Consider the following 57671-nt stretch of genomic DNA (forward strand, 5'->3'; position numbering starts at 1 on the left):
CCGACGTACGAAGCGCTTGGCCAATGTTTCCTCGAGAAGGAGCAATTCAAGCTCGCGTCGTCGATTCTCAGTCGCGCGCTGAACGAACGTGCCAGCGAGGACCAGTTGGTAGGTATCTTGTATCTGCTCGGGCGCGCCGCCGAGCTGCAAGGCAAGGCGGACGAGGCGCTGGCCTACTATCAACGCGTATTCGTCGTGGACATTCAGTTCCGGGACATCGTCGATCGAATGAGCGAAGTCGAGCAAACGCTTCGATGAGCGGCGCGGCCGCCCGCATGCGAACGCCGGTCACCGGCGCGCTGCGAGACATCCAAGCCCCGGTCCGACAGGGCCTCGACGACGTCGTCGCCGAGATGCAGCGAATCGTCACCGAAAACTTGCCGATCATCCGCGAAGTGAGCGCGCATCTCTTGCAGATGCGCGGCAAGATGTTTCGCCCGACGCTGGCGCTGCTCTCCAGCGCCGCCGCCGGCACCCCCGAGTCTCGCGGAACGGTGTTGGCGGCGGTCGTGGAGCTGATGCATCTCGCGACGCTCGTGCACGACGACTCCGTCGATCACTCCGTGCTGCGCCGCGGATTGCCGACCGTGAACTCGATGTTCAGCCACCAGGTGTCGGTGATCATGGGCGACTTCCTCTATTCGCGCGCGCTCACGGCGCTCGTCGCGATGGGGGATCTCGAGATTCTGCGAATCGTCACCAACATCGCGAACGAGCTGACGATCGGCGAAATGCGCCAGTTGGCCGCCGTGGAGACGTTGTCCTTCGGCGAAGACGACTACTACATGCTGATCCGCGCCAAGACCGCGTCGCTGATCGCTGGCGCCTGCGAGAGCGGCGCGTTGTGCGGCGCGGCCGAGTTTCGCGAGCCCCTCGCCCATTTTGGCGATCGGTTGGGTATGGCCTTCCAGATCGCCGACGACATTCTCGATTACACCGAGGACGAGTCGGTGACCGGCAAGCCCGGCGGGCTCGACCTGCGCGAGCACAAAGTCACGCTTCCCCTGATCGCGGCCCTCCCGCGCCTCAACGCCGTGGAGCGGGAGCGGGTGGAGGCCCTTTTTCGGACCGAAAGCCCGGCTGACGGGCTCGTTTTCGATACGATCGCCATTGTCGAAAAGGCCGGCGGGATCGAATATGCGAGGCGCCAGGGCGAGCGGTTTGCGCGGGAAGCCGAGGCGGCCCTCCGCGGTCTACCACCGAGTCCGGTCCGGTCCGCCCTGACCGACTCGATCGCCTACGTCATGGAGCGACGGTCCTAGATGGCACAGCGCGGACAACGTGGATCATCCAAGCACCGACCGGGGTTTCACGCCCTGGTGCTGGCCCTGGGGTTCGTCGCCGGCGGCGCGATGCAGCAGGCAGCCCGCATCCTATTCCCGGCGGGAGCCGCCAAAGAATTCTTGACGGCCGGCGTCACGGCGTCGGTTGGGCCCCTTCCGGTCGACTTAGTGCTAATCAAGTTTGCGTTGGGGCCTGTCGCCATCGATGTTTCACTATTGAGCCTCGTGGGCGTGTTGTTGGCCTACCTCATTGCGCGGTCGCTCTTCTAGGAGACGGTATGAATTTCGGGAACATTGGGTTCATGGAGTTGATGGTCATTCTGGTCATCGTGCTCGTGTTGTTCGGCGCGCGTCGTGTGCCGGAGATCGGGGCGTCGATCGGGAAGGGCATCCGCGAGTTCAAGCGGAACATCAACGAGGCGGACCAGCAAATCCGCGAGCCGATTCGCGACGCATTGAACGACGCTCGCTCGAACGATCGCTTGGCCCAGGGAGAAACGAACACGCGTCAGCGCGAGGCCGAAGAAGTGGCGCGCCCCGAACCCAAGCGGTTGATGTAGTGGCCGACCGCGCCGCGTGAGCGGTGACGGGCGTCTCAAGTCGCGGCGGCCCTCGCCGAGACTCAACAACATGAGCATACGAAGGCCAGCGCCGGGGCGACGTGAGTCGTCCTGGCGCGTGTTGCGATTGGCGTCCGCGTGTTCCGCTGTCGTGTGCGGGGCCGCTGTCGCGTGCTTCGGCCCGACCGACCCCGGGAAACTGGGCGTGCCTGTGGTCGGAAGTTGGAACTACGTGGCGACGCAGGGCGCGCCCTCCGCCGCTCAGCTCAGCGGATCACTGGCGTTCAGCGGGCAAAGCGGCTCCCAAATCAGCGGCACGCTCGACGTCGTTGAAATTGGTGCCGGAGGCTTGCAGCGGAGACTGGCCGGGCCAGTCTCCGGCCGCACCGTCGATTCGACGACGCTTGATTTCGACCTGCTCCTCGGCGACGTCGCAAGGCGGCACGTCGGTCAGGTTCGCGGCGATTCGCTCACCGGGACCTGGATAGAGACGCCGCTCGACGGCGGGCTCCCGTCTGCGAGCGGCACGTTCCGCGCGTCGAGACTGCGATAGACTCTCGACCGAAGAACGAGTTGTGCGTGACGCGGGCACCACTGCGCCGGGCACGGCCACTGGCCGCGACAAGTCAGGGTGCCGCGATCACGCCATTCGACAGCACCCACCGGCGGAGTCGCGGCAGCAGGTTTTGCCGATCGCTCGAACTCACGGTTCACGACGACGAGCCGTCGGAGCCGCGATTGCGGCTATATGTGAATGCGCTGCGCGAAAGCCAGCGAGACGAGGGCGAGCGCCGCCAACACGATGGTGAGCTTGTTGAGCTTCATGTTAGAAGAGTTGGAACAGGCCGTTACAGGGAAAACTTCCTCGGAAGATCCGCCGATCGGCCGACCGAGAGGCAACCGACGCGCCACGTCGCTTCCAGCCCCGGTTGGGCGGACCTAACTCGTTGCCACGCGCGCACTCGGCGTCTCGACACGAGAATCCGGCGTGTAACGTGATTTTACATTTCTAGTTTGTAAGATTCTCCTGTTTCGTCGCGGAAAGCCGCGAGAATGGCGGCTCTGCTCGACACCTCGCGCCGCGGCGAGCGCGCAAGAGAACAATCTGTTGCCGAAAAAAAGAGACCGCGATCACATATCGCGGTCTCTTCACGAGATCGTCGTGGCCCCAACGGGCCATACCGACTGGCTAGGCCTGCTGGCGACGCATGGCCGAGTTGATCTCCTTCCGGTGATCCTCGATCTTCGCCGCCTTTCGCAGATCGGCCATGAACATCTGAATTCGTTGTTGGCGAAGCTGGTTGAGGCGCAGGTCGCGCTGTGCGGCCTTCTGCTTCTCCCAGGCGGCGCTGTCGGCGACGACGCGCTTGTCGACGCGGAGCACATACGCGGCCTCGCTCGTCTTGACCGGCTGGCTGACGGCGCCAACCGGAAGCGCGAACGCGGCGCCGACGGCCTGCGTGAACTGACCGAGCCCCGGAACCATCGAGCCGCGCGAGAACATCGTCGTCTGGTCGACCTTCTTGCCCGCTTCCTTGGCCGCCGCGTCGAGCGACGACGCGGCCGCGGCGGACGCCAGCTTTTGCGCTTCCGGCATGAGTTTGTCGATCGCGGCTTCCTTCGCGAGGATCGAGCGAATGTCCTCCCTCACACTGTCGAAGTTTCCTTCGCCCCCGGAACGCAACGTGTCGAGCCGGGCGAGATAGTAGCCGCGGTCATCGTCGAACAAATCGCTGGTCTCGCCGACGCGCGCACCGCCGAAGGCCCACGCGCTTACGCTCGGCACAACCTGGCCGGCGAGGGCGGCGGGCTGGTCCTCGAACGCCGTGAGATGCAGGACCGGCAGCCCGAGATGTTTCGCCGCGGCATCGAGCTTGGTGCCGTCTTCGTTCGCGGCGGCGAGTCGAGACAGCGTGTCGGCCATGCGGTCGACGCGCGCCGAGGCGGAATCGCTTGCCTGAATCGGGACGAGAATGTGGTGCAGGGAAAGCGTGTCGCCCTTGCGGCTGTCGAGGCGGATGATGTGATAGCCGAAAGGCGAGAGCACGGGCGCCGAGATCTCACCGGGTTTCAGCGCGTCGGCGGCCTTCGAGAACTCGGCGACGTATGCCGTCTTCGGCGCCGCGCCGAGATCGCCGCCTTTGACGCCGGAAAGCGTGTCCGCGGATTCGCGCTTGGCGACGTCCTCGAACTTGGCGCCTTTGACGATCTCGTCGCGCAGCGATTGCGCCTTCGCCTTGGCGGCGGCGCTGTCCGCCGCCGTGACCGTGCGGGGAATCATTACGAGTGACAGGTACGCGCGTCCTACGCCCGCAAACTCGTCCTTGTGGTTGTTGAAGTAGGTGCGGATATCCGCGTCCGAGACGGACTTCTTGGCGGCGGCATCGACCGTCGGCGTGAACGTGACGTAGCTCACCTGTGCGCTGTCGTGTTGATCACGCCAGGCGCGCCATAGCTCCGCGTCCGAGACGTAAATGCCGGCCGACACCTGCTCCAGCAGCTTGTCCTTCGGGATTTCAGACCTGTAGTAGCTCTCGAGCTGGACGAGCAGGCCGCTGTTCTTCGCTTCGGCGGTCGAGAGGAAGCGCTGATATTTGTCCGCGTCGAACTTGCCCTCGGTCTGGAGCTCCGGCGCGCTCGTGATCCAGGGGGGCGGGGCGTAGCGCGCGAACTCGCGGATCTCGTCGTCCGTGACGACGATGCCGCGCTTCCGGTACTGCTCGTCGAGCAGCTCTTCGGTGACCATCTGGTCGTACACGTTGTTCTCGATGCGGCGCGTGTCGTCCTGAGTCAGCGACTTGCCGGCGCGACTCTGTTCGGTCTGAATCTCTTGCTGGACTCGGAGCTGAAAATCCCGATACGAGATTTCGTGGCCGTTGACCTTCGCGACCGCAGTGCTCGCGGTCACAGGTGTGCGGCCCATGAGGCCAGACGTCTGGTAGAGCAGGAAGCCGCCGACGAAGACGAGGGCCACGATGACCCAGATGTACTTCGCCAGGCTTCGCATTTGTGTTAGCACAGAACCAACTCCCGAACGCGAAAAGGGAACGAAAACCGTTGGTGGAACGAGCCTGAGAACATACGGACCGACGCGGGCTAAAATCAAGTGAGAATGTGACTTCTGATTGACTCCCGGCGTCCGGCTTATGTATTATGCGCTTCCAAACCTCCTCGGGCTTCGGCCCTCAGCCGCGCGCGTAAAAGCGAACGCAGTCCATGGCCAATTCAGCCCGCATCGACGAGCTCAGAAAAAAGTTCGACGAGAATCCCCGCCGGTACTTTGCGCCGTTGGCCAACGAGTACCGGAAATCGGGCGATCTCCCGCAAGCGGTGTTCATTCTCGAGGAATACCTGCCTCAGCAGCCGGGGCACATCAGCGGCCACATCGTTTACGGTCAGACGTTATTTGAGCTCGGCCGCGATGAAGAGGCGAAACGGGTCTTCGAAACCGCGCTCTCCTTAGACCCCGAAAACCTCATCGCGTTGCGCCACCTCGGCCACATCTCGCGCCAAGCGGGTGACTTCGACGCGGCGCGTTCGTGGTACCAACGATTGCTCGAGGCCGATCCACGCGACGCCGAAATCGAACAGCTTCTCGGATCGCTGGACGCCGCGGCACAGGCCCAGGCCGCGGAGTTGTCGCCGCCGTCGCAGTCCGCTCCGCTTTCGCCGCCGCCCTCGGGGCCGGAGGTCGACGATTCTCCGTTGACGGTAGAGCACCTCGTTCAGCAGGACGCGCCGGGCGCGCCGCCACGGGCGGAGACCCATCCTCTCGGCCCGCCCCCGCTGCCGACGCATGGACCGGCGGAATCCGGTGCGGAGGCAGCGGCTCCGGAGCCACCGCCGCTTCCAGTAGCCGAGGCCACCTCCGCGAGCGAAGAGGCTGAAGAACATCCGGAACCTGTCGAGGTCACCGAGGAACTTCTCGATCTCGACGACTTTTCGTTCGGCTCGCTCGCTGGCGCTTCCGCGCCGCCGGCCGACGAGGCAGGGCCGTCTCCGGCGTCGACCGACCACCACGAGGAAGCCGCGGAGCCAGAGCCCGTCGCGGCGTCCGACGCCGGCTGGAGTGAACCTCGACACTCGTCGGAGCCGACGGTCGAGGCGAGCAGTGACGCAAGCGACGTCGACGACGCCTCGTCGGCGGACCAGGCGGCGGGCGGGTTCGTTCCGTTTTCCGATCTTGCGCCGCCGGTCGTCGACGCGAGCACCGCCAACGTCGACGGTTTGGAGACCTACGCGTTCGAGTCGCCCGAGGATCCGATTGCCGAGAGTGAGAACGTCGGGTCGTTCTACTTGGACTCGCCGGACTTACCCGCGGCAGAGACGGAGACCGTTCCCCACGCCGAGGGCTTCGAGAGCGCGGAGATGGAGTTCGAGTCGGAGGCGAGCGGCGCCGCCGATGGTGAAGCTCACCACGAAACGACCGAAGGCGCCGGTGGGCGCGAGTATGTCGACGCGATCGAGGCGCACGAAGACAAGGCCGCCGTCGAGGCGCATCAACCAACGCCGTTGTCATCGACGCCGGTGGGCGAGGCGCCGGCATCGCCGACACCAGTGGTGTCGGCCGAACCGATTGCCCCGCCGACTTCAGTGCATCCCACGCCGGTCGCGGCAAGCGGTATCTCGGATGCCCACGCGGAAATCGCAGCGGGCGACGCCGAGAGCGACGCCTTCGCTACCGAGACGATGGCCAAGCTCTATCTGAGCCAGGGGCATCTCGAGTCGGCGCTCGGCATCTATCGCACGCTGTCGGCCAGACGTCCCGACGACGAATCGCTCCGTCGCCAGACCGACGAAATCGAGGAGCGCGTCCAGCGTCGGCGGCGCGAGCCGACTCCCGCAACGCCGATCGAGACCGCGCCGAAGGATTCCGCGTCGGTCGATAACGGTCGCGACGACGACGACTTCGCGGACATGACGCCGAAGGCCGGCGTGCCGACGATCCGCGACTTCCTGCTGGGCATCATTCGCCGCACGCCGCCGGCCGTTTCTGGAAACGAGGTGAGCCCGCCGTCGCCGGCAGGTGGGACGATCGACGCGCTCTTCGACTCGGGCAGTGAGCTCGACGACGATCTCCTCGCCGCCGACACGCTCGCCCAGGCGTTCGCGCCGGAGCCCGCGCCCGAGCCGCTTCAAGGCAGGCCGGCGCGACAGGCGGCGAACGAGCTGTCACTCGATCGAGTGTTCCGCCAGCCGACTCCGGCGCACGCCGGCGAGGCCTCCGGTTTCTCGTTCGATCAGTTTTTTGCGGGAGAACGATCAGAGGAGTCGCGCGGGGAAGCTCCCGAAAGGTCTGGCGACGACGACGACATCGAGCAATTCAATGCGTGGCTCAACGGGCTGAAAAAGTCGTGAGAATCGCCGTCGTCAACGGCCCGAACCTGAATTTGCTCGGGACGCGCGAACCGGCGTTGTACGGCCACGAGACGCTCGACGACGTCGAGCGTTCTTTGCGGGCGGTAGCAAGGGAGATCGGTGTCGAGCTGCAGTTCGCTCAGCATAACGGCGAGGGAGAGCTGATCGACGCGATTCAGGCGCTGCGCGGCAGCGTCGACGGCGTCGTCATCAACGCCGGCGCGTACACGCACTCGAGCCTGGCGATTCGCGATGCGCTGTCGGCCATCGCGGTTCCGTTCGTCGAGGTCCACGTGTCGAACGTTTACGCGCGCGAGCCCGAGCGTCATCGCTCCATGCTCGCCGGCGCGGCCGTGGGCAGCGTCGTCGGGTTGGGCGCCTACGGCTACGAGCTCGCGCTCCGCGGACTCACGCGCAAGGTTGCCGCTCGTGTCTGACCTTCGCCCCACGCGGCTTGCCGCGCTCGTCGACGCGATCACGGCGGCCCATCTGGATGGGCTGCTGATCACGAGCCTGCCGAACATCCGGTACCTCACGGGATTCTCCGGATCGAGCGCGCTGTTGTTCGTCACGCCGCGCGACACCCTGTTCGTGACCGATTTTCGCTATCAGACGCAGGTGGTCGACGAGATCGGCGACCTCGCTCGCGTCGTCATCGAGCCGCAGAGTCTCTGGTCCGGACTCTGGCAGCAGCTCGCACAACTCGGCTCCCTGGAAGTCGCGGGATTCGAGTCGACGCATCTGGTGCATCGAGATTTTCAGCGTTTGCTCGAGGACAACGGCGGCGCGCGCTGGCAATGGCGGCCGACGGTGGACATCGTCGAGACGCTGCGCGAGCGAAAGGATCCGAGCGAGCTCGCCTTGATCGAAACGGCGAACGGAATCGCGACGCGCGCGCTCGAGCGGACGTTGCCGCAGCTTCGCGCGGGCATGACGGAGCTTCAGGTCGCGGGCGTGCTCGAGAAGGCGTTGCGCGACGAGGGCAGCGAAGGTTTTCCGTTCGAGTCGATCGTTGCCTCCGGTCCGCGTTCGGCGCTGCCGCACGCGCGGTCGACGGCGCGGCATGTCGACGACGGCGACTTCCTTTTGCTCGATTTCGGCGCCGAGACCGGCGGCTATTGCTCGGACATCACGCGCACGTTCGTGATGGGACGAGCGGCGGCGGAGCAGCGGGAGGTTTACGAAATTGTACGCGTCGCCAACGAGAGCGCCGCGCAGGGCGTTCGGGCCGGAATGTCGGGGCGGGATGCCGATGCCATCGCGCGCGAGTACATTCAGCGGCGCGGATTTGGCGAGCTGTTCGGACACAGTCTCGGACACGGGTTGGGCCTCGAGGTGCACGAGGCGCCGCGGCTCGCGAAGACGGCAGACGGTGCGTTGGCGGAAGGCGCGGTAGTGACGATCGAGCCGGGCATCTACCGTCCGGGATGGGGTGGAGTTCGGATCGAGGATGACGTGGTCCTGGCGGCTGGGGGGCCGCGGGTCCTCACGCGGTTCACGCACGAGCTGATCGAGCTCGGGTGACTCGGACACGTCGTCCGGCGCGACACTTCAGAAGCCTATGATCGACCTACGCTACGTCAAGAAACTGATCGACATCATCGATGAATCGACGGTTGATTCCATCGAGATCACGTCGGACAAGGGCTTGAAGATCCGCATTTCCAAGAGCCCGCAACAACGTGGTGCAGTGCAGGTGGCCGCGCCGATGCCGATACCTACCATGGTGCCGGCGGTTCCGATCGCAGGGCGGGCGTCACCGGCGCAGGGCGTTCCGGTCGTGGCCGAGCCGGAGATGGCCGCTGCCGAGGCGCCGAAGTCCACCGCGCTCGACGTGAAATCACCGATGGTCGGCACGTTCTACAAGTCACCTGAGCCGGGATCGAAGGCGTACGTCGCGGTCGGCGACCGCGTGAAGAAAGGGCAGATCCTGTGCATCATCGAGGCGATGAAGATCATGAACGAGATCGAGTCGGAGTTCGCGGGCATCGTGCGCGAGATTCTGGTCGAGGATGCGCAGCCGGTCGAATACGGCCAGGCGCTGTTTAGGATCGATCCCAATGGCTAATCCGGCCCCTCCGGTCCCCGCGTCGACCCCGATGGCGCCGCCGCCGGCCGCGGGCGCGCCGTCCGGCATCAACTTCAAGTCGGTCCTTCAGGAGATGATCCGTCGCAACGGATCGGACATCCATCTGAAGGTCGGCCGGCCGCCGACGCTGCGCGTCGACGGGGAGCTGATCGCGCTGGAGCACGCGCCGCTGCGCCCCGAGGATCTCAAGAACCTCGCCGAGCAGCTCATGACGCCGCGCCAGGTCAATCTCTTCTCGGAAGAGAAGGAGTGCGACTTCGCGATTGGCGTGCCCGGCATCGGCCGTTTCCGCGTGAACTTGTATCAGCAGCGCGGCTCGTTGTGCTTCGCGATGCGCGCCATTCCGTATCAGGCGCGCACGGTGCCCGAGCTGAATCTCCCGCCGGTGCTCGAGGAGATCGCGATGAAGCCGCGCGGTCTCGTGCTCGTGACGGGCGTGACGGGTTCCGGAAAGTCGACGACGTTGGCGGCGATGATCCAGCACATCAACCAGAATCGCCGCGCAAACGTGATCACGATCGAGGATCCGATCGAGTTCCTGCACCGCGACTTGAACAGCCACATCAACCAGCGCGAGATCGGAACCGACACGGCGACTTTCGGCCAGGCCCTGCGCCGCGTGCTGCGCCAGGACCCCGACGTCATCCTCATCGGCGAAATTCGAGATCTCGAAACGCTGGACACGGCACTCAAGGCGGCGGATACCGGCCACCTCGTCTTCTCGACGCTCCACACGACCGACGCGACGCAAACGATCAACCGCGTGCTGTCGTTCTATCCTCCGCACCAGCAGGCCGAAGTCCGGTTCTCGCTCGCCAGCGCGCTCGCCGCGGTCGTGTCGCAGCGACTCGTCCCGCGCGCCGACAAGGCCGGCCGAATTCCGGCGTGCGAGATCCTCATCAACACGGCCGCCGTCCGGGACAACATCCGCGACATGGAAAAGACGCTCAACATTCCGGACCTCATCAAAGAGGGCACGGTGCAATACGGCATGCAGAGCTTCGACCAGTCGCTGATGCAGCTCTACTCCAGGGGCTCCGTGTCCTACGAGAGCGCGCTGTTCTACGCGACCAGCCCGGCCGAGTTTGCCCTGCGCGTGCAAGGCGTCTCGGGCACGAGCGACACGTCGTGGACGGGGTTCGAAGGCGGCGCGAAGAAGAAGTAAATGTTCAACAAGGTTCTCATCGCCAACCGCGGCGAGATCGCGTTGCGCGTCATCCGCGCGTGCCGCGAGCTTGGCGTGCAGACGGTGGCGGTGTACTCCGAGGCGGACCGTGAATCGCTGCACGTGCGGTTCGCCGACGACGACGTGTGCATCGGCCCGCCGCCGGCCCGTGAGTCCTACCTGAACATCCCGCGGGTGATCGCCGCCGCCGAGATCACCGGCGCCGACGCGATCCACCCGGGCTACGGATTCCTCGCCGAGAACGCGGAATTCGCCGACATCTGCGCCGCGTCGAAGATCGCGTTCATCGGTCCGACGGGCGATCAGATCCGGATAATGGGCGACAAGGCCGCCGCGCGTTCCGCGATGACCAAGGTCGGCGTGCCGATCATCCCGGGAACGCCGGGGCCCGTGGAGGATGTGGACGAGGCGCTCGAGTTCGCGCGCGGCATCGGGTTTCCCGTCATCATCAAGGCGGCGGCGGGCGGCGGCGGCAAGGGAATGCGCGTCGCGCGCCAAGCCGACGATTTCGCGCGCTCGTTCCAGTTGGCCCGATCGGAAGCGCTGTCCGCGTTCGGCAACGGTGACGTCTATGTCGAGAAATACCTCGCGCGACCGCGTCATATCGAGTTTCAGATCCTCGGCGACACCTACGGCAACGTGATCCACCTGGGTGAGCGTGATTGCTCGGTCCAGCGGCGCCATCAGAAGCTCATCGAGGAAGCGCCCAGTCCCGCGATGACTCCCAAGCTGCGCGAGGAAATGGGGCGCGCGGCCGTCGCCGGCGCGAAAGCGATCGAGTACGTCGGCGCGGGAACGATCGAGATGCTGCTCGACGAGGACGGGTCGTACTATTTCATGGAGATGAACACGCGCATCCAGGTCGAGCATCCCGTTACGGAGATGTTGACCGGGATCGATCTCGTGAAAGAACAGATCCGCGTCGGCGCAGGCGAGCGTCTCAGCGTGACCGATCTGCCGCCCCTGCGCGGCCATGTGATCGAGGTCCGCGTGAACGCGGAAGATCCATCACGGAACTTTCAGCCGTCGCCGGGGAAGATTCTCACGTTCCACCCGCCGGGCGGACCGGGCGTTCGTTTGGACACACACGTCTACGACGGCTACACCGTCCCGCCGTTCTATGATTCGTTGCTGGCCAAGCTCATTTGCCAAGGACGAGACCGCGCCGAGGCGATCGCGCGTATGCACGTGGCACTCGACGGGTTTATCATCGAAGGCGTGACGACGACGATTCCGTTTCTCGCCCGCGTGATGCAAAACCCGCGGTTTGTGGCGGGCCAGGTGGACACGAAGTTCCTCGAGCGCGAGACGGACCTGTTCAAGGAGCCCGCATAGGTGGGGGCGGGGGGGTCGACCGATAGCGTGAGCAGTACGACGCTGAAGCGCGAAATCACCGGCATTGCGCTGTTGCTCCTGGCGGTCTTCCTCGCCGGCGCATTCGTCGCGCTGGCGCTGGCCGAGATGCGGATGGGCGTCAGCGTCGAAGCGAACGTCGGCCCGGTCGGCGAGTTCCTTTCCAAGCCGCTCGTCACGTTTTTCGGCTGGCCCGCCGCGATTCTGATTCCGCTGGTGCCGGCAGTGCACGCGCTGCGCCTTTTCGGTCGGCTCGAGTCGAGGACCGACCGCTCATGGATGATCTTCGTCGCGGGACTCGTCCTTCTCCTTCCGGTCGTGCTGGCGCTTTCGATCGCGTCGGTGGAAACCGGCTTCGCGAGCGCGGGAATCTGGGGAGAGGCGATCGCCGCGTGGTGGCGGAGCTGGTTCGGTGCGTTCGGCGCGTGGGTGCTCGTCGCGTTGTCCGCGTCCACCCTCACCGCCGCGACGCTGGCGTGGAATCCGATCCGCGCCCTCGTGGGGCGGCAGCCCGCGGTCGCACAGCCGGCCGAAACGAGCACCGTGCCGGAGAAGCCGCGCCGCAAGCGCGACAAGAATGCGCCCGAGCTGGGAGACGCCGACCGTGCGCTGGCCCTCGCGCCGCCGTTCGACGAGATGCCGGCAATCGACACGATGGCGCCAGTCGATGACTCGCGCCCCGACGTCGAAGACGGCGTCGTCGAGCCGAGGAAGCGAAGGAAACGAACCAAGGCCGAGGCGGCGGCCGACCACGACGCGGAAATCGCGGCGGCGATCGATGCGACCGCTCGGCCCGACCTGGGCGGCGATGAGCTGCCGACCCCGGATCTGCTCGCGCCCCCGCCGCCTCACAACGCCGAAGCAAGCGCCGAAGAGCTGAACGAGATGGGGTACAAGCTCATGGCGGCGCTGCGCACGTTCCGCGTCGAGGGAGAGCTCGTCGGCCGCACGACGGGCCCCGTCGTCACGCAATACGAGATCGAGCCGGCACCGGGCGTGAAGGTCCGGCAGATCGCGAACCTCTCGAACGACCTCGCGCTCGCGATGCGTGCGCCGTCGATCCGGATCGTCGCGCCCATTCCAGGGCGCGGCGCGGTTGGCGTCGAGGTGCCGAATCCGACGTCGGAGATGGTATCGCTCCGCGAGCTGATCGAGGCGCGCGAGTTCGGCCCGGCGGGCGTCCGCGCAGCGCTGCCGATCGCGTTGGGGAAGGACCTCGAGGGCAAACCGGTCGTCGCCGATTTGGCGAAGATGCCCCACCTGCTCATCGCCGGCGCGACGGGTTCGGGAAAATCCGTCTGCGTGAACACGATCATCACGAGCCTCATTTATCGGCACACGCCAAAGACGCTGCGCTTCCTCATGGTCGACCCGAAGATGGTCGAGTTGTCGGTGTACAACACGCTGCCACACCTGCGCCACAAGGTGATCACAGACAACCGGGACGCGGCGTCGGTACTCAAATGGGCGCAGCTCGAGATGCAGGAGCGCTACGAGCTGCTCGCGGCGAACGGATGCCGCAACGTGCAGGAGTTCAACAAGCGCGTGCTCGACAAAGTCGAGCTCAAGCTGGCGAAGAACGCCGAAGTGGCGTTCGAAGATACGACCTACAAGGGAGACGTCTTGCCGTACGTCGTCGTCATCGTCGACGAGATGGCCGATCTCATGATGACGGTGCCGGGTGAAGTGGAGACGCCGATCGCCATGCTCGCGCAGAAGGCGCGCGCGATCGGCATCCACCTCATTCTCGCGACCCAGCGCCCAAGCGTGAACGTGATCACGGGCCTCATCAAGGCGAACTTCCCGAGCCGGATCGCATTTCGCGTTGCGTCGCAGATCGACAGCCGCACGATCATCGACGGAGCGGGGGCGGAGACGCTGCTCGGCAACGGCGACATGCTGTTCATCCCGCCGGGCAAGTCCGAGCCCGCGCGTCTCCAGGGCGCGTTCCTGTCGAGCGAAGAGACCGAACGTCTGATGAAGTGGTACCAGCAGCGCGCCGACGAGAAGCGCGCGGCCCGCGTGGCGCAGGGATTGGCGGCCTTCGACGCCGTCGAGAGCGACATCCTCAAAGAGATTCGCGACAAGGAGAAGGAGGCGCTCGACGCTGCCGGTGCGGCCGACGCCGAGGACGCCGGCGACCGGGATACGCTCTTCCGCGAGGCCGCGGAGGTCGTGGTGCAGACGCAGCAGGGCTCAACGTCGCTGCTGCAGCGAAGGCTCAAGGTGGGCTACGGGCGGGCCGCGAGGATCATCGACCAGCTGGAGCTTGCCGGCGTGCTCGGTCCATCGGACGGGCCACGCGGGCGCGAGGTGCTCGTCGGATTGGACGAGCTGGATCGGATCTGTGGCCCGCGCGCGTAAATCGTTCGGCGTTTTCGTCATGCTCGCGTGCGCCGCACATGTCGCGGCCGCGCAGAATCCGCCCGTCACGACCCCGACGCCCCCCGATACATCGCATCGCGCGATACCGCCGGTGGCGGGGGGGAAGTTCGACGCGACAAAGCTCCAGACGAGTCAGTTCGTGTACCTCACTACGCTCGAACGCGACGCGTCGACGACGCCGTTGGGGACGCGAACGGTGACGGTGACGCCGATGGCGTACGTCGGCATCCCGACCTGGCTGCTGGTCGAGGCGCGGGCCGGCGACGGGATTCCGTCGGCGGACTCGCTCTACGCGGACATGGCGACGCTACGACCGATTCACTGGTCGGCGACGACGGGGCCCGCACACCTCGCGCTCGAGTTTCGAAGCGACAGCGCATTCGGCGGCACGAGCACGCCCGCCGGTCGCCGAACCATGGCTCTGGCCGTGCCCCCCGGAAGCATCGTCAGCGGCGCGATGTTGGAGACGACTTTACGACTCCTGCCGCTCGCGATGGCGTGGGAGGATTCGGTGCCGGTGCTCTCGGTGGGCGTGGGCAGCAACGCGGTGCTCTCGACTCGAATCGCCGTGATCGGCGAGGATCGCGTGCGGGTTCCCGCGGGAACGTTCGACTGCTGGGTGGTGTCCGTTCACGCGGATCAAACGAAGGGTCTGTACTGGGTCACGAAGTCGGACCCGATCGTCGTGAGGAGTACGCTGGATCAGCCGATGATGGGCGGGGCACAGGTCGTCAGTGCGCTCGCGCGGATCGCGAAATAGAAAGACGTCGCTCGCCATGTTTCGGTGATGGTCCGAGGCCGGCGAGCCGTAGTTTCGGCCCATGTCAGCGGCCAAACAGCAATTCGGCGAGCTCGGGGAGCAGATCGCGGAGCGATGGCTCACTCGGCACGGATGGCGTGTGATGCAGCGGCGATTTCGGAGCGGTCACCGGGACATCGATCTCGTCGTGGAGCGAGAAGGCACCGTCGCGTTCGTCGAGGTGAAGGCCCGTCGCGGCAGTGAGTTCGGCGATCCGGTCGAGGCGGTGAATTGGAGCAAGCAGCGCGAGCTGATCCGCTCCGCCTCGGTCTGGATCGACCGGCACGGCCGGCCGGACGACTCGTATCGCTTCGATGTGGTCGGAGTTCTCGTGGAGGGCGACCGCGTTCGAGTGCGCCACGTGCCCAACGCGTTCGCGCTACGCGATTCCGCTTGAATTCGGCACCCCGGTTTCGTATTTTCTTCGGGTATCGAGCGCCCCCTGTGTTTCCCGCTACGATTACGCTGATTGGCCCTCCCAAGAGCGGACGACTAACCGAGAGGATGAGAGCATGGCTGTGTCGACCTTGCAGGACGACAAGAAGAAGGCGTTGAATCTGGCCATCGCGCAGATCGAAAAGAGCCACGGAAAGGGTTCGATCATGCGCTTGGGGGCGGACCAGAAGGTCCGGGTGGAGGCGATCTCCACGGGAGCGATCAACCTCGACGCGGCGATCGGCGTGGGCGGCATCCCGCGCGGCCGCATCACCGAGATCTACGGCCCCGAATCGAGCGGCAAGACGACGCTCTGCCTCCACGTCGTCGCCAACGCGCAGCACAACGGCGGCGTCGCGGCGTACATCGACGCCGAGCATGCGCTCGACACCGAGTACGCGCGCAAGCTGGGTGTGGACGTCGAGGCGATGCTCATCTCCCAGCCGGACACCGGCGAGCAGGCGCTCGAGATCTGCGAGATTCTCGTGCGATCCGGCGCGGTGGACGTCGTGGTGATCGACTCGGTCGCGGCCCTCGTCCCGAAGGCCGAAATCGAAGGCGACATGGGCGACTCGCACGTCGGTCTTCAGGCCCGCCTCATGAGCCAGGCGCTGCGCAAGCTGACCGGATCGATCGCGCGCTCCAAGACGTCGGTCGTGTTCATCAACCAGCTGCGCGAAAAGATCGGCGTGATGTTTGGCAATCCTGAGACGACGACGGGCGGCAAGGCGCTCAAGTTCTACGCGTCAGTGCGGCTCGACATCCGCCGCATCGGGCCGGTCAAGGACAAGGAGGACGTCGTCGGCTCGCACGTGCGCGTGAAAGTCGTCAAGAACAAAGTCGCCGCGCCGTTCAAACAAGCCGAATTCGACATCATGTACGCCGAAGGCATCAGCCACGCGAGCCTCGTGCTGGACATCGCGGCCGAGGCGGGGATCATCGACAAGTCGGGCGCGTGGTACGCGTACAACGGCCAAAAAATCGGCCAGGGACGGGAGAACGCGAAGCTGTATCTTCGCGACACCCCTGCTCTGATGGCCGAGGTCGAAGAGAAGGTGAAGGCACTGCTCGGCGTCGGGCCGCGCGAGGTGATCAACGACATCGAGGTCAGCGAGGAGTAGCCCGGCGACACGAATTGCGCCGGGGAGGCACCAGGCTTGCGACGAGGGGACCCGGACGTTCCTGTCGCAGCGAGCAGTGACTCCTCGGCGGTTTTTTCATTTGCGCGATGAATCCATCGAGTGACCCCGTCCAGCCGCGGGCTCCGCGCACGCACCGGCCGAGTCGCACACCTCGGTCGACGTACGATCGCGCGCTCGACATGCTCGAGTCGCGGGCCCGCAGCGTCATTGAGTTGCGACGGGCCCTGATCAAAAAGGGCGAGCCGGCCCTTGATGTCGACGCGGCCATCGAGCGGCTGCGCGCGGCGGGACTCCTCGACGACGCGAATTACGCGCGCCAGCTCGCGCGCTCGAAAGCCATCGGAGCCGGACAGTCGCGGCGCCGCATCGCGCAGGAACTGGCGCGTCGCGGCGTCGCACGGACCGTCGGGGACGAGGCGATTGCCGCGGTTTTCGACGAGGAAGCCGTCGACGAGGATGCGAACATCGAACGCGTCGCTCGAAAGAAGATGAAGACGCTGGCGAAGCTCGACGCACAGGTTCAGCGACGGCGCCTCTACGCGTTTCTCGCGCGGCGTGGATATGACGTCGATGCGATTGGCCAGATTGTCGGGCGACTCACGGGCGAGGCCCTCGAGGCGCGTGGCGAATAGCTGGCGTCGTAGGAGTGGGGGCGGCGAGCGATCACCGCGGTGGCGCCATTGTGATCTCTTTCTCTGGCACCTCGTTGTGTCTTCCCGGGGGGAGAAGTGAAGAATAGGAGACGCACACTTGCCGGGATTGTCGGGGTCGCGGGCGCCGCGATGGCGTCGGCCGCGCCCAACGTGCTCGCGCAGTCGTCCACGATCCCAAACGCGGCTGCCGAGCACCGGCGGACCTGGTTATCACTGTCGCTAGGTCCGGGCACGGACCACGGAGACGGGAGACTCGCCGGGATGATCGCGCTGTGGACGGCTCGAGGCCCGCTAGCATTCTCCATTCGCTCGGCCGGCGCGTCGCGATTCCTCGATCCCGGGGATGTGGGCGACATCTCGTTTCTCGTGGGCGTTCATCCCGTGCGAGAGTCCCACGCCGACGTCGTGTTGCTTGCAGGCATCGGCGACAGTTACGGCCATGACTTCGGCGGTGGGAACCTCGTTCACGAGCCCGTGATCGCGGTCAGTGCGCAAGCGAATCTCAATTACGTGCTCGTCGGGATTGGGCTCGACGGCTTCGCCGCGCTGGGATCTGGACGCAAGTACGCCGGAGCCGGATTGGCGTTCGCCGTTGGATGGTTTCAATAACGGCGCCCTGTCGCGTCTTCGTCAGCAAGCGTCGCCGGAGGACCGTGCAACCTGCGGCCAGAGCTTCGGCCAAGGGTCTCTCGTTCACTCGGATTGGGGATCAACGAGTTCAGGGCGCCGGAAAGACGCGTCATTTCGCCGCTGGAGGCGTTTCACTTTCGTTCGGTCCGTTCCGCTAAGCGCGCGCAACTGATTTCGCCTCCCGGGCGGCCTATATTCCGAGAATGAAGGCCGCCGAGATTCGATCCCGTTTTCTCAAATATTTCGAGCGCAACGATCACGCCGTGTTGCCGAGCTCGTCGCTCGTCCCTGCCGACGACCCGACGCTCCTGTTCACGAACGCCGGGATGGTGCAGTTCAAGCGCGTTTTCCTGGGAGCCGAAGCGCCGCCCAACGGACGACGTCGAGCGACGACCTCGCAGAAGTGCGTGCGCGCGGGGGGAAAGCACAACGACCTCGAACAGGTCGGACACACCGCGCGCCACAACACGTTCTTCGAGATGCTCGGCAACTTCTCGTTCGGCGACTATTTCAAGCGGGACGCGATCCGATTCGCCTGGGAGTTCGTCACGCAGGATCTCGGACTCGACCCGAAGCTGCTGCGCGTTTCCGTGCATCATTCCGACGACGAGGCGCGCGCGCTTTGGCGTGAGATCGCCGGGCTTCCGGACTCGCGCATCTACGGACTTGGCGACAAGGACAATTTCTGGCAGATGGCGGACACCGGTCCGTGCGGCCCGTGCTCCGAGATCTTCGTCGACATGGCGCACATCGCCAAAGATTGGCGCTTGCCCCAAGGCGCGACCGGTGAATGGACCGAGCTCGATCGCGACGAATTTTCGCTCGAGGCATTCATCGAAGGATCCGACCGCGATCGGTTCATCGAGTTCTGGAACCTCGTATTCATGCAATTCGACCGGCGGCCGGACGGCACGATGGTGCCGTTGCCGAAGCCGTCGGTCGACACGGGCGCCGGCCTCGAGCGAATCTCGGCGATCACGCAGGGCGTGACGATGATCTACCACACCGACCTCTTCGCGCCAATGCTGTCGGCCGTCGAGCAGGCGGTGGGCATTCAATACTGGGGACGCGAGAGCGACCAGTCACGAACCGGCGTCCGCGTAAGATCGGGCGGCGTCGTGCAGAACGCCGTGAGCCCCGCTTCGTTCCGCGTTCTCGCCGACCACGCGCGCGCCGTGTCGTTCCTGCTCGCCGACGGCGTATTCCCGTCGAACGAGGGACGCGGCTACGTGCTGCGCCGCATTCTGCGGCGCGCCGTGCGTCACGCATGGCTCCTCGGCCGCAAGGAGCCGACCCTCGTGCACGTCGCTCAGGCGGTGATCGATTCGATGGGCGACGCGTACCCGGAGCTTCGCCTACGATCGAAGCACATCCTCGACACCACGCGCCAGGAAGAGCAGGGCTTTCTCGCCACGATCGAGGGTGGGCTCACGCGCTTCGATCAACTCGCTCCGGTGCAATCGGTCGGTGGCGGGACCGACGTCCGAGGCACGATCAGTGGAGAGGACGCGTTCCGTCTCTACGACACGTTCGGCTTCCCGATCGACCTCACGGAGCTGATGGCGCGCGAGCGCGGCTACGTGGTGGACATCGCCGGATTCGAGGCCGCGCTCGATCAGCAGCGGCGACGTTCACAGGAAGAGAGAAAGGCAAAGCGCGTCGGCGTTGCCCTCGACGCGTTGGCGAATCTCTCCGAATTCGAGGCAGCGCCCGGGGTGGGCCCAGCGGCGACATTCGTTGGATACGACGCGATCGAAATCGAAACGCAGACGACCGCCGTTCGGCACCTCGACGGCGGACGCGTCGCCGTGTTGCTCCGCGAGTCGCCGTTCTACGCCGAGTCAGGCGGACAGATCTCCGATCAAGGTGAGATCGTCGGCGAGGGTTGGCGCGTCGACGTCGACGAAGTCCGAAAGATCGAAGGGCGTCCGGCGGCGATCGGGAGAATCACCGGCACGTTCCACTTCGGCCGCGTCATCGCGCGCGTGCCGAGCGACCGGCGGCGCGACACGGAACGCAACCACACGGCGACGCACCTGCTCCACGCCGCGCTACGATCCGTGCTCGGCGACGGTGTCCATCAGGCGGGCTCGCTCGTCGCGCCCGATCGGCTTCGTTTCGACTTCACGCACCACGGCCCGGTCTCGGCCGAGCGGCTCGGCGAGATCGAGAGCATCGTGAATCGGGAGATCGCGCGCAGCATTCCCGTTACCACGCGCGAGATGGCCTACGCCGACGCGCGCGCGGCGGGCGCGATGGCCCTGTTCGGCGAGAAGTACGGCGACGTCGTGCGCGTGGTGCGAGTCGCCGACTTCTCGATGGAGCTGTGCGGCGGCACTCATGTGCGCAACACGGCCGAGATCAATCTGTTCAAGATCGTCACCGAGACCGGCGTGGCCGCCGGCGTCCGCCGCATCGAAGCGCTGACCGGGCCGGGCGCGTACCAGCTGATTCGCAGCGAGGAGCGCGCGCTCCACCGGATCGCCGAATCGCTCAAGGCGCCGGTCGACGGCGTCGAGAAGCGCGTTGCGGCGCTGTTGGACGAGCGGCGTACGCTCGAGCGTCGCCTCGAGGAGGCGATGCGCGGCGGCGGCGATCAGCTGCAGTCGCTGCTCGGCGGCGCGCAGGCGCTCGGGGGTGGGGGGGAGCACAACGGCTCGAAGTTGGTGACCGGCGTCGTTCGCGCGGGCGACGTGAAGGAGCTCCAGGCGCTCGGCGACGCGGTGCGCGAGAAGCTCGGCAGCGGTGTTGGCGTGTTGGCGGCGAGCTTCGAGGACGGAAAGAACACTTTGCTGGTCGTCGTGACGGACGACCTGCGTCAGCGCGGTCTGCGCGCCGACGCCCTGATCAAGGACATCGCCGCCGCGGCGGGTGGCCGTGGAGGCGGAAAGCCGCACATGGCGCAGGCAGGCGTACCCGATGCCGCGCGTTTCGGCGACGCGCTCGCCCGTGCTCCCGAGCTCGTGCGCGACGCGTTGGTCGGCGCCGAGTGACGGTCGGCGACTGGCTCCGCGACAAAAACCCCGCGCCGCCGGCGCGACTCGCCGCGCGCATCGAGACAGCGCTCGGAGCACGAAGCGCCGAGCCGGCGTCGAATGCCGCCATCGTTTGTTTGGACGCGTGTGAGACTCTGCTCGCCGACGTCGCGGCGCGACCATCACCCGGGCGCGAGTCGGCGTTGGATCTCTTGGCCGCCGACGCCTTGGCGACCTACGCCCTCGAGGCGGCGGCCGAGTCGCCGGCGGCCCTCGAGGCGCGCGCACACGAAGCGATGACACGCCTGTCCGCGATCGCCGGCGGATGATCGACATTCACACCCATCTTCTGCCGGGGGTGGATGACGGGTCGAAGTCGCTCGAGGCGTCCCTGGAAGTATTGCGTCGCTTCGCGGAGCAGGGTGTCACGACGGTCGTCTGCACGCCCCACCTCGAGGCGTCCCGCGCGCGCGAGGCGCCGCACCAACAACACGACGAGCTGTTCGCGCAGTTGGTTGCCTCGTCGACGCGTCCTCCGGAGCTCAAACGCGGTTGGGAGATCTTGCTCGACATTCCAGGCGCGGACCTGAGCGATCCTCGCTTGGGACTTGGCGGGTCGACGGCGCGTCTCGTGGAATTTGCCCGTCTGGGTCTTCCGGCCAACTCGGACAAGGATCTCTTGAGGATTCATGAAAGCGGTCTCGTACCCGTCGTCGCGCATCCGGAGCGTTATTGGGGGTGCACGCCCGCTTTGGTCTCGCGGTGGAAGGCGGCGGGCGCCGTGGTTCAGATGGACGTGACGGCGATTCTGCGACGCGGCGGTCCACACCGACTGGCGGAGGAGTTGATCACGAGCGGTTTGGTGGATCTGTTCGCGAGCGACACGCACGTCGACCGGCGAACGTTGGCGATCGCGCGCGACTGGCTAGCCGACGTGACGACGGAGGCCAACGTTCGCCTGCTGACGTTCGAAAACGCGCGCCGGCTGTTGGCCGACGAGCCGACGATGCCCGTCTGGCCAATTCAGCTCCGGCGCGGCATGGTTCGCCGCCTCGGCGAGATGGTTTTCGGAAAATCCTGACCGTAGTCCTCTCCAGGAGGGGAGCGACCGACCGTGGACACCGACGTGAGCAAGCACTTCGCCGATGGCCTGCGCGACTTGGCGGCCGTGGCGCAACGGGTAGCCGAGTCGATGGCGCCGGATCTCGAGCGCGCCCTGGCGATGGTCCGCGAGACGGTCGCCGGCGGCGGAACGCTGTTCTTTTGCGGTAACGGAGGAAGCGCGGCCGACGCGCAGCACATCGCGACGGAATACGTCGTTCGATACACGCGCAACCGCGGCGCATATCCCGCCGTCGCGTTGACGACCGACACCTCGCTGCTCACCGCGGCCGGCAACGACTTCGGCTTCGACGAGATCTTCGCGCGACAGGTGGACGCGCTCGCGAAACCGAGCGACTTGCTCGTGATCCACTCGACGAGCGGGAACTCGCCTAACGTGCTGCGCGCGGCCGAGGCGGCGCGCCGAAAACGAGTCCGCGTTCTCGCCTTCAGCGCGCGCGACGGCGGCAAGCTCCGCGGGCTCGCCGATCACTCGGTTGTCATTCCGACGCCGCGCACGGACCGCGCCCAGGAGCTTCACCTCTGCATCGAGCATTTGATCTGCGACTTCGTCGAACGGCTGATGGTCGAAGGTCAGGCGGGCGGAGGTGCAGCGCGATGATCGGTCTCAAGGGAAAACGCGCCCTGGTGACAGGCGGATCCCGGGGGATCGGCGCCGCGACCGCTCGGCTCTTTGCGGAGAACGGCGTCCACGTCGCCATCGGCTACCGCAGCCGGCGCGCGGACGCGGAGTTGCTGGTCGCTTCGCTGAGATCCGAGTTCGGCGTCACGGCGTCCGCCCACGCGTCTGACATCTCGACGGTCGGCGGCGCGGAGGCGCTCGTGCACGGCGCCGCGGAATCGCTGGACGGACTCGATTTCTTCGTCGGCAACGCGGGAATCTGGCCCAGCACCGACGTCGCGTTTGGATCGATGACCGACGACCAGTGGCGTCGCACCATCGCCGAGAACGTCGACTCGGTGTTCTACACGACGCGGGCCGCGATCAGAGCGATGAGCGACCACGGTCGCATCGTTCTCGTATCCAGCACCGCCGGCCAACGAGGGGAAGCATTTCATGCCGACTACGGCGCGTCCAAGGGCGCGGTGATCTCGCTCGTGAAATCACTCGCCCCCGAGCTGGCGAAGCGCGACATCACGGTGAACAGTGTCGCGCCGGGCTGGGTCGACACCGAGATGTGCGACGAGCCGTTCGCCGGCGGGGGGCGGGAACGAATCGCCGCCAGCATACCCATCGGGCGCATTGCGTCGGCGCGCGACATCGCCGGACCGATCGTGTTTCTCTGCTCCGACTTCGCTCGGCACATCACGGGAGAAATCGTGAACGTGAACGGCGGCAGCGTTCTCTGCGGATGATCGTTCTCGTTTTCACCGGTGGCACGATCTCGATGCGGCATGACCCGACGGCCGGCGGCGCGGTGCCCACGTTGAGCGGACACGAAATCGTCGCCCTGGCGCCGGGGATCGACCGGCTCGCGCCGCTCGACGTGGACGATTGGGGCGCGTTTCCGGGACCGCACATGACGCCGGATCGCATGTGGGCGTTGCGCGGGCGGATCATCGAACACCTCGCGCGGCCCGATGTGGACGGCGTTGTCGTCACGCACGGCACTGATTCGCTCGAGGAGACCGCGTATCTCGTGGCGCGCTCGGTAAAGAGCGACAAACCGATCGTATTCACCGGCGCGATGCGCACGTCGAGCGATCTCGGATGGGACGGTCCCGGCAACCTCGGCGCCGCGATCCGCACTGCCGCGAGTGGCGAAGCGCGCGGTCAGGGCGTGTTGGTCGTGATGTCGGACCGCGTGTTCACGGCGCTCGACGTGACGAAGGCGCACACCTACATGGTCGACGCCTTCGACAGTCCGGGACTTGGCCCAGTGGCCGTGTTGGACGACGGCCAAGTCGTGTTCCGCCGATCCATCCACGCGCAGCCGCCGATTCTCAACGCGACGACGCTCGCGCAGCCGGTGGACATCGTCTACTCGTTCGCCGGCTCCGACTCACGACTGCTCGACGCTTCGCGCGAGCACGGGAAGGGGCGCGCGATCGTCGTCGCCGGGATGGGCCGGGGCAACGTCCCGGTCGCCATGCTCGACGGCATCGATCGTTGGATCGCGGAAGGAAAGCCGGTCGTGATCACGTCGCGCGTGGGACGCGGGCGAGTGGGTCACACGTACGGCTATGCCGGAGGCGGCCGCCGCCTCGCCGAACGCGGCGCGATCTTCGCGGGCTCGCGCCGTCCACAGCAAGCGCGCCTCGACGTCATGCTCGGTCTGGGCGCCGGATTGGACGTCGCCGGTCTCCGGGAGCTTTTCGAGTCGTAGCTCCGTTTTGTGGTGGAGATTCGCTTGGCCGGCGGGGTCGATCCTGGTGAGTGGGCAGGGTACGCCTCGACGATTGCTGGCGGATTTCGAAACTGCTCGCGGATTTCGCGGATCATCAGGAATTCGCGAAAAAAACAGGCTTTTGGAACAGCAACAAAACAAAAGGGGTTCTTTTCCGCGGAGTCCGTGGTGTTTCCGCGAAATCGTTGCCGTATCAAATCGTAGATCTCAACTGGGAGCTCGGCCCGACGCCGCGAAGTCGGAGCGCCGCCGCGTCGCTCAACCAACGGCGATCAGCTGACCTCGCGCGCGAGAACGGGCTCCCAGCGGGCGAAGCAGCGCCAGTCGAATTCGTCGGCGGCGCGGAGTTGGTCCGGGAAGCCGAAGCAGTCGACCCAGCCTTCTTGCTCGGCGCGCCAACGGCAATCCCAGATGAACTCGTAGACGTGCGTCTCGGTCGGCGTGTGGACGGTGACGACACCGACGAAGTCGGAGCAGCCGGAGCGAGCGCTAAGGGCGACGTGCTCGACGACGAGCTGCGGCTCGGCCGCGAGGACGTGCGTGAGAAGCCGGCGAACTTTGACGCGCGGCATCGGCCGATCGAGTCGCACTCGGTCCAGCGGCGACGGGTCGTGCGTGTGCCCGTGGTAAAGGCTGCGCACCACGCGCTTGAACGGCTCGGCGGCTTGGGAACGGGCGAGGAGCTGCTCCAACTCGATCAAGTGCGACGGTCCTCATTCGTGATTCTTCGAAACAAATATCGACCGTTTCACTTTGAAGCTGTACTGGCTGGCCACTTTCACGATCACGGCGAAACGGGCTATTCTCCACCGCGATTTCACGCCGCGCCCCTTCTCAATGACCCGCCTTCATCCACCGACGACCGTCCTCGAGATCGCCGAGCGTCTCGAGTCCGAGGGATTCGAGGCGTGGTGCGTCGGGGGCGCCATTCGCGATGCCCTCCTCGGAGAGACGCATCTCGATTGGGACTTGGCGACTTCGGCGACGCCCGACGAGGTCCGGCGCGTATTCGGCGCCCGGCGCACAATCCCGGTCGGCATCGAGTTCGGCACCGTCGGAGTGCTCGATCGCCTCGGCGCGATGCACGAGGTCACGACCTTTCGCCGCGACGTTCAGACCGATGGGCGTCATGCGGTGGTCGAATTCGGAGCGTCGCTCGACGACGATTTGGCGCGCCGAGATTTCACAATCAACGCGATTGCTTACTCGCCAAGTTCAGGCGAGCTGCGTGACCCGTTCGGCGGACGAGAAGATCTTGCCGCGAGGATCGTACGCGCCGTCGGCGATCCGGACGCCCGGATGCGCGAGGATCGGCTGCGCGCTCTGCGGGGAATCCGTTTCGCCGCGCGATTCGGGTTCAGAATCGACGACGCCACGCGGCGGGCAATGGAGGCGAGCGCGCCATACCTCGGCCGATTGTCGCCGGAGCGGGTGAAGCAGGAGTTGGACAAGACGTTCGACCAAGTCTGTCGTCCGAGCGACGCGTTGATTGTTTGGCAAAAGACCGGGGCATTCGCGTCGCTGATCCCCGCGCTGTCCAATCTGCCCGAGCAGGCGCTGACGGTTCCCGACTTCACGGCACGGCCGGGACTCGAGCGGCGTCCGGCGCGTCGGGCGGTTCGATACGCGGCCCTTCTCGCTCCGCTCGGAGCCGGCGCCGCCGAGTCGGTGCTCCTCGGTCTTCGGGGCTCGAAGCACGAGATCCGCGCCGTCACCGAGCTCGTCGCGGCGTGGCAAAGGAACGGGCCGTCCATGGGGGCGGCGATGTCCGCCTCCGGCACGCCGGATGACGCCAGCGTGCGCCGCTGGGTGGCGTCGATATCTCGGCTGGGGGTCGGGTCGTTCATGCGGCTCGCCGCGGCGATGTGGGCGGCGGATCTGAGTGTGAGGCGCCCGGCCCCGGCCCCGAACGCCGTCCGACGGCTGCATCGTCGCATGTTGGGGGTGGCGTTGCACGACCCCATCGACCTGGGCGGTCTCGCCGTGGACGGCGACGACCTGCGCCGTGCCGGCATTCCGGCCGGCCCTGGGCTCGGTAAGATTCTCCAGTCCTTGCTCGCCGCGGTGATCGAGGACCCGGCGCGCAACACGCCCGACTGGTTATTGCGCGAAGCGGCGCGCCTGCACCACGACGCCACTCCCCGCTGAACGGGGGGGAGCACCATGTTCTTTCGCGGACGACAACCCGAGGCGTCGATCTGGCGCCGTTTTCGCGTCAGCGCGGACGGCTTCACGTTCGAGCGCGAGGGCGATCTCTACGTCGCCCGCGTGGTCGCGAATGCCGAGCGGGTGGTCGATCTGTTTTATGCGCTGAGCGAGCAGATGCCGCCGGCGGTGGACGTGGCGATCGAGGATCTGCGCAGCGGCCGCTCGTGGAAGGGAGAGGCCATCGCGCTGCCGGACGTCCGTGACGCGATGGCGCGGCTCAAGATTCTGTTGGCGCGCTATGGGGGCGTCGAGTTCGCCGTGTACACGAGCGACGACCAGCTCACGGTGAACCCGCACCTCGATCTGTTCATCTACGCGCGTACGGACCGCTGGCTGTATCTGCTCGAGGGAAAGGGAATCGAGGAACAGGCGCGCGTGCGGGGTAAGAGTTGGCGAGTGAATCGCCAGCATTTTCCCGCCGCGCCCGACCTCGTGAACGCCATCACAACCGCGGCGGATCGTCTCGGTTTGGCGCCGACATGACCCCGTCGGCTTTGGCGTACGGCACCGCCGCCGCGTTGGCCAATGTCATGGGCGCGGCGGCGGTGGCCTCGCGCGCGTCGTGGAGCGTGCGCGCGCTCGACGCGCTCATCTCGTTCGCGGCCGGGTTTCTGATCTCGGTGTCCGTCGTCGATCTGTTCCCGGACTCGATTCGGCTCGCCGGTTCGGTAGCGCCGATGATCGTGCTGGCGTCATACCTGCTCGTCCATTTCACCCAGCACACGATCGGTCGTCACTTTCACTTCGGCGAGGAGACGCACGCGGTCTCCGAGATGGTGAGCGTGTCGGCGCTGATCGGCCTGCTGATGCATACGTTCGTAGACGGGGTCGCGGTGGCAAGCGGGCTGCACGTGAGCCAAGGCCTCGGCGCCCTCGTCTTCGTGGCGGTGTTGCTGCACAAATTCCCCGAGGGGTTGGCCATCTCGAGCTTGTTTCTCGCCGCCGGTGCCCGGCGGCGCGCCGGGATTCTGGCGGCCGCGGCGCTGGGCCTGAGTACCATAGCGGGCGTCGTGTTGACCGATGCGTCGCCGTTTCTTCGTGCCTACGGATTGGCGATCGCCGCGGGAGTCACGCTGTACGTCGGCGCGTCGAACCTCGTTCCTGAGCTTCAGCACAGGTCGGGAGCGCGGATTCCTCTGAGCTTCGCCGCGGGATGCGGGCTGTATTTCGTCGCTCGCTCGCTGGCGTCGATCTGATCACGCTGAGCGCGCGAGCGGCTTCGGTATGAGCGAGCGTCGCCGTCGAGGCACGGCGGACGAGTCGGAGGTGACGTCGGGCGGAACGGGCTCGTTGTTCGAGTCGCCGTCCGGTCAGCCGCTCGCCGCGCGCATGCGTCCCCGCACGCTCGACGAAATCGTGGGACAGTCGCACCTGCTCGGACCGGGCAAGCCGCTGCGCGAAGCGATCGAGCGCGGCACGATCGGCTCCGTCGTGTTCTGGGGTCCGCCGGGATCCGGCAAGACGACGATCGCCCGCGTCATTGCGCGTTACACGGACCGCGAATTCGTTCCGTTCTCCGCTGTGACCGAAGGTGTGCCTCGCGTCCGCGAGATCGTCGCCGAAGCGGAAGGAAGACGGCGCCTCGGGCGCGGAACCATTCTCTTTGCCGACGAGATCCATCGCTTCAACAAGGCACAACAGGATGCGTTTCTGCCGCATGTCGAGGCGGGCACGATCACGCTCATCGGCGCAACGACGGAGAATCCGTCGTTCGAGATCATCGGCGCTTTGCTTTCGCGCGTGCGCGTGTTCGTGCTCGAGCCGCTGTCGCCGCGCGACCTCCGCGGCTTGCTCGACCGCGCGCTCTCCGACGGCGAGCGCGGACTCGGGGACCTCTCGCTCACGATGGACGACGACGCGGCGGACTTGATCGCCACCGAAGCGGACGGGGACGCTCGCCGCGCGTTGACGATTCTCCAAGCCGCGGCCGATCACGTCGGACGCAATGGACGCATCACCGTCGACGTCGCGCGGGAGGCGTTGCAACTCCGCTTCGCGCGGTACGACAAGGGCGGCGAAGAGATGTACAACATGCTGAGCGCCTTTCACAAAAGTCTGCGGGGCAGCGACCCGCAGGGCGCTCTGTATTGGATGGGCCGCATGATCGAAGGCGGCGGCGATCCCATGATCATGTTCCGGCGCGCGATCGCGATGGCCGCCGAAGACATCGGGCTCGCCGATCCGGAGGCGCTCAAGCTTGCCGTCGCGGCGCGTGATGCATATCACATGCTGGGGCCTCCGGAAGGCTACCTCCCGCTCGCCGAGATGATCGTGTACTTGGCGACCGCGCCGAAATCGAACCGTTCGATGTTGGCGCTCGTCGCGGCACGTGACGCGGCGCGCACGCATCCGGCTGAACCCGTACCGTTGCACATTCGCAACGCGCCCACCGGTTTGATGAAGGAACTGGGATATGGCGCGGGGTATCAATACGCGCACGACGCCCCGGAAGCCTACATTCCGCAGGAGTATCTCCCGGAGCCGCTCAAGGGCACGCGCTTCTACGAGCCGGGTCCGTACGGGTTCGAGAAGGAGATCGCCAAACGCTTGGCGTGGTGGGAAGAAATTCGGCGGCGCAACGAGAAAGAAGAGGCGGAGGGATCGCGATGAAGAAGCTCGCCGTGAAAATCGTCCTGGGGCTGACGGCTGTCGTGGCCGCGTGTTCCTTCCTCGGCAAGCAGGCGTTCAAGCAGCCCGAGGTCACGCTCCAAAAGGTGGAGCTCGTCGGCGTCGGCCTGACGGGCGGCAGCTTGAACGTCGACCTCAACGTCTACAACCCCAATCACTACCGGCTCGACGCGACGCGCTTGACGTACGAGGTCCTCCTCAACTCGGACAGCCTGCTTCTCGCGACCGGCGCGGTCGACAACAAGTTCACGGTCGAGAGCGAAAAATCTTCCGTCGTACAGATTCCGGTCAGCTTCACCTACGCCGGAGTCGGTTCGGCGACTCGCTCGCTCCTCAACACCGGTGTGGTGACGTATCACGTTCGAGGCAACGTCACCGTTGGAACGACCGTCGGCACGTTCAACGTGCCGTTCTCGGACACCCGTCAACTCACGACGGCAGGCGTTGCTCGCTAGATTGACGGCGATGCTCATGATGGAGCTGCCCGCATAGCTCGGGCGCCAATCGTCGTCGCCCCGCCTGAAGAGCGGGCGTTGCTCGTGGGTGCGCCGCTCAAGCGCCCCGGAGCCCGGCGTCTAGCCGACGAGCATTTGCGTGAGCTCGCCGACCTCGCGGACACGGCGGGCGCGACCGTCGCCGGTGAAATCCTCCAACAAATCGACCGGCCGAATCCCGGTACCTACCTCGGGAGCGGCAAGATCGAAGAGCTGCGGGATCGCGTGTCGGCGACGGGCGCGACGCTCGTCATCTTCGACGACGAGCTCTCGCCAAGCCAGGGCAAGAACATCGAGGACGCGATCGGCACGCGCGTCGTGGACCGCGCCGAGCTGATTCTCGACATCTTCGCGACGCGTGCCCGGACGGCGGAAGCGAAGATGCAGGTCGAGCTCGCCCAGCTCGAGTACATGCTGCCACGACTGACGCGGATGTGGACGCACCTCGAGAAATTTCGCGGCGGCATCGGCGTGCGAGGGCCCGGCGAAACGCAGCTGGAGACGGACCGGCGGCTCATCAGCCATCGTATCAAGGTCTTGCGCGAACGGCTGAAGGACGTGCAGCGCGGACGCGCGATTCAGCGCCAGGCGCGACGCTCGGAGTTCCGCGCGTCGCTCGTCGGCTACACGAACGCCGGAAAGTCGTCGGTGCTGCGCGCACTCTCCGGGGCGGGGGACATTCTCGTCGAGGACCGGCTCTTCGCCACGCTCGATCCGCTCACGCGGGACGTCGATCTGGGCGAGAACGCGCACGTCCTCGTCACCGACACGGTCGGGTTCATACGAAAGCTGCCGCACCATCTCGTGGCCTCGTTTCGCGCGACGCTCGAGGAAGCGCGCGAGGCGGATCTGCTCCTCCACGTCATCGACGCCTCGTCGCCGTCGTGGCCCGAGCAGGAAGAAGTGGTGAACCAGGTCTTGTCCGAGCTCGAGGTCGCGGGCCGCGACACGCTGCTCGTCTTCAACAAAGTGGACTTGCTCGAGCACGAGGCGCTCATCGCGCTTCAGACGAGGATGCGCGACGCGGACACGCCGTCGGTCTTCGTCTCCGCGCTCGCCGAAGGCGGACTCGAACCGCTGCGGCGCGCCCTGTCTTCGATGATTCGCGCCAAGCGCCCGATGGCGACGATCTCGGTCTCGCCCGGCGACGGAAAGTTGATCGCCGAGATTCACCGGCAGGGTGAAGTTCTCGATCAGCGCATGGAAGGCGACCGCCTCGTGATCAAGGCGCGCATCGACGCCGCGCTCGCCGGACGGCTCGAGCGCGCCGGCGCTTCCGTCACGAACGGAAAAGCCCCGCACTAGCAAGCGCGGGGCTCGTCGTTTCCGAATTTCACAATCGCAATGGTCGCGCAGGGACTCGAACCCCGGACCTCCGGTATGTGAGACCGGCGCTCTAACCAGCTGAGCTACGCGACCGACGGAGCACGAAAAGTAGACGGGCGCGCCACCCTTCGTCTATGGGCCCGGCAGGGCTCGAACCTGCGACCGTAGGATTATGAGTCCTCTGCTCTAACCAACTGAGCTACGGGCCCGGTACACGCTAGTTAGACGCTCGGTGCCAAGGGCGCAAGCACATGCGCGTCGTACGCGTCGATCACTTCTTCCGCCGAAACGGTGGCCGCGCCGAGCTTTCCAACTTCGACGCCCGCCGCATAGTTCGCGATCACCGCGGCCTCGAGCGCGCTGCCGCCGGCGCCGAGGATGAGCGCGAGATACGCCGTCACCGTGTCGCCGGCGCCGACGACGTCGTAGACCTCGCGAGCCGCGGTCGGGACGCGCTCGATGTCGCCGCCGGCCGACACGAGCGCCATGCCGTGCTCGCCGAGCGTGAGAAGGAGATGCTCCACGCCGAGACGCGCGAACGTTGCGGGGAGCGCTTCGGCGTGCTCGAGATCGACGGCGGCGCCGAGCGCGGCCTCCAGCTCGCGGCGATTCGGCTTGAAGATGGTGGCGCCGCGATAGAGGAAGAAATTGCGATACTTCGGATCGACGACGATCGGAATGCCGCGCCCGCGCGCCGCCTGCATCGCCGCTTCGATGACGTGCGGAACCAACACGCCTTTGTTGTAGTCCTCGAGCACGAGGGCGTGCGCATCGTCCACCGCGCGGCGCACGGCCGTGAGCAGGCGATCGACTTCCGCGCCGTTCAAGTCGCCGTCTTCCTCTTCGTCGACACGCACGACCTGCTGCGAGCGCGCCACGATGCGCGTCTTGGTGGTCGTCGGACGGTCCACCGTCACGAGCGAACCGACGGGAGCGCCGATCGCTTCCAGCATGCCGCATAGATGGCGGCCCGCCATGTCGTCGCCGATCGCCGCGACGAGATCGCACATCGCGCCGACGGCGCGCACGTTCTGCGCGACGTTTCCGGCGCCGCCGAGCGCGTGGCGACGTTCGCGGACGCGAACCACGGGCACGGGCGCTTCGGGCGAGATACGCTCGACGTCGCCGCGCAAATAGACGTCGAGCATCGCGTCGCCGAGCACCGCGACGCGGCAGCGCGACGCACCCTCGAGGAGCTCGATCAACCGATCGCGATTCAACGGGCGGCGACTCATGGCGAGAAGGTAATGAATGCTTCGAGGAAACGCATTGACGCGCCCTGAGACGCGGTCTACACTCTCGGGCGCATGGCCCCACCCCCCGACTCCAACCCCGGATTGCGCGCGACGAATCCCAGCGGCGTGCCCGTCCCGCTCGTCCTGCTGCTGGCGCTCGTCGGCATTTCGTTCGCCGCGCCGCTCGTGCGTCTCTCGCACGCGCATCCGCTCACGATCGCGATCTGGAGGCTCGGATTCGCGCTCGTTTTCATTCTCGGCGCGCTCGTCGCCACGGGTACGTGGCGGCAGTTCCGGCGGCTCGATCGCGGCGGGCTTGCGCTCGCCGCCGCCGCCGGGATCATGCTGGCGTTTCACTTCTGGAGCTGGAACGCGTCGGTCGGCATGACGACGGTGGCGGCGTCGGTCGTGCTGGTCAACGTGCAGCCGGCGTTGGTCGCGCTGCTCTCCGGCGCGGTGCTCGCCGAGCCGCCGACGAGCGGCCAGTGGGTCGGCATCGTCACGGCGATGTTCGGCGCGTTCGTCGTCGCGCTCCCCGATCTCCTGTCCACAGCCGGAGCCATGACCGGGCAAGCGCTCACCGGCGACCTGCTCGCGCTCGTCGGCGCGGCCGCCGCCGCGGGATATGTGATCGCCGGGCGCCGACTGCGCTCCGTGCTCGACATCTGGCCGTACGTGTCGATCGTGTACGGCGTGTGCTTCGTCGTGCTGCTCATCTTCGCGCGCGCCGTACACGCGCCGATCCTCGGACAGCCGCCGAGGGAGATGGGAATCTTTCTCGCGCTCGCCATCGGGCCGATGCTGTTCGGCCACACCGGAATCAACTGGGCGCTGAAATACATGCCCGCGTACGTGGTGAATCTCACGCTGCTCGGCGAACCGGTCGGCGCGACGTTTCTCGCCGCGCTGCTGCCGGGCATTCGCGAGATCCCGCGCGTCGCCACCGTGGTCGGCGGCCTGCTCGTGTTGGCCGGGATTCTCGTCGCCGCGCGCTCGACCCGGCAACGGCGCTTCGCCCTCTGATGTCGGCCCGCGCGCCGACGACAGACTTGCGGCGCGGCTGGTCGATTATGTTACGAGCAACGGCGGGAGGACGAGCCTCGCGTTGTAACCTCCCTCTTGCACGGTCCCGCACACGATCATGAGAACACTCGAGCTGGACGTCGTCGCGACACGAGGTTCGGAGATCGAATCGCACCATTCCGTGCACGCGGCCGTGGTCATCGAGGACGATTCTCTCGCTGCCGGCGCGCGCAACACTCGGATCGTGAGCTCGTGGCGCTCGTGCGCCAAGCCATTTCAGGTCATGCCATTTCTCGAGGCGGGCGGCTTCGACGAGCTCCGCTGGGGCGACGACCAGCTGGCGCTGGCGTGCGCGTCACACGGCGGAGAGCCGGAACACGTCGCGCTCGCTCAGGCGATGCTTGCCGACGTCGGGCTGGAAGAGGGCGACCTGGCCTGCGGGCCGCACGATCCGATCTCGCCGCGCGGGCTCAAGCTGTTGCGCGAATCGGGCGCTCGACTGTCTCGGCTGCACAACAATTGTTCGGGAAAGCACGCCGCGATGCTCGCGCGGGCCCACACCGCGGGTTGGCCGACGTACGGTTACGAGCGCCGCGACCACCCGGTTCAACGTTGCTGCCTGCAGGCGTCGGCGAAATGGTCGGGGCTCGACGAGAACGAGATCGGCCAGGCCGTCGACGGCTGCGGCGTCGTCGCGTTCTCGCTTCCGCTCGACGGCATGGCCCGCGCGTGGTCTCGACTCGGCCGCGCGTCGCGTGACGGCAGCACGCTCGCCGGCCGCATCGTGCACGCGATGGGAACGCGGCCCTTTCTCGTCGGTGGCACGGACCGGTTCGACTCGGTGTTGATCGAGGAGACCGACGGGCGCGTCGTGGCGAAGATCGGTGCCGAAGGCGTGCACTGCGCCGCCGTGCCGGAGTTGGGCATCGGTATCGCGGTCAAGGTCGACGACGGTGCCTCGCGCGCGCAGTTTCCCGCCGTGATCCGCGTGCTTCAGCTTTTCGACGTCTTGCCCGGACAGCTTCCGCCGAGGCTGGAAGAGTTCTTCCGGCGTCCGGTGCGTAACACGCGCGGCGAAACGGTCGGCGAGATTCGGCTCGTCGCCTGAGCGCACTCGCGCGACGATTTGGTTCGCCGCGACGCCGACTGATGACGCCGCCCGCCGACATCCACGACACCTTGGCGGTCCTCGACGACGCGACCGTCGCGCTGGTCCGCCTGGCCGCGGTCGTCGCGGCGGGCGACGAGGGTTCGCTTCGCGACGAGATTTCTCGGAGCGCCGGCGCGATCCCCGACGTGTGGGTCGAGGAGTTGCTGCTTCAGACGTACCTGTTCGCCGGTTTTCCGCGCACGCTCAACGCGATGCGCGAATGGCGGCGGATTCATCCGACGATTGCGAGCGCGCCGGAGTCGCGCACGCCCACGCGCGCCGACGGAGAGGCCACCTGCGAGCGAGTCTACGGCAAGATGTACGACCGACTGCGTGAGAACATTCGACATTTGCATCCGCTGCTCGACGACTGGATGATCTCCGAGGGATACGGCAAGGTGCTGTCGCGCGCCGGTCTGGACCTGCCGCGCCGCGAGCTCTGCATCGTGGCGGCGTGCGCGGCGACCGCGCAGGACCGTCAGCTGCACTCGCATCTACACGGCGCGCTGAACGCCGGTGCGTCCGCGGGTGCGATCGACGCCGCCGTCGATGTGCTCGGAGACGTACTCGACGCGACCCGCTTGCGCGACGTCAAACTTCTCTGGGCACGGGTGCGCGGAAAATGAGCAACATGTTCGTGGACCGCGTCGTCGTGAACGCGAAGGCAGGAAGCGGGGGCTCGGGTATCGTCTCGTTCCGCCGCGAGAAGTTCATTCCGATGGGCGGCCCGGACGGCGGCGACGGCGGCCGCGGCGGCGACGTGATCGTCGTCGGCGACTCCAACCTCGCCACGCTGCTCGACTATACGTATCGCGATTCGTGGCAGGCCACTGCCGGTGATCACGGTTCGGGCGCCAACAAGACCGGGCGTTCGGGAGAGGACGTCATCATGCCCGTGCCCGTCGGCACGGTGATCCGCGATCTCGATACGGAGGAGCGGCTCGGTGAAGTGCTGGAGAACGGCGATCGACTGATCGTCGCGCGCGGCGGACGCGGCGGGAAGGGAAACGCCTACTTCACGAGCTCCACGCACCAGTCGCCGCGGGAATACCAGCCGGGCGAAGACGGTGAGACGCGACGGCTCGAGTTGGAGCTCAAGCTCATCGCCGACGTGGGGCTCGTCGGCCAACCGAACGCGGGCAAGTCGACGTTGCTCTCGGTGATTTCGGCGGCGCGTCCGAAAATCGCCGACTATCCGTTCACGACGTTGGCGCCGAACCTCGGCGTCGTGCAGCTCAGCGACGGCCGCACGTTCGTCGTCGCCGACATTCCCGGCATCATCGAAGGGGCGCACGAAGGCCGCGGACTCGGTCTTCAGTTTCTGCGGCACATAGAGCGCACGCGACTGCTGGCGTTTCTGATTCCCATCGACTCGATGGACTGGCAGGCCGAATACGACCAGCTTCGCGGCGAGATTGCCGCGTACTCGGAGGCGTTGGCCGAAAAGCCGCATTGCGTCGTGTTCACGAAGATGGATTTGCTCGGCGACGACGACGCACCGCCGATCGATGCGCCCGACGCGTTCGGCGTCTTCGCGATCAGCGCCGCGGGAAGAACGGGACTCGATTCGCTCCTCGCCGCGTGGTGGACGCGACTGCTCGAGATGAAAAAGACCGCCGCCGTTCGCCCCGACGTCATTCCACTGCCGTGACGCCGTGGCCGTCGAAAGCATCGAGCGCGGTGACGCGGCGTACCCCGTCGCCCTGAATGAGCTGGCCAATCCGCCGGCGCGACTCTGGTGGATTGGCGACCTCGGTCTCCTCGACCGGCCGCCGGTCACGATCGTCGGAACGCGGCGTGCGACGGGCTACGGCGAACGCATCACGCGCGAGCTCGCGGCGGCGCTCGTCCGCGCCGGGGCGTGCGTCGTCAGCGGCATGGCCCTCGGCATCGATGCCGCCGCGCACCGCGCGGCGCTCGAGGCCGGCGGGGCGACGATCGCCATTCTCGGCACGGGCGCCGACGTCGCGTATCCGCGAGCACATGTCCCGCTGCACCGGCAGATCATCGAGCGGGGGCTGGTCATGTCCGAGCTGCCTCCCGGTGCGCATTCGCATCAGGGATCGTTTCCGAACCGAAACCGCATCCTCGCCGCGATCTCGAAGGTGACGATCATCGTTGAAGCGCCGTTCGACAGCGGAGCGCTCATCACCGCGAAGCACGCGCTCGAACTGGGGCGCGACGTGGCCGTCGTTCCGGGTCCGATCGACGTGCCGCAGAGCCAGGGAAGCAATCTGCTGTTTCGCGATGGCGCGCACCCGATCGTTTCGATCGCCGATGCCTTGAGCCTCGCCGGCCTCTCGCCGCTCGCGCGTGCCGGTCCGCGGTTCGACGACGAAGTCGAAATGCGTGTGTGGAGCGCGCTCGGCCACGGCGCCGCAAGCTTGGATGAATTGTGCGCCCGATCCGGCCTTCCGGTCGCGCAATGCCTCTCCGCCGTGACCGGATTGGAGCTGCGCGGCGTCGTAGAATGCGCGCTGACCGGAGAGGTTCGGCGCCGCTGAGAGGGACATATTTCGGGGGTGCTCCCTCGCCATCTGTACGTCCACGTTCCGTTCTGCGCGCGACGCTGCGTGTACTGCGATTTCTCGATCGCGGTTCGCCGCGACGTGCCGGTGGACGACTACGTGTCGGCGGTCGCCAGGGAGTTGGAGATTCGATTCGCGGGCGCAGAGCGTTTCGGGGAGGTCTCGACGCTGTATCTCGGCGGCGGCACGCCGTCGAGGCTCGGCGGGGCGGGCGTTTCGAGATTGCTCGAGATGCTCACGAGACGAATCGAGTTCGCGCCCGATGCCGAGGTGACGCTCGAGGCGAATCCCGACGATGTCACGTCCGAGACGGCCAAAGCGTGGCGCAACGCCGGCGTCAATCGACTGTCGATCGGCGCGCAGTCGTTCGACGACGGCGTTCTGTCATGGATGCACCGCACGCATGACGCGTCACAGATTGGTCGCGCGGTCGACGCCGCGAGGCGCGCCGGGATCGATGACGTTTCCGTCGACCTGATCTTCTCCCTGCCCGAAAAGACTCAACGCTCGTGGGCGGCCGATCTGGAGCAGGCACTCGCGCTCGAGCCGACCCACGTGTCCTTGTACGGTCTCACCATCGAGCCTCACACGCCGTTGGGGAGATGGCGTCAAAGGGGAGAGGTCGATGAATCGCCGGACGAGCGCTACGAGGCCGAGTTTCTGACGGCGCACGAGACGCTTGCCGCAGCGGGCTTCGACCACTACGAGGTCTCGAACTTCGCGCGACCTGGGCGTCGCGCGCGGCACAACTCGTCGTACTGGAAGCGAGTACCGTACACCGGCATCGGGCCCTCGTCGCACGGCTTCGACGGAACCGAACGGCGGTGGAACGAGGCCGCCTATGCCGAATGGTGCCGTTTGCTCGCTGAAGGATCCGACCCTCTGGCCGGCCGCGAGCTTCTCACCGCGGAGGACGTGGCGGCCGAGCGAGTTTACCTGGGTCTCCGAACGATCGATGGATTGACCCTCACAACCGACGAAATCACACGCGTTTCCCCGTGGGTTGAGCACGGGTGGGCGCTGTTGCGCGATGGTGACCGCGCGGTCCTGACCCCGCAGGGGTGGCTCCGGCTGGACGCCCTCGCGGCCGACTTGACAGTCGAGCGAAGTCGTTACTATGTTTGAAGTTATGGCATCAGAGCAGCTCAACAAGCGTGAGCGCCGCGTGCTCGAGGCCGTGATCCGAAGTTACGTGGAGACTGCGGAGCCGGCGGGCTCGCGGACTCTCTCCAAGCGGTTCGGTCTCGGCGTGTCCCCGGCGACGATCCGCAACACGATGAGCGACCTCGAAAACAAGGGGTTTCTCTTCCATCCGCACACGTCGGCGGGGCGCGTTCCGACGAACAAGGCCTACCGCGCGTACGTCGATTCGCTCTTGAGCTTGCCGCCGCTCCGGGCGGTGGAAACCGAACGTCTGATCGAAGAGATCACGGGCGCCAACGCGTCTCCGATCGAGATGGTGCTTCGACGCGCCGCGCAGACGCTCGGCGTTCTGACACAGGAATTGGGCGTCGCTCTCGGACCCCGTCTCGATCACTCCATCTTGCGTCGGCTCGAGCTGGTACGAGTGAGCAGCGAGCGAATGCTCATGGTGCTCACGCTCGACGGCGGCATGGTGCGTACGGTGTTCGTCGAGGTTCCGGTCGACATCGCCGACACAGCGCTCGGCGCCGTGACGGCGGTGCTCAATGAGCGCCTGGCCGGTCTGACACTCGGCCAGATTCGCGGATCGCTGCCGGAGCGACTGCGCGACAGCAGCTCCGATCCACGCGCCGCGGAGCTGTTGAACATCTTCGTGCAAGAAGGCGAACAGTTGTTCGAGGCGGCGATGCCGATCTCCGACGCGCAGCCCGTACTGTTCGGCTCGACGTCGTCGCTCACGGAACAGCCCGAGTTTTCGGCCGCCGATCGGCTGCGCCGTCTGCTGGAGCTGACCGAAACGCCGCACGCGCTGGGTGAGACGATGCGCAAGCGCGTGCACGCGCCTGGCATCTCGATCACGATCGGCGCGGAACACGACGACCCGCGGCTGGAAGACTTCACCGTCGTCACGGCGGAGTATCACATCGGACCGTTGGCGGGCGTGATCGGCGTGATCGGTCCGACGCGCATGCCGTACGACAAGGTGATCGCGCTGGTGAGCCATACGTCGCGACTGCTCAGCGACCTTCTCGAGTAAAACGATGGCGGACTTTTACGGGGTTCTCGACGTTCCGCGCACGGCGGCCGACGAAGAGATCAAGAAGGCATATCGCAAACTCGCGATGAAGTATCATCCAGACCGCAACAACGGCTCGAAGGACGCCGAGGAGCGGTTCAAGGAGATCACGGAAGCGTACGACGTGTTGCGCGATCCGCAGAAGCGCGCCGCGTACGACCGGTACGGCGAGGCGGGATTGCGCGGCGGCTCGGCGGGCTTCCACCACGTGGATCTCTCCGAAGCGCTCGGCATCTTCATGCGCGACTTCGGCGGACTGGGCGGGTTGGAATCGCTCTTCGGCGCGCGCGGCGGCGGTGATCCGCGCGCGGGCGCCGACGTCAAGATCACGGTGCCGTTGACGCTCGCCGAAGTGTCCACGGGAGTCGAGAAGAAGATCCTCATTCGAACGCTCGAGCCGTGCGAGAAGTGCGCGGGATCGGGGGCCGAGCCGGGGTCGAAGGCACAGACGTGCGCGACCTGTCAGGGACAGGGAGAAGTGCGGCGCGCGCAGCGCTCCTTCTTCGGGCAGTTCGTCAGCGTCGTCACCTGTCCGACTTGTCACGGTGAAGGGAAAGTCGTGAGCTCCCCGTGCAAGGCGTGCCGGGGCGAAGGAAGGCTGCGCGGCGAGCGCGAGCTGACCGTACAGATTCCGGCGGGCGTCGCGACGGGGCAGTACATGACACTGCGCGATGCCGGCAACGCCGGCCTGCGCGGCGGCCAGCGCGGCGACGTGCACGTGCTCTTCGAGGTCGCGGACGATCCGCGCTTCGAGCGCGACGGCGAGGACCTCTACACCGAAGTGCTCGCGACCTACCCGCAGCTCGCGCTCGGCTCGCAGGTGAGCGTGCCGACCGTCTCCGGTCACACCACGCTGGACGTCCCGGCGGGAACGCAGAGCGGCCAGGTCTTTCACCTGCGCGGACGCGGACTGCCGCGCGTCAACGCCAACGGCACGGGCGATCTGCACGTGCGCGTCCAACTCTGGACGCCGGAGCGTCTCACGGAGGAAGAGCGCCAGATCATCGCGCGGCTGAGCGAGCTGCAGCCCGGCGTGCCGGCCGACGGCCGGTCGAAGGGCTTTTGGGCGAAGATGAAAGAAGCCCTCGGTGCGTGACGAAAGAAACGCGGGACGCCGCGTGGATCACGGTTCGGATCTCACCAGGCGCGCGACGCGACGACGTGCTCGCCGCGCTCTTCGAGGCGGGCGCGGCAGGAGTTCAGGAGTTTCCTGACGCTCTCGTAACGCACGCCCACGGGCTCGCCGACGCGAGCCGCCTCGAGCGCGCCGCGCTGGCGATCGCAAGCGACGTCGTCGTGCAGACCGAGCCGCTCGCGATCAGCGATTGGTCGGAGCGGTGGAAACATGCGCTCAGGGCGCAGCGCGTCGGCCGGCTCACGATCGCGCCGCCGTGGCTCGGCCACGGCCTCGACCCCGCGACGACCATCGTGATCGAACCTGGAATGGCATTCGGGACGGGCGACCACGCGACGACGCAATCCGTCGTTCGGCTGCTTCAGAACGTCGCGCGCGACGGCGATCGTGTCGCCGATGTCGGCACCGGCAGCGCGGTGTTGGCGATCGCCGCCGCGAAACTCGGCGCCTCGCGTGTCGTGGCCATCGAGCTCGACCCCGACGCAATCGAGAACGCCGAAGAAAACGTGCGCCGCAACGGCGTCGACGATCGCGTGTCCGTCGTCGAGGGAGACGCCGCCTCGCTGCTGCCGCTCGTCGCGCCCGTGCGCATCGTGACGGCGAACATCATTTCCTCGGTGCTGATCGACCTGCTGCCGACGATGAGGACCGCACTCGACGTCGACGGGTGCGCGATTCTGAGCGGAATTCTCACTTCCGAACGGGCCCTGATGCTCGATCGGCTCGCCGCGGCGGGATGGCGCATCGTGGAAGAAATCGAAGAGGGCGAGTGGTGGAGCGCGACCGTCGAGCCGCGATAGCGACCTTCTACTGCGAAGGCCCGCTCGTCGCGGGCATTCCGGTCACGCCGAGCGATGACGTGCGCAATCACCTGCGAGCGCGTCGGCTCGGTGACGGCGACACCGTTCAGCTCACGAATGGCGAAGGGCTACTCGGAGCGGCGACGCTCCGAGCCCGAGGCAAACGCGATCTCGAGTTGGCGGTGTCGTCAGTCAAGAACGTCGCGCGACAGCCGGCGATTCATCTGCGTGCCCCAGTCGCCGACCGCGATCGCATGCTCTGGCTCGCCGAAAAATCGACGGAGCTCGAGGTCGCGAGTTGGCAGGGCGTACGCTTCCGTCGCTCGGCAAGCGTGACTCAGCGCGGCGAAGGGACGGGGTTCTCGGCGAAACTGCGCGCGCGCATGGTATCCGCGGTCGAGCAATCGGGCGGGGCGTGGTTGCCGTCCATCCTCCCCGACGGCGATGTGGAATCGCTTACGCAGGAGCCGTCGCTTCGCGTCGTGATGGACGCGGGCGGTGACCCGCTGCTCTCGGTGATCGGGCAGAACGCAGCCGACGGCATCATCTTGTTGGTGGGACCGGAGGGCGGCATCGAAGATGAAGAGCGTACGATGCTCGAGCACGCCGGCTGGGGTCGTGCGAGTCTGGGCGCATCGACGCTTCGCTTCGAGACGGCGGCGGTGGCGGCAATCGCCGTCGCCCGCGCCGCACAATGTTCACGGGAGCGCTAGATGGCCGACGACTGCATCTTCTGCCGCATCGTACGGCGCGAGATTCCGGCGACGATCGTCCACGAGGACGGCCATTGCGTCGCCATTCGCGACATCAATCCCCAGGCGCCGGTGCACGTCGTGATCATCGCGCGGGATCACGTTGCGTCGCTCGACGATGCCTCGGACGCGGCGCAGCTCGGCGCGCTGTCGATCGCGGCGCGTGACATCGCGCGCAACGAAAAAATCGCCAAGTCCGGCTATCGCACCGTGGTCAACACGAATTCGGACGGCGGGCAGACGGTGTTCCATCTTCACATGCACTTGCTCGGCGGGCGCCACATGACTTGGCCGCCGGGATAGGCGAAGTCAGTCGAGACCGAGCACGAGTCGACGGGCTCGCTCGTCGCTTGGGCCGAAGGGGCCGAGGCCGACGGCGTCGGGAAATCCCGAGGGATCCTGCGCCCATCGAGGAAACACGCGAGCGCGCCGCGCGTCGGCCTCGGGGCCGCCGGACCAGATCAACTGGTACATCCACTGATGAATACGATGGAGCGCGCGCGAGTACTCGTCGTGGCGACGTGCATAGGCGCCGAGCGCGGCGTTCCAGTCGTCCGTCTCGCGTAGCTCCGTGGACAACGCTTCGACGTCGAGCATCGTGAGCGACAAGCCGCACCCCCACGATGGATCGGACGCGGCGGCCGCATCGCCGATCAGCGCGACGCCGTCTCGTGCCGGCGAGTCCACCCACCGATCGGCTCCGTCGAACTCGGCGAGCGGTCCGATCGACTCGACTCCCTCGAGCCAGTCGCTCGGAATTCCGACGGCCCGGACGAGTTCGAGAAACTCGGGGACCTTGTTCTTGCCGCTCAACCCGCGGCGGCCGCCGGCGCCCGGATAGATGAAATACGTTCTCGACTTCCTGTCGCCGAGCGGCGCCCAGAACGTCGCGATGCCGGGGCCGACGCAGAGAAAAGCCGATCGCTCGGGGACGTTGGTGCCTTGAAGGAGCGTGCCTGCCACGACTAGCAGATCGGGGTCCTGTTGCGTGTCGAAGCCGCACCACGATCGCATCTGCGACGCCCGGCCGTCGGCGCCGACGACGATTCTGCCGGTCGCCACGTGTCGTTGCCCGTCGTGCTCGAACGTCACCGATGGCATTTTGCCGGCCCCGCGCTCCACGCCGAGAACGGTCGCGCCCCGCCTGACGTCCGCGCCCGACGCAACGGCCCGTCCGATGACGGCTTCCTGGAGCGCCGGGTGGAAGATGTTGAGCATCGAATCGCCGCCCGGCGTCGTGGAGCGCATGTCGCGGATCGGTAAGGGTTGCCCCATCGAGTACTGACACCAGTTTGGTGCGAGGTGTCCTCCCGCGGCGATGAGGTCGTCGTAGAGGCCGAGGCGCTTGGCGGCGGCGACGCCCCACGCCAGCATGTTTTCGCCGCGAACTCGATCCTTGAATCGCGTCTCTCGCTCGAGCACGAGAACCGACCGGCCGGCCCGGGCGAGTTGGTCCGCGAACGCGGATCCGCCAAAACCGCCGCCGACCACGACCGCGTCGTATGTCATCGCTCCTCCGGGGTGGAACCGCTGACGAAGCTCAGTCGGTCAGCGACGCAAAACGTTACGACGACGCGAGAGGTTCCGGATTGGTTCGCGCGCTTCTTGCGCAGCGCCGAGACTGTTCGGAGGGGGGAGGGGGAGGGGGACCGCGATGCGCCCAGAGGGACTCGAACCCCCAACCTTCTGATCCGAAGTCAGATGCTCTATCCAATTGAGCTATGGGCGCAGACGTCCTGAACGGAGAATTCCGCCGGAATTCTCCGTCGAGGAACGATCGGTAAACTGGCGGAGCGAAGCCGAGTTGACAAGTCGCCGTTTCAACCCATAAGTTTAACGGCTTGCTTCACTTATCAGGCGCTCAAACGCCGCAAAGGGGGGAGAGTCAGTTTGTCGGAAGTCATCATCCACGACGATGAAAATTTCGAGCGGGCACTCAAGCGCTTCAAGAAGAAGTGCGAAAAGGCCGGCATCTTGTCGGACCTGAGGAAGCACCGCCACTACGAAAAGCCGAGCGAACGTCGGAAGCGAAAGCTCAACGCCGCGATCCGGAAGAACCGTCGCACGCGCCACGGCTAAATGGGCGCGGCACTACTCGCGCGTCTGCAAGGCGATCTGACCGCCGCCCGAAAGGCGCAGGACAAGGCGCAGGTCCTGTTGCTGGGCACCATCCTCGCCGACGCGAGGAATCGCGAGATCGAGCTCAAGCGAGACCTCACCGACGACGACGTCGTCGATGTGGTGCGCCGAGGCGTCAAGAAGCGGCGCGAGTCGGTGGACATGTACGACAAGGGCGGGCGTACCGACTTAGCGGCGATTGAACGGGCCGAACTGGATCTGCTCGCCAAGTACCTTCCCGTGGCCGTCGACGACACGGAGATCCGCGCCGCGGTCGTCGCCGCGATCGAAGGCGGCGCGGCCAACGTCGGCGCGGTGATGGGCAAGGTGATGGGCCAGTTCAAGGGACGCGCCGAGGGCAGCGTGATCAACACCATCGTGCGCGAAGAGCTGGCGGCACGAGCGTCCCGCACGAGCTGAGGCGCAGGCCCCGCACGCTCTCGTTCGCGCGTCAGTGAGGAAGCATCTGCCGTGAACGCGCACGCGCTGAACATTCTCGAGCTCCCGCGCGTCCTCGACGTCGTCGCCGGTTCCGCGACGTCGGAGCTTGGCGCCGAACACGTGCGCGGGCTCACCCCGGCGGCCGACGCCGCCCACCTCGACCGCGAACACGCGCGAGTCGCCGCGATGCGCGCCGCGGCCGGCGGCGACGACGCGTGGCGCCCGCACCCCGTTCCCGACCTCGCCACCCCGCTGAACCGGTTGCGAGTCGAAGGCGCCGCGTGGAGCGGCCCCGATCTCGTCGCGGGAGCCGTGCTCCTCCGTTCGTCGCGCTTGACACAGGCCGAGTTGCGCGACGCGCGGCGGCCGGCCGTGGTGGGCGCAGTGCTCTCGCCCTTGCTCGACGCGCTCTTCGCGCAGCCGTCGGTCGAGGCGGCGATCGACAAGGCGCTGCAGGACGACGGCGTGGTCAAGGACGACGCGTCGCCCGCGCTCCGGCACCTCCGTCGCGAGCTGCGCGCCGCCCACGATACGCTCATTCGCATTCTCGAACGCGAGATGGAGCGTCTCGACTCGCATCATCGCGTGCCCGATGCCTCGCTGACCGTGCGCAACGGCCGCTACGTCATTCCCGTGCGGCGTGGCGGCCAAGTCGCGGCCGGCGGCATCGTCCACGATACCTCGGCCACGGGCGGCACGCTGTTCGTCGAGCCGGCGGCGGCGGTGGAGTTCGGAAACCGGATCCGCGAGTTGGAATACGAGGAGATCGCGGAGGTCGATCGCATTCTGCTCGCCCTCACCGACACGCTGCGGCCGCACCGCGATTCAATGATCGCGGCGTTCGCCGCGTTGGTCGAGCTGGACAGCTTGTTCGCGCGGGCGCGCTTCGCGGACACCTATCAGTGCGCCCCGGCACACCTCGTCGACGCGCGAGCAGGATTCAAGATCCACGACGGGCGGCATCCGCTCCTGCTCGCGCAGGGCGTGAATGTGGTCCCGTTCGACCTGGCGATGACCGCCAACGAGCGAACGCTCCTCGTGTCGGGGCCGAACACGGGCGGCAAGACCGTGCTGCTCAAAGCGCTCGGGCTGCTCTCGGCCCTCGCGCAGTCAGGCGTGCCGGCGCCGGTCGGCGCCGGATCCAGCATCCCGCGCTTCGACGACGTGTTCGCCGACGTAGGCGACGAGCAATCGATCGAGGCGAGTCTGTCCACGTTCAGCGCCCACGTGAAGAACCTCGGCGAGATTCTTCGCCTCGCGACCGCCCACTCGCTCGTGCTGATCGACGAGCTCGGGTCGGGCACGGACCCGACGGAGGGCGCGGCACTCGGGTGGGCGATTCTCGAGAACCTCACGTCGCGTGGGACGCTCACGGTCGCGACGACGCATCTCGGCGCGTTGAAGGAACTGGCCGGACAGGTGGACGGAGTCGTGAACGCGTCGCTCCAATTCGACGCGGCCGCGCTCGCGCCCACGTATCGGTTGATCAAGGGTGTGCCCGGGCGATCGTACGGCATCTCGATCGCGCGCCGATTGCTCCTCCCCGACAGCGTGGTCGAGCGCGCCGAAGAGCGTGTGCCGCAACGCGAGCGCGAGTTGGCCGCGCTGGTCGAGCAGCTCGAGCGCCGCGACGAGGAGCTCGCCGCGCGCGAACGCGAAGCCGCCGTGATCCTCGAGGACGCGCGGCAGCGAATGGCGAATCTGGGGCAACGCGAGCGGAACGTCCGCGAACGAGAGCGCGTCGCCGAACGCGACGCGCGGCAGGACACGCGTCGGTATCTCCTGGACGCACGCGCCGAGATCGAGCGCACGATCCGCGACCTCAAAGCGCGCGCGGCCGGTGAGCTCGACGAAGCCGGGCGTGAAGCGCGCCAACGCGCCGAGCAACTCGCGGCGAAGCAAAACGTCGAGCTCGAGCGCCTCGAGCGCGAAGAGTCGAACGTCAAACGCCGGGACACGCCGCGCGAGGTCAAGTCCGGGGCGATTGCCGCCGGCTCGCCGGTCGCCGTCGCGACGCTCGGCGGCAAGATCGGCCGCGTGATGGAGCTGCGCGACGGCGACGCCGTGGTGGTCGTCGGCGCGCTCAAGCTGACCGTCGAGCGCTCGTCGCTCACCCCGGTCGAGGCCACCGAGTTGCACGAGGTGAGCGGCTGGACAGGAGATCTGCCGGACGTGCACGTTCCGTCGGAGATCGACGTGCGCGGCTTGCGGCCCGACGAGGCCGAGGCGGCGGTGCTTCAAGCTCTCGACGGCGCGGTGCGGGCGGATTTGCGAATGCTCCGAATCATCCACGGGAAGGGGACCGGCGCGCTGCGCGACCGCGTGGGCGAAATGCTGCGCAAGGACACGCGCGTCCGTGAGTTTCGACTTGGCGCGTGGAACGAGGGCGGTGCCGGCGTGACCGTGGCGGAGCTGGCGTGATTCCTGACGACGTCGTCGACCGCGTCCGGCAGGAAGCCGACATCGTGGCTATCGTCGGCGAGTACGTGAAGCTCAAGCGGGTGGGGAACAGCTTTCGCGGCCCGTGCCCGTTTCATCACGGCAAAGGTCCGAACTTTTCCGTCACGTCGCGCGGCTACAACTGCTTCGTGTGCCACGAGTCCGGCGACGTCTTCACCTTCGTCGAGAAGCACCTCGGCCTGGACTTCATCGAGGCGGTGAAGTGGGTCGGCGCGAAGAGCGGCGTCGAGGTGCGCGAAGTCAGCCGCCAACGCGACGAACGCGATCCGCGCGAGCCGCTGTGGGAGGTGAACGCGAGCGCCGCGGAGTTCTTCCGGTCGCAGCTGTGGACGTCGGATCAGAGCGCGGGACGCGACTACGTGGCGTCGAGACAACTCACGCAGGACGACGCCGACCGGTTCGGCCTCGGCCTGGCGCCACGCGACGCCGCGTCGATGCGAAAATCGCTCGCCGCGCTGGGCTTCGACGACGAGCGCCAACGGGCCGCCGGGCTGTTGCTCTCTCGCGAGGGCGAGACGGAAATGCGCCCGCGCTTCCGCGGCCGGCTCATGTTCCCGATCTACGACATCGCGGGACACGTCGCGGGGTTCGGCGGACGAGTCCTCGACGCTCGTGAGCCGAAGTACCTGAATTCCGCGGAATCCGAGCTATTCGCCAAGCGCACGCTTCTGTACGGCCTCAACTGGGCGAAGCAGTCCATTCGAAAGGCGGACCGTCTGATCATCGTCGAGGGCTACTTCGACCTGATTCGGTTGCACCTCGCCGGTGTCCAAGAGGTCGTCGCTCCGCTGGGGACGGCCCTCACCGAACAGCAGGCGGCGCTCATTCGGAAGTACACCAAGAACGTCTTCCTGCTGTACGACAGCGACCAAGCCGGACTCAAAGCGACGTTCCGTTCCGGCGACGAGTTGCTCCGTGCCGGCGCGACCGTCCGCGTCATCACGCTCCCCGAGGGCGACGACCCCGATTCGTTCGTCGCGAAGGCGGGCGTCGAAGGCTTCGAGCGCGCCGCGTCGGCATCGATCGATCTCTTCGACCGAAAGATTCAGCTGCTCGAGCGCGGCGCGTGGTTCGCGGATTTGCAGCGCAAGCGCCGGGCGATCGACAAGCTCTTGCCGACGATCCGCGCGACGTCCGACCAACTCTTGCGCGATCTCTATATCTCGCGCACGAGCGAGGTCGCCGGCATCTCTGTCGAAGCAGTCGCCCGCGAAGTGGACGCGGCGGCAACGCGGGGCGCCGCCGCGAAGGAACGACGGAAGGGTGATCGCGCGGACGAGCGTCAGCGCCCGCAGACGCGCGAGATCCGCCGCGTCGCGGGCCCGCACGCGGAGCGTGAGCTGGTTCGCGTGCTTCTACATCAACGGCGCTACGTCGAAGCCGCCGCCGAACGCGTCGATCCCGACGCCTTCGCCGACCCGACCTACCGCGCCATCTTCGAGAGGCTCGCGTCACTCGACCCCGATGCGCCGATCGACGAGCTGGCCCTCGCGCTCGACGATCAGGCGATCGAGGTGATGCAGCAGCTTCTCGAGGAGAACGGTGGCTTGGATCATGCCGCGGAAACGGTCGATGCGAGCATCAACGACTTCGCCCGCCGCCGCATCGGAGCGCGGATGACGGAGATCGACCGATTCCTGCCGCTGGCGGGCGCCGACGAGAAGGACGATCTGATCCGCGAAAAGCGCCGCTTGGCGGCCGAGCTTCAGGCGTTGGGGCGGCCGCGCTGGAAATCTTTCACATCCTCGACGCCACCCGCGATACCTTCCTGATCCTACCTAACGACGATCTCACCGCTGGTTTGGAGGACTCGTGCACCCAGACGTTGGCGCACTCTTGGCCGTGCAGGACGATGACATCGCCATCCGCCGACTCGAAAACCAACTCGCCCAGTTGGGGCCGCAGCTCGAGGCGCTCGCGAAGGAGCGTGACGCGGCGCGAGCGCAGCTCGAACAGGCGACGCAGACCGCCGATGCCGAGGAACGCCGCCGGCACGACGTCGCCGGGCGCGTGGCGCAGCACCGCGCGCTGCAAGAAAAGAATCAAGCCGCGCTCAATACGGTGACCTCGATGCGCGAGGCGACCGCCGCGACCGCGCAGCTCGAGCAGGCGAAGCGAATGATCGACGAAGACGAGCGGGAGCTGTCGGCAATCGGGCAGCGGCTCACCGCCGCGAGAAAACTGGCCGACGACCGGACACGAATCGTCGCCGATCTCGAGGCGGCTCAGGCCGAGAAACACGAGTCACTCGCCGCCGACCGCGCGGCGCTCGAGTCGCAGATCGCCGAAGCGCGAACCGCAAGAAACACGAAGGCCGCCTCCGTGCCGCGCAGCCTGTTGTCGACCTATGACCGGATTCGTTCGAGAAAGACGGGGCCCGCGGTCTTTCCATTGCGCGGCCCGTCGTGCGCCAACTGCGACACGATGATTCCCCTGCAGCGACGCAGCTCGATGACGGGAACGGGTGCCACGGTGATCTGCGAAGGTTGTGGAGTGATGCTGTACGCGGCGGATTGATGATTGTAGGAGCTGGCAGCGTCACCTAGCTTGTTTCTCGTGAGCGCTTCCGAAGTGTCCGAGGTCACCGCGCGTCCCCGCCTGCTCCCGCGGCCCCGCGCGCGTTGGCTGCTGCCGCAAGAGCCGGACCCGACGATCGTCGCGCAGCTCAAGGAAGAGCTGCGACTCCCGCACGCCGTCTGTCGTCTGCTCGCCATCCGCGGTTTCGGCGAGCCGGATCACGCGAAAGCCTATCTCCGTCCTCGGCTCGACCACCTGCACGAGCCGGCGCAGCTGGCCGATCTCGACAAGGCCGTCGAGCGCCTCGCGCGGGCGGTGCGCGACAACGAGACGATCTTCGTTCACGGCGACTACGACGTCGACGGCATCTGCTCGACGACGCTCATGGTGCGCACGATCCGCTCGCTGGGCGGGACGGTCGTCCCCTTCATCCCGCGGCGGCTGACCGACGGATACGACCTTGGCGACGCGGGCGTTCGCGCCGCGGAAGCGTGTGGCGCGCGGCTCGTCCTGACCTGCGATTGCGGAACGAGCGCGCACGGCCCTATCGATCGGCTCATGTCGGCGGGAATCGACGTGATCGTCGCCGATCACCATTTGCCGAGTGGTCCGCTGCCGGCGGCCTACGCGGTGCTCAACCCGAAGCGTCCGGGGTGTCCGTCGCCCGACAAGGATCTCGCCGCGGTCGGCGTCGCGTTCAAGCTCGCGCTGGCGCTCACGCGTGCGATGAACGGCAACGTCAACTCGGTGTTCGCGATGCTGGATCTCGTCGCGCTCGCGACGATCGCCGACGTCGCGCCGCTGCGAGGCGAGAATCGGGTGCTGGTGCGGTATGGCCTGCGTTTGTTGAACGAGCCGATCCGCCCAGGGATCCGCGCGATGATTCGCGCGACCGGCTTGGAGGGGCGCGCGCTCACCGCCGGACGCGTCGGATTCATTCTCGCCCCTCGGCTCAACGCGGCCGGCCGCCTCGAGAGCGCGCTGCGCGGTGTAGAGTTGCTGCTCTCCACGAGTGACCAGGAAGCCAATCCGATCGCTCGCGAGCTCGAGGAGTTGAACGCGCGCCGCCAGGAGATCGATCGCGCCACGCTCGAGCAGGTGCGCGAACGAGTCACCGCGCTCGACCTGGAATCGACGTACGGGATCGTGCTCGCGGAGCAGGGGTGGCATCCGGGCGTCATCGGCATCGTCGCGTCGCGGGTGGTCGAAGAATTCGGTCGGCCGACGATGCTCATCGCGCTCGAAGGCGAAACTGGAAAGGGGTCCGGCCGCTCGATCAGCGCGTTCGACTTGCACGGCGGGCTCACCGAATGCCGGGACCTGTTGCTCCGATTCGGCGGGCACCGCTCCGCCGCCGGCGTGACTGTTTCCACCGATCAGGTCGCGGCGTTCGCGGCTCGGTTCAACGACGTCGCGCGCTCGCGTCTGAGCGCGGACGACCTCGTCCCGGAGCTTCGCATCGACCTCGAGGTACCGCTCGACCAGGTGAACGACGACCTGGAATCGCTGCTCCGCCATCTCGAGCCGTGCGGCATGGGGAATCCGTCGCCGCTCCTTCTCACGCGCGGTCTGACCGTCGCCGCGCCGCCTCGGGTCGTCGGGACCGATGGCCTCAAACTCATTCTCGCCGACGGTGACCGACGGATCACGGCGCTCGGCTGGGGAATGGGTCCGCGGATCCGCGACGTGGAAGAGGGCGCGACGATCGACGTCGCCTATCGCCTCGAACGCGACGTTTGGAATGGAGAGTCGCGGCTCCAGGCGCGTCTGGCCGACTTCCGCGCCTAGAGCACCCGCGTGCGGATCGTCGCCGGCCGCTGGCGCGGGCGAAGAATCGACGCACCAAAGGACGCCCGCGTCCGGCCGACCGGCGACCGCGTTCGTGAAGCGTGGATGAGCATCGTTAGCCCATGGCTGCCGGACGCCCGCGTCCTCGATCTCTTCGCCGGCTCCGGCGCGCTCGGCTTGGAGGCACTGTCGCGCGGCGCCACGGTGGTGGATTTGGTCGAGATCGCGCCTGAGAGCATCTCGACGATTCGCGCCAACGCCGACCGGCTCGGGGCCGGTGCCGCCGCGATTGTTCATCGCGCCGACGCGCTTCGATTCGTCGCCAAGCTTTCGGCGGGCGATTACGACGTCGCGTTCGCCGACCCGCCCTACGATCTCGCGCTCGCCACTCGTGTCGCCGAGCGCTGGCTCGATACCCCGTTTGCGTCGATCCTCGGCGTGGAGCACCGGACGGGGGAGGCGCTGCCCGGCGAGCCGGACGTTCGCCGGTACGGCAGCACGAGCATCAGCTTTTACGGGTTGAAGAGCTGACCAGCATTGGGGGGGCGCCCCGGTCGGACTATAATTCTCCGCGCTATGCGAACGGCTCTTTACGCAGGCAGCTTCGACCCGATCACCCGCGGCCATGAAGATCTCATGCTGCGGAGTCTTGCATACGTCGATCGGCTCGTCGTCGCCGTCGCGACGAACTCGTCGAAACACCCGGTGTTTACGGTGCAGGAGCGGGTCGACCTGATCCGCGAGACCGTATCGAACGAGCCCCGGATAACCGTCAAGAGCTTCGACGGCCTTCTCGTCGAGTTCGCCGCGCAGGAAGGAGCGCAGCTGCTCATCCGTGGCCTTCGCGCCGTGAGCGACTTCGAGTACGAGTATCAGATGGCACTCATGAACCGCCACCTGTCGCCAAAGCTGGAGACCGTGTTCATGGTGCCGTCGCTCGACACCACGTACATCAGCGCGAGTCTCGTCCGCGAGATCGCGCGATACGGCGGCGACGTCTCGAGCCTCGTGCATCCGGCCGTCGCGGCCGCGCTCAAGAAGCGCCTCTCGTCGAAATGAGCTTTCTCGCGGAGCTACACGCCCGCGCGGCCGCGGCTGCGCGGCGAATCGTCTTTCCCGAATCAGCCGACGAACGCACGCGCACTGCCGTTTCGGAATTGGCGCGGCGAAGAATCGTGCGTCCGATTCTCCTGCTCGACCCGGCGGCGCCAGAAACGCACGACGCGGTTCGGGCGCTCGGCGTGGACGTGATCGATCCGGTGCGGCAACCACTGTCGGAGAGCGCCCTCACCGAATTTCTGAGCCGTCACGCCGCGCGCGGCCTCACAAAAGAGGAGGGAAGAGCCATTCTCCACACTTCCCTCCACTACGCCGATGCGATGGTGGCGCTGGATCAAGCCGACGGGTGCGTTGCCGGGGCGGTTCACACCAGCGGCGACGTGCTCCGTGCGTCGCTCTGGCTCGTCGGACCGGACGCCGGGGTGCGAACCGTCTCCAGCGCGTTCTACATGGTGGTGGACTCGTTCCGCGGCTCGGCTGAAGAGGTTCTGACGTTCACCGACTGCGCAGTCGTTCGGTATCCGACCGCGACGCAACTCGCGGACATCGCCATCGCGGCCGCGGTGGATCGCCGTCGCATCGTCGGCGACGAGCCGACCGTCGCATTTCTTTCCTTCAGCACGCGCGGCAGCGCGACGGGGGCGTCGGTCGACTTGGTCCGCGCGGCGGTGGACGAGGTCAGGGCGAGAATGCCTGGGCTCGCGGTGGACGGAGAATTGCAAGGAGACGCAGCGCTCGCTTCGGCGGTGGCCGAACGGAAGGCTCCGGACAGCGCCGTTGCGGGACGCGCTAACGTACTTGTGTTTCCGTCGCTCGATGCCGGCAACATCGCGTACAAGTTGGTGCAGCGGTTGGCCCACGCGAGCGCGATCGGGCCGATCGTGCAGGGATTGCGTCGCCCGTGCAGCGATCTTTCGCGCGGCGCGGTGGTGGATGACATATTCAACGTGGCCGCTGTGACGGCGCTCCAATCGGTGAGCGCGACGGCGGTGAACGAGGCCCGCCAGGAGAGTACGAAATGAGCTTCTCGATCAAGAAGGACGGGCAGGTCGTGGTCGTCGACGTCGAAGGGCAACTCATCGTGGGAAATCGTCAGGAGTTGAAGCAGAAGGTTCTCGACGAGCTCGAGCGTGGCGAGCGAAGATTCTTGATCGATTTCGCGCAGACGGGTTACATCGACAGCTCGGGATTGGGTGTGCTCGTGTCGCTGTCGAAAAAGATTCGTGAACAGGGCGGAGAGCTCCGCCTCGCGAATCTGAATGACGATCTCAAGACGCTGTTCGAACTGACGAAGCTGGACACGTTGTTCCAGATCGCCGACACCCGCGACCGAGCGTTGAAGAGCTTCTGACACACCCGGACGGTCGTCCCGTCGAGCCTTCCCGCGGCTCTTCCGACCATGGCGGCGACCCCACGCGGGTCGTCGAACTCGACATCCCCAACGACGTTCGATACATCGAGAACGTCGTGGAGCTCGTGCGCCGTGAGTGCATCGAGCTCGCGTACGGTCAGCGCCAATTGATGCTCAACGTGCCGGTCGCGCTGACCGAGGCGTTGTCGAACGCGATCCTCCGCGGCAACGGCGACGATCCGGCCAAGCATGTCCACGTGCGCGCCGAAGTCGATTCCGAGCGGCTCGTGGTCGAAGTCGCCGACGAGGGTGAGGGGTTCGACCTCGACGCCTCCATGGTCGACCCGACGACGCCGGGCAACATCGATCGTGAGGACGGACGCGGACTCTTCCTCATGCGGAAGCTGATGGACCGCGTCGAGATGATCGACGCGCCGCATGGCAGCGTCGTACGCATGACGCTGCACCGCGAATGACGGAGCTCGCGCAGGTCCTCGCCGCGTTCGAGACGGCGACGCAATGCGAGGCGGCCGTCTGGATGGGGGGGTCGGCAGACCCGAAGGCGATCGTTCGCGTCGCGTCGACCCGTGCCTCTCCCGAAGTCGACCAGTTTCCGTCGCCGGGCGAAGAGCAACGCGTGATCCCACTGATGGACGGCGACGCGGGCGGCGAGGCGGTGATCTCCCTCGTACCAGGACCGCGGCGCGCCTGGCTCGTCGTTGGTCCCACCCGCGCCAGGTCGAACGATCCTCGCGCCCTCACCCGCTTCCTCCTTCCCGTCGTCGCTCAATACCTCCAATCCGCGCTCGAAGTCGAGCACGCGGCGAACGAGCTCGCCGAGCGCTACGAGGAGATCAACCTCCTCTACACGATCAGCGAGATCCTCGGACGAACCGTGTCGCTCGAGGAGGCGACGAAGACGATCCTCTCCGAGGTGTCGGAGACGGTGGGCGCACGCCGCGCCAGCGTCCTCGTGGCCGATCGCGGCACCAACATGCTACGCGCCGTCGCCGCCCTCGGCGTCGATCCGGCGGAGGTTCCGGCGATCTCGGTGGACGACGCGTGCAGCGTCAGCGCGCGCGTCTTCCGGTCGCGCCACCCCGCCTTGATCGAGGGCGACGACTCGCTCTGCCCAGAGGAAGCGAGCTATCGGCGCGGCGCGATGCTCTCGGTTCCGATCATGTGGACTGCGCCGGTGCCGCGCGAGCCGGAGACGCTCGGCGTCGTGAATCTCTCCGATCGCCGTTCCGGACAGCCGTTCACGGCCGGCGACCTGAAGCTCATCGCCGCGATCGCGACGCAGATCGGTACGGCCATTCAGAACGCGCGGTTGGTGCGCGCCTCGATCGAGCAGCAGCGGCTGGCGCACGAGATGCAGCTCGCGCACGACCTGCAGATGAAGCTTCTGCCCGACAACCGGATCGTCGCGCCGGACGCCAACGTCGCGGCGCGTGTCATCCCCGCCGAGAGCGTGGGCGGAGACTTTTACAACCTGTTCCACCTCGGAAATTCGCGCACCGGCGTAATGATCGGCGACGTGTCGGGGCATGGTTATCAGGCCGCGCTGATCATGGCGCTCACGATGAGCGCGTCGGCGATCCACTCGCAAGCGACGACCGATCCGGGCACGATGCTCCAGGCTCTCGCGGGAACGCTGCGCGAAGAGCTCACGATGACCGAGATGTTCATTTCGGCCTTCTACGCCGTCATCGATCCGATCGCCGGCCAGCTGCATTACGCGAACACGGGGCATCCGCACGCGTTCCTCTGTTCACCCGGCAAGGGCATCGAGCGCCTTCCGGCAAACGATCCTCCGCTCGGCATGGACGAGCGCGCACCGGCGACGGCGAGCAGGCCGTGGAACCCCGACAAGGATCTCCTCGTGTTGTTCACCGACGGCGTGAGCGACGCGCGCAACCGGGCCGGTGAGCGGCTCGGCGAGAATCGCGTGCTCGAGGTCGTGCGGTCGTTCGCGGGAGCCGAGCCGTCGACGATCCTCGACCGAATCATCGAGTCGCTGCACGAACACCGCGACGGAGCCGCGCTTCGGGACGATCTCACGATCGTATTGGTTCGGAGCTGACCGCCTCGCACATGCCGCGCGAATCTCGCTCGGCGCGCGGACTGCCGCCGGTACGAAAGAGCCTCGGCCAGCATTTTCTCGAAGACCGCCGCATTCTGGAGCGGATCGTCGATGCGCTCGATCCGAAGCCGGGCGACACGGTCATCGAGATCGGTTCGGGGCGGGGAAGTCTCTCGGACATTCTCGCACCGCGCGTGGGCCGGCTGGTTCTCATCGAGTACGACCGCGCGCTCGCCGCTCGGTTGCGCGAGAGGTACGCGGGAACGCCGTCGGTCTCCGTCGTCGAAGCGGACGTGCTCGAGGTGTCGCTCGCCCGGTTGGTTGACGGGCCGTTCAAGCTGATCGGCAACGTCCCTTATTACATCACGACGCCGATCCTCTTTCACGCGCTCCAGGCGCCTCGCGCCGCGCGCACGGTGCTCCTCGTGCAGCGCGAAGTCGCGGACCGGATCGCCGCGGAGCCGGGGTCCAAGACCTACGGCGCGCTGTCGGTGAACGTGCAAGCGGTGGCGACGGCGAAGGTGGCCTTCCGCGTCGCGCCGGGCTCGTTCAATCCGCCGCCGAAGGTGGAGAGCGCGGTTGTGGTCATTGAACCACGGACAGACCCGGTGGTGACGTCAAGCGAAGAAGATTCGTTCCGCCGCTTCGTGCAGGACGCGTTCAGCATGCGTCGCAAGCAGATGCGCCGTGTCGTCCGCGCGATCGCTTCGCTCGACGCCGAAAAGGCGGACGAGTCGCTCGCGCGCGCGTCCATCGATCCGACCGCTCGCCCGGAAACGCTGTCGCCTGCGGACTTCGCGCGGCTTCGCCGGGAGCTTTTTAGTCGCGATTCGTGAGCGCGAAGCTCAACCCTTCGAGCTCCATCGCCATGTTCACGGTCTTGATTGCCACGTCGGCGGGCGCGTGCAATTGAGTCGGCGCGAAATTGAGGATCGCTTTGACGCCGGCGCGCACGACGCGGTCGACGACGCGCTGTGCCTCCTCTCCGGGGACCGTGACGACGACGATGTCGGGGTGCTCGCGCACGGCGTCGCGCTCGAGCTGCTCGATGTCGCGAATCGAGATCCCGTCGAGCGTCCGGCCGATCTTGTCCGGATTGTTGTCGTACGCGGCGAGAATCGTGAACCCGCGCTGCCGGAATCCTCGATACTGGGCGAGTGCGGCGCCTATCTTACCCGCGCCCACGATGACGACGCGCCATTCGCGTCCGAGGCCAAGGATCTCGCGCAATCTGCCCGCGAGCTCCGGCACCGAGTAGCCGAGTCCGCGCTTGCCGAAGGACCCGAAAAACGAAAGGTCCTTCCGCACCTGCGCCGACGTCGTCCCACCGCGTTTGGCGAGCTCTTCGCTCGATATGGTCGTCAGTCCGCGCTGCTCGAAGTCCTCGAGAAAACGGAGGTACGCCGAGAGTCGCCGGACCGTAGAGTCAGCAATACGTTTCACAGAAATCGGGCGTGCTTGTGAATTCATTCACAAGTTAAATGAAGGCGTAGGACCACACCAGCGGCCCGGCTAGGTTTGGTCGCATGCCGCCGGTCCACGTGTCGTCGGAAATCGGACAGCTGCGCTCCGTCCTCGTGCATTCCCCCGGACCCGAGTTGCTTGCCGTAACTCCAAGCAATCGGGCCGATTATCTCTACGACGACATCATCGAGGCCGAGGCCGCCCAGCGAGAACATCGCCGATTCATCTCGGTCGTCGAGCGGTTCGCGACGGTCTACGAGGTTCGCTCGCTGCTGGCCGAAACGCTGGGCACCCCACAGTCGCGCGAGCTGCTGATCCGCGAGACGATGGACATCGTCCCGTCGGAGCCGCTCGCCCGCGACATCGGCGAGCTCGACGCCGCGGCGCTCGTGAGGATGCTCATCGAGGGACGCGACGAGCCTCCCGGCCCGATCGCCAAAGCCCTGAACGAACCGGGGCACGTGCTGCCGCCGCTGCCCAACCTGTTCTTTACCCGAGACAGCTGCGTCGTGGTCGGCGGCCACGTGCTGATCGGGTCGATGCGCTACGCGATCCGCTGGACCGAAGCGATCATC

59 protein-coding genes and 3 tRNA genes (2 of these 62 cut by a window edge) are annotated in these 57671 nt (G+C 66.7%); 54 read left to right on the forward strand and 8 right to left on the reverse strand.

Annotated elements, in window-relative coordinates; all coding sequences use genetic code 11:
• From VGQ44_21440 to VGQ44_21460, 5 genes are all read left to right on the forward strand, one after another.
• Positions 1-258, forward strand: partial view of a tetratricopeptide repeat protein gene (locus VGQ44_21440; protein HEV8449403.1) — the 3' end only. Its footprint begins 2673 nt before the window's first position; the window shows 258 of its 2931 coding nt (coding positions 2674-2931); its start codon lies off the left edge, out of view; its stop codon occupies positions 256-258.
• Positions 255-1262, forward strand: coding sequence for a polyprenyl synthetase family protein (locus VGQ44_21445; GenBank protein HEV8449404.1), 1008 nt, complete (start codon positions 255-257; stop codon positions 1260-1262). The genes VGQ44_21440 and VGQ44_21445 overlap by 4 nt, the downstream gene beginning before the upstream one ends.
• Entirely contained in the window at positions 1263-1553 is a 291-nt protein-coding gene (locus VGQ44_21450) for a DUF4321 domain-containing protein (GenBank protein HEV8449405.1), read from the forward strand.
• A gap of 8 nt (positions 1554-1561) precedes the next feature.
• A complete protein-coding gene (locus VGQ44_21455) occupies positions 1562-1843 on the forward strand; it encodes a twin-arginine translocase TatA/TatE family subunit (protein HEV8449406.1) in 282 nt (93 codons plus the stop codon).
• A 205-nt stretch (positions 1844-2048) separates the two neighbouring features.
• Positions 2049-2396 carry a hypothetical protein gene (locus VGQ44_21460; protein HEV8449407.1) on the forward strand — a complete coding sequence of 116 codons (348 nt, stop codon included), beginning with the start codon at positions 2049-2051 and terminating at the stop codon, positions 2394-2396.
• Between the two features lie 636 nt (positions 2397-3032).
• On the opposite strand, the gene VGQ44_21465 is transcribed toward VGQ44_21460, so the two are convergent.
• A complete protein-coding gene (locus VGQ44_21465) occupies positions 3033-4850 on the reverse strand; it encodes a peptidyl-prolyl cis-trans isomerase (GenBank protein ID HEV8449408.1) in 1818 nt (605 codons plus the stop codon).
• Between the two features lie 209 nt (positions 4851-5059).
• On the opposite strand from VGQ44_21465, the gene VGQ44_21470 reads away from it, so the two are divergent.
• From VGQ44_21470 to VGQ44_21555, 18 genes are all read left to right on the forward strand, one after another.
• Positions 5060-7201 carry a tetratricopeptide repeat protein gene (locus VGQ44_21470; protein ID HEV8449409.1) on the forward strand — a complete coding sequence of 714 codons (2142 nt, stop codon included), beginning with the start codon at positions 5060-5062 and terminating at the stop codon, positions 7199-7201.
• Positions 7198-7638: a type II 3-dehydroquinate dehydratase gene (gene aroQ, locus VGQ44_21475; GenBank protein HEV8449410.1), complete on the forward strand. Its 441-nt coding sequence runs from the start codon at positions 7198-7200 to the stop codon at positions 7636-7638. Before VGQ44_21470 ends, aroQ begins: the two co-directional genes overlap by 4 nt.
• Positions 7631-8725 (forward strand): aminopeptidase P family protein, encoded by a 1095-nt coding sequence (locus tag VGQ44_21480; GenBank protein ID HEV8449411.1) that lies wholly within the window; start codon positions 7631-7633, stop codon positions 8723-8725. Before aroQ ends, VGQ44_21480 begins: the two co-directional genes overlap by 8 nt.
• Positions 8726-8762: 37 nt before the next feature.
• A complete protein-coding gene (accB, locus tag VGQ44_21485) occupies positions 8763-9269 on the forward strand; it encodes an acetyl-CoA carboxylase biotin carboxyl carrier protein (GenBank protein HEV8449412.1) in 507 nt (168 codons plus the stop codon).
• Positions 9262-10455 (forward strand): PilT/PilU family type 4a pilus ATPase, encoded by a 1194-nt coding sequence (locus tag VGQ44_21490; protein HEV8449413.1) that lies wholly within the window; start codon positions 9262-9264, stop codon positions 10453-10455. The genes accB and VGQ44_21490 overlap by 8 nt, the downstream gene beginning before the upstream one ends.
• Positions 10456-11811, forward strand: coding sequence for an acetyl-CoA carboxylase biotin carboxylase subunit (accC, locus tag VGQ44_21495; protein ID HEV8449414.1), 1356 nt, complete (start codon positions 10456-10458; stop codon positions 11809-11811).
• A 27-nt stretch (positions 11812-11838) separates the two neighbouring features.
• On the forward strand, positions 11839-14193 hold the full coding sequence (locus VGQ44_21500) for a DNA translocase FtsK (protein HEV8449415.1): 2355 nt from the start codon (positions 11839-11841) through the stop codon (positions 14191-14193).
• 19 nt (positions 14194-14212) lie between these two features.
• The gene (locus VGQ44_21505; GenBank protein HEV8449416.1) at positions 14213-14974 is read left to right on the forward strand and encodes a hypothetical protein; all 762 of its coding nucleotides are present in this window, start codon (positions 14213-14215) and stop codon (positions 14972-14974) included.
• Positions 14975-15035: 61 nt separating this feature from the next.
• Positions 15036-15410, forward strand: a complete 375-nt coding sequence (locus tag VGQ44_21510) for a YraN family protein (GenBank protein ID HEV8449417.1) — start codon at positions 15036-15038, stop codon at positions 15408-15410.
• 115 nt (positions 15411-15525) lie between these two features.
• Complete coding sequence (gene recA, locus VGQ44_21515; protein ID HEV8449418.1) at positions 15526-16569, forward strand: recombinase RecA; 1044 nt, start codon at positions 15526-15528, stop codon at positions 16567-16569.
• Between the two features lie 107 nt (positions 16570-16676).
• Positions 16677-17222: a regulatory protein RecX gene (locus VGQ44_21520; protein HEV8449419.1), complete on the forward strand. Its 546-nt coding sequence runs from the start codon at positions 16677-16679 to the stop codon at positions 17220-17222.
• Positions 17223-17318: 96 nt separating this feature from the next.
• Positions 17319-17852 (forward strand): hypothetical protein, encoded by a 534-nt coding sequence (locus tag VGQ44_21525; GenBank protein HEV8449420.1) that lies wholly within the window; start codon positions 17319-17321, stop codon positions 17850-17852.
• Positions 17853-18076: 224 nt separating this feature from the next.
• A complete protein-coding gene (gene alaS, locus VGQ44_21530; GenBank protein ID HEV8449421.1) occupies positions 18077-20866 on the forward strand; it encodes an alanine--tRNA ligase in 2790 nt (929 codons plus the stop codon).
• Positions 20863-21177 (forward strand): hypothetical protein, encoded by a 315-nt coding sequence (locus VGQ44_21535; protein HEV8449422.1) that lies wholly within the window; start codon positions 20863-20865, stop codon positions 21175-21177. The genes alaS and VGQ44_21535 overlap by 4 nt, the downstream gene beginning before the upstream one ends.
• On the forward strand, positions 21174-21929 hold the full coding sequence (locus VGQ44_21540; GenBank protein ID HEV8449423.1) for a CpsB/CapC family capsule biosynthesis tyrosine phosphatase: 756 nt from the start codon (positions 21174-21176) through the stop codon (positions 21927-21929). The genes VGQ44_21535 and VGQ44_21540 overlap by 4 nt, the downstream gene beginning before the upstream one ends.
• Before the next feature lie 45 nt (positions 21930-21974).
• A complete protein-coding gene (locus VGQ44_21545; GenBank protein HEV8449424.1) occupies positions 21975-22571 on the forward strand; it encodes an SIS domain-containing protein in 597 nt (198 codons plus the stop codon).
• Positions 22568-23326, forward strand: coding sequence for an SDR family NAD(P)-dependent oxidoreductase (locus VGQ44_21550; GenBank protein HEV8449425.1), 759 nt, complete (start codon positions 22568-22570; stop codon positions 23324-23326). Before VGQ44_21545 ends, VGQ44_21550 begins: the two co-directional genes overlap by 4 nt.
• On the forward strand, positions 23323-24297 hold the full coding sequence (locus VGQ44_21555) for an asparaginase (GenBank protein ID HEV8449426.1): 975 nt from the start codon (positions 23323-23325) through the stop codon (positions 24295-24297). The genes VGQ44_21550 and VGQ44_21555 overlap by 4 nt, the downstream gene beginning before the upstream one ends.
• Before the next feature lie 293 nt (positions 24298-24590).
• Here VGQ44_21555 and VGQ44_21560 read toward each other — a convergent pair whose 3' ends face one another.
• Positions 24591-25019: a hypothetical protein gene (locus tag VGQ44_21560; GenBank protein HEV8449427.1), complete on the reverse strand. Its 429-nt coding sequence runs from the start codon at positions 25017-25019 to the stop codon at positions 24591-24593.
• Positions 25020-25155: 136 nt separating this feature from the next.
• Between VGQ44_21560 and VGQ44_21565 the strand changes: the two genes are divergently transcribed.
• From VGQ44_21565 to hflX, 6 genes are all read left to right on the forward strand, one after another.
• Positions 25156-26466 (forward strand): CCA tRNA nucleotidyltransferase, encoded by a 1311-nt coding sequence (locus tag VGQ44_21565; GenBank protein HEV8449428.1) that lies wholly within the window; start codon positions 25156-25158, stop codon positions 26464-26466.
• Positions 26467-26481: 15 nt separating this feature from the next.
• Complete coding sequence (locus VGQ44_21570; protein HEV8449429.1) at positions 26482-27009, forward strand: hypothetical protein; 528 nt, start codon at positions 26482-26484, stop codon at positions 27007-27009.
• Positions 27006-27722: a ZIP family metal transporter gene (locus tag VGQ44_21575; GenBank protein ID HEV8449430.1), complete on the forward strand. Its 717-nt coding sequence runs from the start codon at positions 27006-27008 to the stop codon at positions 27720-27722. Before VGQ44_21570 ends, VGQ44_21575 begins: the two co-directional genes overlap by 4 nt.
• A 28-nt stretch (positions 27723-27750) precedes the next feature.
• Positions 27751-29136 carry a replication-associated recombination protein A gene (locus tag VGQ44_21580; GenBank protein HEV8449431.1) on the forward strand — a complete coding sequence of 462 codons (1386 nt, stop codon included), beginning with the start codon at positions 27751-27753 and terminating at the stop codon, positions 29134-29136.
• The gene (locus tag VGQ44_21585; GenBank protein HEV8449432.1) at positions 29133-29609 is read left to right on the forward strand and encodes an LEA type 2 family protein; all 477 of its coding nucleotides are present in this window, start codon (positions 29133-29135) and stop codon (positions 29607-29609) included. The genes VGQ44_21580 and VGQ44_21585 overlap by 4 nt, the downstream gene beginning before the upstream one ends.
• Positions 29610-29693: 84 nt before the next feature.
• Entirely contained in the window at positions 29694-30953 is a 1260-nt protein-coding gene (gene hflX, locus VGQ44_21590) for a GTPase HflX (protein ID HEV8449433.1), read from the forward strand.
• Positions 30954-30993: 40 nt separating this feature from the next.
• On the opposite strand, the gene VGQ44_21595 is transcribed toward hflX, so the two are convergent.
• The 3 genes from VGQ44_21595 to VGQ44_21605 form a co-directional block, all read right to left on the reverse strand.
• Positions 30994-31067 (reverse strand) — tRNA-Val (locus tag VGQ44_21595).
• 42 nt (positions 31068-31109) lie between these two features.
• A tRNA-Ile gene (locus VGQ44_21600) sits at positions 31110-31183 on the reverse strand.
• Positions 31184-31195: 12 nt separating this feature from the next.
• Complete coding sequence (locus VGQ44_21605; protein HEV8449434.1) at positions 31196-32209, reverse strand: PfkB family carbohydrate kinase; 1014 nt, start codon at positions 32207-32209, stop codon at positions 31196-31198.
• Positions 32210-32281: 72 nt separating this feature from the next.
• Between VGQ44_21605 and VGQ44_21610 the strand changes: the two genes are divergently transcribed.
• From VGQ44_21610 to VGQ44_21660, 11 genes are all read left to right on the forward strand, one after another.
• Positions 32282-33232: a DMT family transporter gene (locus VGQ44_21610; protein ID HEV8449435.1), complete on the forward strand. Its 951-nt coding sequence runs from the start codon at positions 32282-32284 to the stop codon at positions 33230-33232.
• A gap of 118 nt (positions 33233-33350) precedes the next feature.
• Entirely contained in the window at positions 33351-34340 is a 990-nt protein-coding gene (locus VGQ44_21615) for an asparaginase (protein ID HEV8449436.1), read from the forward strand.
• A 41-nt stretch (positions 34341-34381) separates the two neighbouring features.
• Positions 34382-35008, forward strand: coding sequence for a carboxymuconolactone decarboxylase family protein (locus tag VGQ44_21620; protein ID HEV8449437.1), 627 nt, complete (start codon positions 34382-34384; stop codon positions 35006-35008).
• Complete coding sequence (obgE, locus tag VGQ44_21625) at positions 35005-36033, forward strand: GTPase ObgE (protein HEV8449438.1); 1029 nt, start codon at positions 35005-35007, stop codon at positions 36031-36033. Before VGQ44_21620 ends, obgE begins: the two co-directional genes overlap by 4 nt.
• Positions 36034-36037: 4 nt before the next feature.
• Complete coding sequence (dprA, locus tag VGQ44_21630) at positions 36038-36886, forward strand: DNA-processing protein DprA (protein HEV8449439.1); 849 nt, start codon at positions 36038-36040, stop codon at positions 36884-36886.
• 18 nt (positions 36887-36904) lie between these two features.
• Positions 36905-38035: a radical SAM family heme chaperone HemW gene (gene hemW, locus VGQ44_21635; GenBank protein ID HEV8449440.1), complete on the forward strand. Its 1131-nt coding sequence runs from the start codon at positions 36905-36907 to the stop codon at positions 38033-38035.
• A gap of 4 nt (positions 38036-38039) precedes the next feature.
• On the forward strand, positions 38040-39089 hold the full coding sequence (gene hrcA / locus VGQ44_21640) for a heat-inducible transcriptional repressor HrcA (protein HEV8449441.1): 1050 nt from the start codon (positions 38040-38042) through the stop codon (positions 39087-39089).
• A 4-nt stretch (positions 39090-39093) separates the two neighbouring features.
• Positions 39094-40224, forward strand: coding sequence for a molecular chaperone DnaJ (gene dnaJ / locus VGQ44_21645; GenBank protein HEV8449442.1), 1131 nt, complete (start codon positions 39094-39096; stop codon positions 40222-40224).
• Positions 40221-41063 (forward strand): 50S ribosomal protein L11 methyltransferase, encoded by an 843-nt coding sequence (locus VGQ44_21650; GenBank protein HEV8449443.1) that lies wholly within the window; start codon positions 40221-40223, stop codon positions 41061-41063. Before dnaJ ends, VGQ44_21650 begins: the two co-directional genes overlap by 4 nt.
• Entirely contained in the window at positions 41036-41776 is a 741-nt protein-coding gene (locus VGQ44_21655; GenBank protein HEV8449444.1) for an RsmE family RNA methyltransferase, read from the forward strand. Before VGQ44_21650 ends, VGQ44_21655 begins: the two co-directional genes overlap by 28 nt.
• A complete protein-coding gene (locus VGQ44_21660; protein HEV8449445.1) occupies positions 41777-42118 on the forward strand; it encodes a histidine triad nucleotide-binding protein in 342 nt (113 codons plus the stop codon).
• 6 nt (positions 42119-42124) lie between these two features.
• On the opposite strand, the gene VGQ44_21665 is transcribed toward VGQ44_21660, so the two are convergent.
• Together VGQ44_21665 and VGQ44_21670 are read right to left on the reverse strand one after the other, a co-directional pair.
• Positions 42125-43324: an FAD-dependent monooxygenase gene (locus VGQ44_21665; GenBank protein HEV8449446.1), complete on the reverse strand. Its 1200-nt coding sequence runs from the start codon at positions 43322-43324 to the stop codon at positions 42125-42127.
• A 146-nt stretch (positions 43325-43470) separates the two neighbouring features.
• Positions 43471-43544: transfer RNA gene (locus tag VGQ44_21670), tRNA-Arg, on the reverse strand.
• Between the two features lie 161 nt (positions 43545-43705).
• Here VGQ44_21670 and rpsU point away from each other — a divergent pair.
• The 13 genes from rpsU (at position 43706) to rsmA (ending at position 56468) form a co-directional block, all read left to right on the forward strand.
• The gene (gene rpsU / locus VGQ44_21675) at positions 43706-43894 is read left to right on the forward strand and encodes a 30S ribosomal protein S21 (protein HEV8449447.1); all 189 of its coding nucleotides are present in this window, start codon (positions 43706-43708) and stop codon (positions 43892-43894) included.
• Entirely contained in the window at positions 43895-44353 is a 459-nt protein-coding gene (locus VGQ44_21680; GenBank protein ID HEV8449448.1) for a GatB/YqeY domain-containing protein, read from the forward strand.
• Between the two features lie 51 nt (positions 44354-44404).
• Positions 44405-46795, forward strand: a complete 2391-nt coding sequence (locus tag VGQ44_21685; protein HEV8449449.1) for an endonuclease MutS2 — start codon at positions 44405-44407, stop codon at positions 46793-46795.
• Positions 46792-48606, forward strand: coding sequence for a DNA primase (gene dnaG, locus VGQ44_21690; GenBank protein ID HEV8449450.1), 1815 nt, complete (start codon positions 46792-46794; stop codon positions 48604-48606). Before VGQ44_21685 ends, dnaG begins: the two co-directional genes overlap by 4 nt.
• A 40-nt stretch (positions 48607-48646) precedes the next feature.
• Positions 48647-49351, forward strand: a complete 705-nt coding sequence (locus VGQ44_21695; protein HEV8449451.1) for a hypothetical protein — start codon at positions 48647-48649, stop codon at positions 49349-49351.
• A 39-nt stretch (positions 49352-49390) separates the two neighbouring features.
• On the forward strand, positions 49391-51139 hold the full coding sequence (recJ, locus tag VGQ44_21700) for a single-stranded-DNA-specific exonuclease RecJ (GenBank protein ID HEV8449452.1): 1749 nt from the start codon (positions 49391-49393) through the stop codon (positions 51137-51139).
• Positions 51140-51148: 9 nt separating this feature from the next.
• Positions 51149-51670: an RsmD family RNA methyltransferase gene (locus tag VGQ44_21705; protein HEV8449453.1), complete on the forward strand. Its 522-nt coding sequence runs from the start codon at positions 51149-51151 to the stop codon at positions 51668-51670.
• Positions 51671-51715: 45 nt separating this feature from the next.
• Positions 51716-52198: a pantetheine-phosphate adenylyltransferase gene (gene coaD / locus VGQ44_21710; GenBank protein HEV8449454.1), complete on the forward strand. Its 483-nt coding sequence runs from the start codon at positions 51716-51718 to the stop codon at positions 52196-52198.
• Complete coding sequence (gene pta / locus VGQ44_21715) at positions 52195-53220, forward strand: phosphate acetyltransferase (GenBank protein ID HEV8449455.1); 1026 nt, start codon at positions 52195-52197, stop codon at positions 53218-53220. The genes coaD and pta overlap by 4 nt, the downstream gene beginning before the upstream one ends.
• Positions 53217-53549, forward strand: coding sequence for an STAS domain-containing protein (locus tag VGQ44_21720; protein HEV8449456.1), 333 nt, complete (start codon positions 53217-53219; stop codon positions 53547-53549). The genes pta and VGQ44_21720 overlap by 4 nt, the downstream gene beginning before the upstream one ends.
• Positions 53550-53632: 83 nt before the next feature.
• A complete protein-coding gene (locus tag VGQ44_21725) occupies positions 53633-54025 on the forward strand; it encodes an ATP-binding protein (GenBank protein HEV8449457.1) in 393 nt (130 codons plus the stop codon).
• Complete coding sequence (locus tag VGQ44_21730) at positions 54022-55632, forward strand: GAF domain-containing SpoIIE family protein phosphatase (GenBank protein HEV8449458.1); 1611 nt, start codon at positions 54022-54024, stop codon at positions 55630-55632. The genes VGQ44_21725 and VGQ44_21730 overlap by 4 nt, the downstream gene beginning before the upstream one ends.
• A gap of 11 nt (positions 55633-55643) precedes the next feature.
• Positions 55644-56468, forward strand: a complete 825-nt coding sequence (rsmA, locus tag VGQ44_21735; protein HEV8449459.1) for a 16S rRNA (adenine(1518)-N(6)/adenine(1519)-N(6))-dimethyltransferase RsmA — start codon at positions 55644-55646, stop codon at positions 56466-56468.
• On the opposite strand, the gene VGQ44_21740 is transcribed toward rsmA, so the two are convergent.
• Positions 56452-57075: a redox-sensing transcriptional repressor Rex gene (locus VGQ44_21740; GenBank protein ID HEV8449460.1), complete on the reverse strand. Its 624-nt coding sequence runs from the start codon at positions 57073-57075 to the stop codon at positions 56452-56454. The genes rsmA and VGQ44_21740 overlap by 17 nt on opposite strands.
• Before the next feature lie 83 nt (positions 57076-57158).
• Between VGQ44_21740 and VGQ44_21745 the strand changes: the two genes are divergently transcribed.
• A protein-coding gene (locus tag VGQ44_21745) for an arginine deiminase family protein (GenBank protein ID HEV8449461.1) crosses the window boundary here: on the forward strand, positions 57159-57671 show its beginning. 726 nt of this gene lie beyond the right edge of the window; the window shows 513 of its 1239 coding nt (coding positions 1-513); its start codon is at positions 57159-57161; the stop codon falls past the right edge of the window.

Source organism: Gemmatimonadaceae bacterium (assembly GCA_036003045.1).
In the GTDB taxonomy this organism is placed as follows: Bacteria; Gemmatimonadota; Gemmatimonadetes; order Gemmatimonadales; family Gemmatimonadaceae; genus JAQBQB01.

Bases quoted from the DNA above. Each gene is read 5' to 3' on its own strand.
- accB (HEV8449412.1), top strand. From the start codon at position 8,763: ATGATCGACCTACGCTACGTCAAGAAACTGATCGACATCATCGATGAA.
- hrcA (HEV8449441.1), top strand. From the start codon at position 38,040: ATGGCATCAGAGCAGCTCAACAAGCGTGAGCGCCGCGTGCTCGAGGCC.
- VGQ44_21450 (HEV8449405.1), top strand. From the start codon at position 1,263: ATGGCACAGCGCGGACAACGTGGATCATCCAAGCACCGACCGGGGTTT.
- VGQ44_21520 (HEV8449419.1), top strand. From the start codon at position 16,677: ATGAATCCATCGAGTGACCCCGTCCAGCCGCGGGCTCCGCGCACGCAC.
- VGQ44_21610 (HEV8449435.1), top strand. From the start codon at position 32,282: ATGGCCCCACCCCCCGACTCCAACCCCGGATTGCGCGCGACGAATCCC.
- VGQ44_21505 (HEV8449416.1), top strand. From the start codon at position 14,213: ATGCTCGCGTGCGCCGCACATGTCGCGGCCGCGCAGAATCCGCCCGTC.
- VGQ44_21660 (HEV8449445.1), top strand. From the start codon at position 41,777: ATGGCCGACGACTGCATCTTCTGCCGCATCGTACGGCGCGAGATTCCG.
- VGQ44_21620 (HEV8449437.1), top strand. From the start codon at position 34,382: ATGACGCCGCCCGCCGACATCCACGACACCTTGGCGGTCCTCGACGAC.
- VGQ44_21555 (HEV8449426.1), top strand. From the start codon at position 23,323: ATGATCGTTCTCGTTTTCACCGGTGGCACGATCTCGATGCGGCATGAC.
- VGQ44_21565 (HEV8449428.1), top strand. From the start codon at position 25,156: ATGACCCGCCTTCATCCACCGACGACCGTCCTCGAGATCGCCGAGCGT.
- dnaJ (HEV8449442.1), top strand. From the start codon at position 39,094: ATGGCGGACTTTTACGGGGTTCTCGACGTTCCGCGCACGGCGGCCGAC.
- VGQ44_21665 (HEV8449446.1), bottom strand. From the start codon at position 43,324: ATGACATACGACGCGGTCGTGGTCGGCGGCGGTTTTGGCGGATCCGCG.
- VGQ44_21510 (HEV8449417.1), top strand. From the start codon at position 15,036: ATGTCAGCGGCCAAACAGCAATTCGGCGAGCTCGGGGAGCAGATCGCG.
- rsmA (HEV8449459.1), top strand. From the start codon at position 55,644: ATGCCGCGCGAATCTCGCTCGGCGCGCGGACTGCCGCCGGTACGAAAG.
- VGQ44_21445 (HEV8449404.1), top strand. From the start codon at position 255: ATGAGCGGCGCGGCCGCCCGCATGCGAACGCCGGTCACCGGCGCGCTG.
- VGQ44_21585 (HEV8449432.1), top strand. From the start codon at position 29,133: ATGAAGAAGCTCGCCGTGAAAATCGTCCTGGGGCTGACGGCTGTCGTG.
- recA (HEV8449418.1), top strand. From the start codon at position 15,526: ATGGCTGTGTCGACCTTGCAGGACGACAAGAAGAAGGCGTTGAATCTG.
- VGQ44_21580 (HEV8449431.1), top strand. From the start codon at position 27,751: ATGAGCGAGCGTCGCCGTCGAGGCACGGCGGACGAGTCGGAGGTGACG.
- coaD (HEV8449454.1), top strand. From the start codon at position 51,716: ATGCGAACGGCTCTTTACGCAGGCAGCTTCGACCCGATCACCCGCGGC.
- VGQ44_21615 (HEV8449436.1), top strand. From the start codon at position 33,351: ATGAGAACACTCGAGCTGGACGTCGTCGCGACACGAGGTTCGGAGATC.
- VGQ44_21575 (HEV8449430.1), top strand. From the start codon at position 27,006: ATGACCCCGTCGGCTTTGGCGTACGGCACCGCCGCCGCGTTGGCCAAT.
- VGQ44_21470 (HEV8449409.1), top strand. From the start codon at position 5,060: ATGGCCAATTCAGCCCGCATCGACGAGCTCAGAAAAAAGTTCGACGAG.
- accC (HEV8449414.1), top strand. From the start codon at position 10,456: ATGTTCAACAAGGTTCTCATCGCCAACCGCGGCGAGATCGCGTTGCGC.
- VGQ44_21465 (HEV8449408.1), bottom strand. From the start codon at position 4,850: ATGCGAAGCCTGGCGAAGTACATCTGGGTCATCGTGGCCCTCGTCTTC.
- alaS (HEV8449421.1), top strand. From the start codon at position 18,077: ATGAAGGCCGCCGAGATTCGATCCCGTTTTCTCAAATATTTCGAGCGC.
- VGQ44_21550 (HEV8449425.1), top strand. From the start codon at position 22,568: ATGATCGGTCTCAAGGGAAAACGCGCCCTGGTGACAGGCGGATCCCGG.
- VGQ44_21570 (HEV8449429.1), top strand. From the start codon at position 26,482: ATGTTCTTTCGCGGACGACAACCCGAGGCGTCGATCTGGCGCCGTTTT.
- VGQ44_21605 (HEV8449434.1), bottom strand. From the start codon at position 32,209: ATGAGTCGCCGCCCGTTGAATCGCGATCGGTTGATCGAGCTCCTCGAG.
- VGQ44_21490 (HEV8449413.1), top strand. From the start codon at position 9,262: ATGGCTAATCCGGCCCCTCCGGTCCCCGCGTCGACCCCGATGGCGCCG.
- VGQ44_21730 (HEV8449458.1), top strand. From the start codon at position 54,022: ATGACGGAGCTCGCGCAGGTCCTCGCCGCGTTCGAGACGGCGACGCAA.
- obgE (HEV8449438.1), top strand. From the start codon at position 35,005: ATGAGCAACATGTTCGTGGACCGCGTCGTCGTGAACGCGAAGGCAGGA.
- VGQ44_21720 (HEV8449456.1), top strand. From the start codon at position 53,217: ATGAGCTTCTCGATCAAGAAGGACGGGCAGGTCGTGGTCGTCGACGTC.
- VGQ44_21455 (HEV8449406.1), top strand. From the start codon at position 1,562: ATGAATTTCGGGAACATTGGGTTCATGGAGTTGATGGTCATTCTGGTC.
- VGQ44_21680 (HEV8449448.1), top strand. From the start codon at position 43,895: ATGGGCGCGGCACTACTCGCGCGTCTGCAAGGCGATCTGACCGCCGCC.
- pta (HEV8449455.1), top strand. From the start codon at position 52,195: ATGAGCTTTCTCGCGGAGCTACACGCCCGCGCGGCCGCGGCTGCGCGG.
- VGQ44_21540 (HEV8449423.1), top strand. From the start codon at position 21,174: ATGATCGACATTCACACCCATCTTCTGCCGGGGGTGGATGACGGGTCG.